Source organism: Streptomyces sp. TAA486, from assembly GCF_000426165.1.
In genome coordinates this window covers 398,808-441,916 of the sequence record NZ_AUEV01000007.1, presented here as the reverse complement: position 1 = coordinate 441,916, position 43,109 = coordinate 398,808, and the positions used below count along the sequence as shown (strand labels likewise).

The window sequence follows — 43,109 nt, the reverse complement described above, 5'->3', positions numbered from 1 at the left end:
TCCGGGTCTGACGCATTCCGTCAACCAGGCGGCGTCGACGACGGCGTTGACGGATGTGCCGGATCCGTCGGTGGTGGGGCAGTCGGTGACCTTCACGGCGACGGTCTCGCCGGTTGCTCCGGGTGCGGGTACGCCGACGGGGACGGTCGTCTTCGACTTCGGTGACGGCAGTCCAACTGTCCCTGTGGCGTTGGTCGGTGGTGTGGCGACGACTTCGCATGCGTATGCCACGACGACGGGTTCGCCGTTCCCGATCAGCGCTTCATACGGCGGCGACTCCAACTTCACGGCCTCGGCCACTGCTCCGGGTCTGACGCATACGGTCAACCAGGCGGCGTCGACGACGGCGTTGACGGATGTGCCGGATCCGTCGGTGGTGGGGCAGTCGGTGACGTTCACCGCGACTGTTTCGCCGGTTGCTCCTGGTGCGGGGACTCCTACCGGCACCGTCACGTTCGACTTCGGTGACGGCAGTCCAACTGTCCCTGTGGCGTTGGTCGGTGGTGTGGCGACGACCAGTCACGCGTACACGACGACCACGGGTTCGCCGTTCGCCCTCACGGCTACCTACGGCGGTGACTCCGACTTCACCGGGTCCGTGGGGTTGGGCAGCCATGCGGTGAACCAGGCGGCGTCGACGACGGCGTTGGCCGACACGCCGGATCCGTCGGTGGTGGGGCAGTCGGTGACGTTCACCGCTACCGTCTCGCCCGTCGCTCCTGGTGCGGGGACTCCTACCGGCACCGTCACGTTCGACTTCGGTGACGGCAGCCCAACTGTCCCTGTGCCGTTGGTCGCCGGCGTGGCCACCACGAGTCACGCCTACGCGACCACGGTCGGCTCGCCGTTCGCCCTCACTGCTTCCTACGGCGGTGACAGCAACTTCACCGGGTCTGTGGGGATGGGCACTCATGCGGTGAACCAGGCGGCGACAACGACGGCGTTGACGGATGTGCCGGATCCGTCGGTGGTGGGGCAGTCGGTGACGTTCACCGCTACCGTCTCGCCGGTCGCTCCGGGTGCGGGGACTCCTACCGGAACCGTCACGTTCGACTTCGGTGACGGCAGTCCGACGGTTGCGGTGCCGTTGGTCGCCGGTGTGGCGACGACCTCGCATGCCTACACCTCGACTTCCGGGTCTCCGTACATGATCAGTGCGAGCTATGGCGGTGACGCCAACTTCACGGCCTCGGCGACGCCTCCGGGTCTGACGCACACGGTGAATGTGGCGGCGACGACGACGGCCCTGGCTGATGTGCCGGATCCGTCGGTGGTGGGGCAGTCGGTGACGTTCACCGCTACCGTCTCGCCGGTCGCTCCGGGCGCGGGCGTCCCGACGGGCACGGTCGTCTTCGACTTCGGTGACGGCAGTCCAACTGTCCCTGTGGCGTTGGTCGGTGGTGTGGCGACGACCAGTCACGCGTACACGACGACCACAGGTTCGCCCTTCGCCCTGACCGCCACCTACGGCGGTGACTCCAACTTCACGGGTTCCGTGGGGATGGGCACCCATGCGGTGAACCAGGCGGCGACGACGACGGCGCTGGCTGATGTGCCGGATCCGTCGGTGGTGGGGCAGTCGGTGACGTTCACCGCTACCGTCTCGCCGGTCGCTCCGGGCGCGGGCGTTCCGACGGGAACGGTGGTGTTCGACTTCGGTGACGGCAATATGTCGGGTCCGGTGGCACTGGTTGCCGGTGTCGCGACCACCACGCATGCGTACGCCACAACGACGGGTTCGCCGTTCGCCCTCACGGCCACGTACAGCGGCGACTCCGACTTCACCGGGTCTGTGGGGTTGGGCAGCCATGCGGTGAACCAGGCAACGACGACAACGGTGTTGACCGATTTGCCGGATCCGTCGCTGGTGGGCCAGTCGGTGACGTTCACCGCTACCGTCTCGCCGGTCGCTCCTGGTGCGGGGACTCCTACCGGCACCGTCACGTTCGACTTCGGTGACGGCAGCCCAACTGTCCCTGTGCCGTTGGTCGCCGGCGTGGCCACCACGAGTCACGCCTACGCGACCACGGTCGGCTCGCCGTTCGCCCTCACTGCTTCCTACGGCGGTGACAGCAACTTCACCGGGTCTGTGGGGATGGGCACTCATGCGGTGAACCAGGCGGCGACGACGACGGCTTTGGCCGACACGCCGGATCCGTCGGTGGTGGGTGAGCCGGTGCTCTTCACGGCGACGGTCTCCCCGGTCGCTCCGGGCGCGGGCGTCCCGACGGGCACGGTCGTCTTCGACTTCGGTGACGGCAACATGTCGAGTCCGGTGGCACTGGTTGCCGGTGTCGCGACCACCATGCATGCGTACGCCACGACGACGGGTTCGCCGTTCGCCCTCACCGCCACGTACAGCGGCGACGCCAACTTCACGGGTTCCGTGGGGATGGGCAGTCACGCGGTCGATCCGGCGGCGACGACGACGGCGTTGGCCGACACGCCGGATCCGTCGGTGGTGGGGCAGTCGGTGACGTTCACCGCGACGGTCTCGCCCGATGCCCCGGGTGCGGGTACGCCGACCGGAACGGTGGTGTTCGACTTCGGTGACGGCAACACGTCGGCTCCGGTGCCGTTGGTCAGCGGCGTGGCGACCACGAGTCACGCCTACACCACCACGACCGGCTCGCCGTTCGCGCTCACGGCCTCATACAGCGGTGACAGTAACTTCAACGCGTCTGTGGGGTTGGGCAGCCATGCGGTGAACCAGGCAGCGACGACGACGGCGTTGACCGATCTGCCGGACCCGTCGCTGGTGGGCCAGTCGGTGACGTTCACCGCTACCGTCTCGCCGGTTGCTCCGGGTGCGGGCGTTCCGACGGGGACGGTGGTGTTCGACTTCGGTGACGGCAACACGTCGGCTCCGGTGCCGTTGGTCAGTGGTGTGGCCACGACCAGCTACCCGTACCCGACAACGGTCGGCTCCCCGTTCACGATCAGCGCCACCTACAGCGGTGACGCCAGCTTCACGACCTCGAGCACGCCTCCGGGCCTGACTCACACGGTCAATGTGGCGGCGACGACGACCAGTGTCTTCGACGATCTGCCGGATCCGTCGTTGGTGGGTCAGCCGGTGGCCTTCACTGTCCATGTCCTGCCTGTCGCCCCGGGTGGGGGGACGCCCACGGGAACTGTCACTCTCGACTTCGGTGACGGCAACACATCGGCGCCGCTGCCGCTGGTCGGCGGTGTGGCCACGACCAGCTACGCCTACCCCAGCGCGTCCGGCTCCCCGTTCACGGTGACCGCTTCCTACAGCGGTGACGTCAACTACACCGCCTCCTCCGGCGCCGGCGGTCACACGGTCAATCCGGCGGCGACCACCACTGCTCTGACTGATCTTCCGGATCCGTCGGTGACGGGTGAGTCGGTGCTCTTCACCGCGACCGTCTCGGCGGTTGCTCCGGGTGGTGGTACGCCGACCGGGACGGTGGTGTTCGACTTCGGTGACGGCAGTCCCACGGTTCCTGTGGGGCTGACCGGCGGCGTGGCGACGACCAGCTACGCCTACCCCACCACGGTCGGCTCCCCGTTCACGATCAGCGCTGCTTACACCAGCGATGACGGGGACTACCTCGGCTCGTCCGACAACGGCACCCACACGGTGAACTGACAGGAGGAAGGCGTGAGATGGCGGGCTGCCGCTTCACCGGTGAGCAGCCCGCCCTCTCCGGAGCCGACAGCGGCAACGGAGAGTGGACGATCTGATTCAGCCGGATGGCCGGGCAACCGCCCTCCATCCCCGATACGGCGAGGCTCCTGGCGCCGCGCCGGTGGTGAACCGACCACCGGCGCAACGCCCGAGGAGCCTCGCTCTACTTGTGCGCTGTGCCCCGCGCCGCGTCCCTCAGGGGGACGCAGGTCCCCGCACGCGGCAGTGGCGGGGTGTCAGAGCGCCGACGGGATACCGTGTCGCGGCGTCCCGGAGCCGCTCGTGCACTCCGTCGTCCCGCGTCGGGGGAGTCCCGGGGACGAGGGTAGGGGCGGCGGGCCCGGCGGCGTAAGGGTGCGTCAGACGCTGGTCACAGGGCACTTCGCCGGGCCGCCGCTGGGTTCTGCGGGGCGATGTCGAACTGCAGCGAACGGATGCGGTTGTCGAAGCTGGAGGGCACAAGGTCCGGCAGGCCCACGGCTCGCATCGCGACGGAGTCGGTGAGCAACTGCCTGAAGAGCGCCTTGAGTTCCTGGCGGGCGAGGTGCGCGCCGAGGCAGTAGTGCGGGCCGCCTCCGCCGTAGCCGAGGTGGGGGTTGGGGTCGCGGGTGATGTCGAAGGTGCCGGGGTCGGTGAAGACCGCCTCGTCGCGGTTGGCGGAGGCGTAGTACATCGCCACCGTCTCGCCCTTGCGCAGCGTACGGCCGCCCATGACGTGGTCGGTGCGCAGCGTGCGGCGGAACTGGATGATCGGGGTCGAGCACCGCACGATCTCGTCCACGGCGGTGTCCGCGTACTTCTCGAAGTCGCTCTTCCACAGCTCCCGCTGCTCGGGGTTGGCACTGAGCAGGGCCAGGCCGTGCGAGATCGCGTTGCGGGTCGTCTCCACCCCCGCGACCATCAACAGCGTGAAGAACGCGCCGAGTTGGCGGTTGCCCAGGCATTGCCCGTCGACATCGGCGGTGACCAGCGCGGAGATGAGATCGTCGGTCGGGTGGCGCCGGCGCTTCCTGGCGAGCATCGCGATCATGACGTGCATACGGGCCAGCGCCCGCAGCCCCTTGCCGGGGATGCGGAACTTCGCGCCCGCTCCGCGCCGTACGCCGATGTTCTCCGAGGCGTCGTTGAGCTGGGCGAGGATGCGGGGGCGGTGCCGCTGCGGGATGCCCATCATGTTGCACACCACCTCGCACGGCACCAGCGAGGCCACGGCGGTCACGAACTCGCGGGAGGGCTGGCGCACCGCGTTCCCGACGACGGCCGCGACGACCTGCTCGATGTCCTTCTCGGTGCCCGCCAGCAGCCTGGGGCTGAACGCCCGCGAAATGATCTTCCGCAGCTTGGCGTGGTCGCTGCCGTCGACGTTGACCATGGACTCCCCGAAGAGAGCCTTCACCCAGGGCGCGGGATGCGGCGTGGTGACCCCGGGGGCGCTCCCGAACACGGCGGCGTTGCGGCTCGCTTCCTGCACGTGCTCATGCCTGACGAGAGCGTAGAAACCCGGCTGCTGCCGCTTGCGCAGGGAGTGCTGCGGCTGTGCGAAGTACGTGGGCGCCTCCCGCTCGCGCAGCACGGCGAACACCTGGTGCCGCTGGTCGTGCGGCAGCTGCCAGAACCGGGGGTCAGCGGGGTTCGTCTCCGGCGGCAGGCCCGCCGCCTCGAAGGCTCCGGCCGCCTCCGAGGCTTCGACTCCCGCTGCCGCTGCCGCGGGGGAGGGGGCTTGCGGTGCGGCCGCGGCTTCGGGTCCTGCCGAGGATGCGGACGCGGTGTGGGGTGGCATGGTCATCTTCTCCAGTCGTCGTGGAACGGATCGCCCCGCCCGGCCTGCGCACCGGCGGGGCGGTGAGTCTCCGGCAGCAGCTTGGAACCGGCGGGCCGCTCCACGGCGTGCGCCACACCGCCGCGACCCGGACGGCCCTGTGAGGGAGGGCCACGAAGGCACCGGGACGTTCCTGTCGCCGGGATCCTGGGCGGCTCTCCCCGTCGGAGCCGGTCCCATGCCTGTGGGGGGTGAGGCCGCGCCGGTCCGGTGAGGGCCACGGCAGACCCGCGCTTCGCCTCCGTAAACCGCCGTGCCGCATGAAGAAGCCCTCACTCCTGCCCTTTGTCGCGGCGGCTCGCGGGCCCGTACGCTGGAGACGCAGTCGGTTCGGCCTGTCCGCCAGACAGGCGCGTCGCAAGAGGGAATCCGGTGAGACTCCGGAACTGCCCCGCAGCGGTGAGTGGGAACGAAAGCCGTCATACGCACTGGGTCCGAGCGGACCCGGGAAGCGACGGCCGGTAGGAGCCGGTCCGTGGATCACGGACACGGCGGGCCCGCGAGTCCGAAGACCTGCCACTGCCCGCCGGCCACCCCCTGGCCGCAAGGCCCAGGGGGAGACGCGTCGGCGGATTGATCTCGGTGACCTCGAGGGCGGGTCGGCGGTACAGGTGAGCAGCACACGGTGCGTGTGCGCGCCGCCGCGTCGCCTCTCCTCCTCGCCCCGTACCTCTCGGGTCACCGGCCAGACTCGCGAAGGAGAGTTGAGTGACACCGAAGTCCGCAGCCGCGGCGTCGCAGCCGGCCACGAGGCCCCGCGCCACCGTCCACGGATACCCACGGCAGGGCAGCGGCCGTGAGCTGAAGAAGGCCGTCGAGGGGTACTGGAAGGGCCGCGTCACCGCCGACGCCCTGCGGGAAACCGCCGCCGGGCTGCGCCGGGACAACTGGCAGCAGCTCAGGAATGCCGGCGTGCGCGAAGTGCCCACCGGAGACTTCTCCCTCTACGACCATGTGCTGGACACCACCGTCATGGTCGGTGCCGTTCCCGAACGCCACCGTGCCGCCGTGGAGGCGGACGCGCTCGACGGCTACTTCGCCATGGCGCGCGGTACGCAGGACGTCGCGCCGCTGGAGATGACGAAGTGGTTCGACACCAACTACCACTACCTCGTACCGGAGTTGGGGCCCGACACCGTCTTCGCGGCGAACTCCGTGAAGCAGACCGGTGAGCTGTCCGAAGCGGTCGCACAGGGCCACGACGCCCGGCCCGTCATCGTCGGGCCGGTCACGTACCTGCTGCTCGCCAAGCCCGCGCCCGGCGTCGCCCCCGACTTCGATCCGCTGACGCTGCTGGACCGGCTCCTCCCCGTCTACGCGGAGGTGCTCGCCGACCTCCGTGCGGCCGGGGCCGGCTGGGTGCAGCTCGACGAGCCGGCGCTGGCGGCGGACCGCACGTCCGCCGAACTGAACGCCGCCGCACGCGCGTACCGGGAACTGGGCGGGCTCACCGACCGGCCCGAACTGCTGGTGGCTTCCTACTTCGACCGTCTCGGCGACGCGCTGCCCGTACTCGCCAAGGCGCCCGTCGAGGGGCTGGCCATGGACTTCACCGGCCCTGCCGCCGCGAACCTGGAGGACCTGGCACGCGCGGGAGGACTGCCCGGCAAGCGGCTCGTCGCGGGAGTCGTGGACGGACGGAACGTGTGGATCAACGACCTGAAGAAGTCGCTGTCCACGCTGGCTTCGCTGCTCGGCTTCGCCGACCGTGTCGACGTCGCCCCGTCCTGCTCGCTGCTGCACGTACCGCTCGACGCGGCCCTCGAGCGCGACGTGGATCCGCAGGTCGCGCGCTGGCTCGCCTTCGCCAGGCAGAAGGCCGAGGAGGTCGTCGCCCTGGCGACGGGACTCGGCGAGGGCACCGACGTCATCGCGGGACTGCTGCACGCCAACTCCTCTGCGCTCGCGGCCCGTTCCTCCGCCGCGCTCACCCGCGACCCGGCCGTGCGGGCACGCACCGAAGCCGTCACCGACGCCGACGGGCGCCGCACCGCGCCCTACCGCGAGCGGGCCGCGGCGCAGCGCGCGCGGCTGAAGCTGCCTCTGCTGCCGACCACCACCATCGGCTCGTTCCCACAGACCGGCGAACTGCGTGCGGCGCGCGCGGACTTGAGGGCCGGACGGCTCGACGCGGAGGGCTACGACAAGCGGATCGCCGCCGAGATCAGGGACGTGCTCGCCTTCCAGGAAGAGGCCGGACTGGACGTGCTCGTGCACGGCGAGCCCGAACGCAACGACATGGTCCAGTACTTCGCGGAGCGGCTGGACGGCTACGTCGCGACGCAGCACGGCTGGGTGCAGTCCTACGGCACCCGCTACGTCCGGCCTCCGATCCTCGCGGGCGACGTGTCCCGTCCCGAGCCGATGACGGTGGAGTGGACGCGCTACGCCCAGTCGCAGACCGGACGGCCCGTCAAGGGCATGCTGACCGGGCCCGTCACGATGCTCGCGTGGTCCTTCGTGCGGGATGACCAGCCGCAGGCAGAGACCGCACGCCAGGTGGCACTGGCGTTGCGGGACGAGGTCGCCGACCTGGAGTCCGCGGGGACCGCCGTCATCCAGGTCGACGAGCCCGCACTGCGGGAGACGCTTCCGCTGCGGGCGGAGAGCCGCCCGGAGTACCTGGCGTGGGCGACGGAGTCCTTCCGCCTGGCCACCGGTGCCGTGCGCGCGGACACGCAGATCCATACGCACATGTGCTACGCGGAGTTCGGCGACATCGTCTCGGCAATCGTCGATCTCGACGCCGACGTCATCAGTCTGGAGGCTGCCCGTTCCCACATGCAGGTCGCGGACGAACTCGCCACGGCCGGCTACCCGAACGAGGTCGGCCCCGGCGTGTACGACATCCACTCACCGCGGGTCCCCGACGCGGACGAGGTGGCGTCACTGCTGCGCAAGGGGCTCGGCGCGATCCCGGCGGAGAGGCTGTGGGTCAACCCGGACTGCGGCCTGAAGACCCGCGGCTGGCCCGAGGTGCGTGAGGCGCTGGAGCACATGGTCGAGGCGGCGCGGACCGTGCGGGCGGAGGCCGCGGGCCGCGGCTGAGCCTGCCGCCAGTGCCGAAGGGGCCGGGACTCGCGCCCGGCCCCTTCGCCCTTCGGCGCGGCACGGGTGCCGTCGAAACCGGCCCGGAGCCGAGCGGCACCGCACCGTGAAAAGCCGCTGCCGGGCACCCGATGCGGGTGCCCGGCAGCGGCTCACGGCCCGTCATGTACCGGGCGTTGTTCGCTTCAGTTGGCGGCGGGTGCCGCCGCGGCCGACGCCGTCTCCTTCTCACTGCGTGCGGCGGTCCCCAGGGCACGCTCGGCGAGATGACCGAACGTCAGCCCGAAGGCAGCCCACAGCGCGAGCTGTACGGCGAGCGTCGAGATCCGGAAGCGCCACAGCAGCAGCGCGGGGAAGTGCTCGGGGAGCTCGCTGAGGGACGGCAGGAACGCGTAGGCGAGGCCGATGACGAAGACGAAGCCGAGCACGGCCGTCACCGTCGCGTTCCAGTTGCCCAGACGGGGCGCCAGGCGCTTGCCGAGGATCGTGGCCCCGATGGCGAGCAGCAGGCTCAGCAGCACCATCAGGAAGTACAGAGCCGTTCGCTTGTCGAGGCTCGCCGGGTCACCCACGGACGGCGGGTTGGCCGGGTACTTCAGGAACGGCACCAGGTACACGCACAGGAACGCGGCACCCGACAGCATCAGGGCCGTCGCACGGGGACCGAAGCGGCCCACGCGTCCCAGCGCGAAGCTGAAGGCCAGCGAGGCGATGCCGCCGATGGCGACGCCGTAGACGAGGACGGCCGTGGCGAGGCCCGCGGTGGACTGCATGCCGCGGCTGACGATCTCCTCGCCCCCGTGTTCGTGCGAGTGCGCCTCCTCGAAGGCGATCGCGGCATCCACGTGCGGTTCGCCCAGGAACGAGGCCGTCACCAGGGCGAACAGGCCGGCCACGAGACCGGCCAGCATGCCCCGCACAAGGAGGGTCCTCACAGTGGCGGAGTTCATCGTGCTCCCCCGCTCAGTGGCAGGGGAAGCCGAGAAGGTGGCGTCCGTCGTGGACCCACTCGTGCACGTCCGTGCCGGAGATGAGGGACGTGGCCCCCTGCTCCGCCCCGACGAAGTACAGCAGGACGAGCATCAGCAGGCCGAAGAAGAATGCCCACGGAAGGATCGCCTTGACCGGGAGTGTCGCCGGAACGGAGACGCCGGAGGCGGGAGTTGCGGAACTGGGCGGGGCTATGGACTGTGCCATGGCAGGACCTCCTGGTGGGAACTCGCGTCCCTGTCGGTGGAGCTCGTGACGGCCTGCGGGTCTGGCTCGCCCCTGCCCGTACGCTGCGCACGGCAGCGGACCGGAAGGGGCATACAGTGGCGCGACCGCACCGGAATCTCACCGGCTTCCGCCCTGCCGTCGTCGATCGATACCAGCGGAAGGTACCCCGATTCCACCTGCCCGGCCAAGGCCGCACATCCCGGACACCGGGACGACGCATGATCAACTCCCTTGTGCGAAGCCGCCGTTCACCGCGAGGAGAGGCCGATGACCACGCGAGTGACTTTGATCTCGCCGGCCCGCAGCGAGGCGTCCGAGGAGTTCCGCTTCGACGACGGGAGTCCCGTGAGCGACGCCGGGCTGCGGGACGCGCGCCGGGTGCGGGGCGCCGCCGCGGAGCTGCTGTCCGCGGCCGGGCGGCTGAGTGTCTCGCCCTCACCGCGCTGTGTGCGCACGGCCGAGGAGCTGGGTCTCGCCGGGGCCTCGGGCCTCGTCGACGAGCGGCTTTCCGGCTGCGCGACGGGCCGTTGGCGCGGCAGGACCCTCGATGAGGTGAGCGCCGCCGAACCGGAGGCCGTCGGGCTGTGGCTCTCCGACCCCGGAAGCGCCCCGCACGGCGGTGAGCCGGTCGCCGCGCTCTGTGCCAGGACGCGGGAGTGGCTGGCCGGGCTGGCGGAAGTGCCTGGCCGCGTTCTGGCCGTCGTCGAGCCCGACATCGTGCGTGCCGCCGTGGTGTCCGCCCTGGACGCACCGCCGCACGGCTTGTGGAGGGTGGACGTCGCACCGCTGACGGCGACGGAGCTGAGCGGCCGCTCGGGCCGCTGGAACCTCCGCGCCGGCACCGCACTCACCGGCCCCGCCGGTTAGGACCTGTCCGGCGGATCCTCTCGGGCCCGCGACGCCTGGCACGCACGCTCGCTGCGTTGTCGGAGTCATCCGAGTACGCCCAGTACGAGGATGATCCTCCGCCTTGCGATCGCACGCACCAGGCGCCGCGGGCTGGTCCTCAAAGATCCGCCGGACAGGTCCTAGCCCGTCCCGGCCGGCGGGTCGGCCAGGATCCCCTCCACCATCCCGGTCGCCTGTCCCACCTCGATGAGATAGCCGTCGGGATCGCGGACGTAGCAGCGCAGCTCGGCCTTGCGGTCGATGGGAGGGGTGAGGAACTCGGCGCCCTTGGCGCTCCATTCGCGGTAGCACTCCTGGATGTCGGCCACGCGGATGTTGAGGAAGCTGGAGGTGGTGCCGGGGTCCTCCGGCGGCCGCAGCGTCACGTCCGGCTTGTCGGGGGTGGGGCCGCCTCCCGGGTTCATGATGATCCAGCCGTTGGCCAGCCTGATGATGCACGGGTTCTCCTCCAGCACCACCGTGCCCCCGAGGACGCCCGAGTAGAACGCGCGGGACCGCGGTACGTCCCGCACGGTCAGGAAGTGGGTAAGGAGGATGCCCGTCTCCGGGGCGGGCAGGTCTTCGCGTCGCATGGTCTCCGGTTTCCTCCCTGCTCGAGGCGATGTCCTCGCAGGGTATGGACGCATTCGTCGCCGTACGCGCACTAACACGCGCTGGTCTCCGCCTAGCCGCCGATGTCGGCCCTCAGCCGCGCGGCCCGTACCGCCGCGTGCAGGCTCGCGCTGTCGTACGAGCCGTGGTGGCGGCGGCCGTTGACGAAGAACGTGGGCGTGCCCGAGACCCCGCTCTCGTCGGCGGACTCGATGTCCTCGGCGACCCGGTCGGCTCCGACACGTTCGCGCAGGTCCTCGCGGAACCGGTCGGTGTCGAGGCCGAGCACCTTCGCCTGACGGACCAGCATGCTGACACTCGTCTCCTCCTGGTTGGCCAGGAGGAAGTCGTGCATCTCCCAGAACGCGCCCTGCGCGCCCGCCGCTTCGGTCGCCTCGGCCCTCAGCTGCGCGTTCGGGTGGACGTCGGTCAGCGGCAGATGCCGCCACACGTGGCGCACGTCGTCACGGCCGCCGAGCAGGGAGCGGATGACGGGCTCCGCCCCGGCGCAGTACGGGCATTCGTGGTCGCCGTACTCTACGAGTGTGACGGTGGCGTCGGCCGGCCCGCGCACGTGGTCGCGTTCGTCGTCGACGTCGGTGGTCAGGTCCCGCAGCGGCTCGGAGGTGCCGAGCAGGGCGCGCCCCTTGATGCGGTGCGGCAGCATCGCCGTCGCACGCGAGACCGCCCACGTCAGCAGGGACGCGCACAGCGCCGCGCTGAGCACGCCGATCTTCGCCTCCTCCAACTCGTCCCCGTGGAACGCCAGTCCCGTGATGAGGAGCGAGACCGTGAAGCCGATGCCGGCGATCGTCCCGCCGCCCACCACCGCGGCCCAGCCCACAGGCGGCCGCAGCCGGCCGCCGCTGAGGCGCGTCACCAGCCAGGAGACGCCGACGATGCCGATCGGCTTGCCCACGACGAAGCCGATGAGGATGCCGATCGTGACGGGTGAGCTGAAGGCGCGTGCGAGCAGCTCCTCCGTGAGCGGCACTCCGGTGTTGGCAAGGGCGAAGAGGGGGACGATCACGTAGCTCGCCCAGGGGTGGAACAGGTCCTGGAGACGGTCGTTGGGCGAGATGGCCGCGGCCAGCCCGACGCGTGCCGTGCGCGCGAGTTCCCCCGTCGGCTGCTCACGGAAGAGGCGGAAGAGGCCGCTGGCGCGCTCCAGATCGCCCCGCGCCGCCGGATACGCGTACGTCAGCAGGCCCAGCACGAGGCCCGTGACGACGGGATCGACACCGGACTTGAGCATCGCGATCCACATGCCGACGCCCAGCGCACCGTAGACGAACGAGGAGGAGACGGTCGCGTACCGGAGCACCAGCACGACCAGGAGCAGGCCGCACGCCGCCAACAGCGGTACGGGAGCGACGTTTTCGCTGTAGACCAGGGCGATGACGGCCAGTGCGATGACGTCGTCGACGACGGTGAAGGTGAGCATGAAGGCACGCAGCCGACGTGGGAAGCGTGGCCCCACCAGGGCCAGGATGCCCAGCGCGAAGGCCGTGTCGGTCGACATCGCCGCTCCCCAGCCCTGCGCCGAGGGGTGGCCCGCGTTCAGCGCGAGATAGAGCGCGACGGGCACCAGCATCCCGCCGATCCCGGCGAGGGCGGGCAGGGCGACCCTGCGCCGCTCGCGCAGGTCGCCCATGTCGAACTCGCGGCGCGCCTCCAGGCCGACGACGAAGAAGAAGAACGTCATGAGCCCGCTGTTGACCCAGTCGTGCAGGTCCAGCGAGATCCGGTCGTCGGAGACGCCGATGTACAGCCTCGTCGACCACAGTTCCTCGTACGAGGCGAAGTCGATGTTCGCCCAGACCAGCGCGGCGAGCGTCGCGGTCAGCAGCACCGCGGCGCTGCCGGTCTCGGTGCGCAGGAACTGCCGCACCGGTCGGTGGAGGCTCGCCCAGGGGGTCCGCCCGGCCAGCTCACTGCGGGAAGATCCCTGGGAGTCGCTCATTCCGCAAGTCTGTCCCAGTGGGCGCGCCTTGGCACAGCACCGGCAGGTGTGCGTCGTCCCTACGGGCCCGGCGGGCCCGTAGGGAGGGGCGGGCCCGTAGGGAGGGGCGGGCGCGGTGGGGCGGTGGGGTCAGGCGGGCCCGCGGCCCATCTCCCTCGCGAAGGACTCGGGCTCCGTGTCGAATCCGGTGACCCCGTCGTGGAGCTCCCACGCCCCGTCCTCCGTGCGCACGAACTCGGCGACGGTCGCCGCCGTGGAGGCCGCCACGCCCGCGAAGTCGTTCTCCGCCAGCTTGTCGTAGCCCTCGGCGACCCGCATGAAGGTGTTGTCCACGTCGCCGAACGTCGTCCGCCCCGAGCCCTGCTGGATGGCCACGCCCACCACCACCCGCACGTAGGAGGGCGCCAGCCGCTCCAGCTCGAGCATCATGGCCTCGTCGGGTCCAAAGCCCTGCCCTGTGCGGCTGTCCCGGGTGAGCGTGATCGTGCCGTCCGGTGCACGGCTGTCGAAGTGCACGAGATAGTCCGGCTCGCCGTACGGGTCCTCGGCGGTGTACGTGGCGGCGACGAGATCGAGATCGTGCACTGGGGCACCCATGGGACTCGGGTCCCACTTCAGCGTCACCTCGACCTTTTCGAGACCCTTGTTGAGACTGCTCACAGACTTCCCCTCCTGGTCCGGGATGCAGCGGAACCGACCGCACACAGGATCAACTGTACTGCCGGGGAAGGACGTTGAACCGTGGTCGGGGAATCGCCCGCCGGGCGGGGCAGGTGCCCGTCCCGACGGCCGCCGAGGGGGAGGACAGGGAAGGGGCCGCGGCATCGTTCGCCCTCGTCGTGGGGGGTACGGGAATGCTCGCCGGAGTGGTGCGCGCACCGGTGGACGCGGGGCACCGTACGGCCGTGGTGTCGTCGGCCGTCCGGGGGTCCATTCACCGCACCGGCCGTCCGTGCACGAAGCCGTCGCCGGCGTGCTCGGGAGTTGCGGCCGAAGCGCCCTCGGACGGCGACGGGCGGGGACCCATGAGCATCCCCGCCGTCGTCGGACGCGGCCCTGGGCGGACCGCCCGGGCCGAGCCGCCGCCACATCGGTCCGCGCGCCCGCCGATCAGCCCGTGAACGCCGCCAGTACTCCTGCCGTGAGCGCGGCGCGCTCCGTCATGCCGGTGACCGTCGTGTGCTCCGTGCGGGCATGTGCACCGGCGCCGACCGCGCCGAGGCCGTCGAGCACCGCCACACCCGCCGCGAGCACGAAGTTGCCGTCGCTCGCGCCGCCCACGGACGTCTCCCGCAGGTGGAGACCGAGCGGCTCGGCACACGCTCGGGCCAGCCCGTAGAGAAGGGCCACCTCCGGTGTGCGTTCGAAGACGGGCCGGTTCCACTCGCCCGTGACCGTGACGTTCGTGCGCGGATCCACCGGTGGGAGCGCCGAGAGCACCGTCTCGATGCGCTTCTGCTCCGCGGTGGAGGCGACCCGTATGTCGAGGTCGGCGACGGCCTGCCCGGCTGTGACGTTGCTGCGCGTACCGCCGTGCAGGACGCCGACGTTGACGGTCGTACCGGCGGCATGGTCGCTCAAGGAGCCCAGCCGCAGGACCTGGTGAGCGGCCTCCTCGATCGCGCTGGCGCCTGCCGTCGGGTCGAGCCCCGCGTGCGCCTCGACGCCGTCGACGGTCAGTCGGAAGAGGCCGACGCCCTTGCGGGCCGTTTTGACCGCGCCGTCGGCCGCGGCCTCGAAGACGAGTGCCGCACGCGAGCGGGCGGCCTCGGCGACGATGGCGTCGCTGGAGGCGAGGCTGCCGGTCTCCTCGTCCCCGTTCAGCATCAGCGTGCATGCGGGACGCGGCAGCCCGAGCGCGCCGAGTGCCCGCAGCGCCCAGACGGCCTGCACCAGCCCTGCCTTCATGTCGAAGACACCCGGCCCGGAGATCGTCTCGTCCTCGCGCCGGAACGGCCACTCCAGCAGGGTGCCGGTGGGCCACACCGTGTCGTAGTGCGCCAGCAGCAGCACGGGCAGAGCCGTGCCGCCCGCGGCGTCGCCGCTGCCGCCCGCCGGGTCCGGGCTCGACGCCGGATAGCGGCGGACGACGACGTCACCGGCGTCCGTGCGTGGCAGCCGCTCCTCGGTGATCCCCGCGCTTCCGGGCGCGCCGAGCGACTCGTCCAGCCAGCCGCGCAGCCACTCCAGGCAGGTGTGCAGCTCCGCAGGATCGTCGCTGGAGCTGCCCTTCTCCGTATACGCGGCGAGGTCGCGGACCATCTGCTCGCGGTGCTCCTCCAGCCACTCCTGTACGGCGCGGGCCTCGGCGTCGCCGAGCCGCGGTGCGGTGGGCAGACCTCCGGGGGCGGCGTCCGGCACGTCGTCGTTGCGGCCTGACGGTGCGGCGGCCCCGGTTTCGCCTCCCGCTCCGGCCTCACCTGCCGCTCCGGTCCCGGCCTGGGAGACGGGCGCGGCCGAAGTCCCCGCGGGATGCGCCGGGTTGTGCCCCGAGGCGAGCCGGTCCAGTTCGTCCAGTCGGGTCTCCGACATCCCGGCGGGGTCGCGTTCCAGCTCCCGCAGCCCCCCGATGACCGCTCGCAGCACCGGGGTCGTGATGCCGGCGCGCTCCGCCTCCTCGAACACCGTGGCGTAGTGGGTGGTCACCTCCACGGGACGGCGGCGCACGACGATGTCACGCCAGATGCCGCTCCGGTCCTTCGACTGGGTCCGCAGCCACGCGGTGAGACGGTCGGTGGCGGCGTCGCGCACGCCCGGGGGAGTGCCCGTGCGGAACGCCTGCGCCTCGAAGGCGTCGAAGGGCTCCAGCCGTACGCCCTTGGCCTCGGCGACGGCGAAGACCTCGTGCACCACCGCGTACATGGCCTGGCGGTGACGGTCGATCAGGTCGGCCATCGCGGCGTCCGCGAGGGATGTCGCGGCGAGCATCGCGCCGAAGCCGGCCTTGGCCCACAGATAGCCCTCGACGTTGTCGGTGGCGAGGGCGGGTCCCCAGGCCTGAAGGTCCTCGACCAGGCGCCGGACGCGCGGTGAGACCGGTGCTCCGCCGGGCTCGCCGACGACGAAGGCGCCGGGGCCGCCGTCGCGGACGACCCCGGGGTCGGTGACGTCGGCGAAGATGTTCACGAACGCGGCGACGGTGCGCTCCGCGCCCACGTGCTCCGCGATGAGAGCCTCGTTGAAGCCGTTCTGGACGGAGACGACGTAGCCGTCGGGCGCGAGCCTGGGTGCGATCCACCGCATGGCGTCCTCGGTGGCCTGAGCCTTGACGGCGAGCAGAACACGCGACAGCGGGCGCTGCACCACCCGGCTCCCGTTGCTGTCGCTGTCCCCGTCGCTGTCCCCGTCGCTGTCCCCGTCGCTGTCCCCGTCGCTGTCCCCGTTGCTGTCAGGGTCTCCGGCGTCGAACTCCTCCGGAGTGAAGGCGGACACGCGCACGGCGGCGAAGCGGCCGCCCCCGTGATCCACCGTCAGGCCGTGGGCCCTGATCGCCGCCACGTGCTCGGCGTCGGAGTCGACGACGGTGACGGGGTGCCCGGCACGGGCGAGGCTGTGCGCGATGGTGCCGCCGATCGCGCCCGCGCCGACGACCGTGTACGCGTCGCCGCTCATACGGTCCTTCCTTCCGTGTCGTTCCCGCCCCGGTTTCCTGCCTGTCCGGAACCGGGGGCGTCAGGTGCGGGCGCGTTCGGGGACCCGTTCGCGGGCCTGTTCGCGGACCCGGGCGGCCACAGCCGGGGCAGGTGACCCGCGCCCGTACCGGAGCCTCCGTCGACGCGAAGGATCTCCCCGGTGATCCACGCGGCCTCCTCACCCGCGATCCAGCGCACGGCGCGGGCGACGTCCTCCGGGGTTCCGGGCCGCCCCAGCGGGTTCGGGGACACTGCCGCCGCGTACTCCGGCGCGACCGGATTGCAGTTGCTGGCGACCGGTACGAAGCCGGGGCTGACGGCGTTGACGCGGATGCCGTGCGGGCCGAGTTCGAGTGCCGCGGCCCGCGTTGCCATTTCGAGCGCCGCCTTGGAGGCCGCGTACGGGCCGCCGCCGGGACGGGCCCGCAGCGCGGCCCCCGACGAGATGTTGACCACCGAGGCGGGGCGGGACGCCGCGACGGCACGGCGGGCCAGCGCCGCCGTCGCCAGTGCGGGCGCCCGCGAGTTGAGAGCGAAGACCCGGTCCCACAGCTGTGCCCCGGCCTTCGCGCCGCCGTCCTCCCCGACGTGCACGTCGATCATGTCGAGCGATGGGTAGACGCCCGCCGCGTTCACCAGGACGTCGACGCCGCCCCGCGCCTCCCATGCGCGGTCCACCGCCTCGCCGGGACCGCCGGGCGACGCCAGGTCCACCCGGATCTGCCCGGCGTCCAGCGCCGCGGCGGCAGCCGCGAGTCCGTCATCGTCGACGTCCACCAGGGTCAGCGCCGTGTCCACACCGGAGACGCCCTCCGAGGCGAACGCCTCCGCGACGGCGCGGCCGATGCCTCCGGCCGCGCCCGTCACCACGACGTGGACCGGGGCACGTCTGTGCGGCCGCGCCCCCGCCATCAGTCGAACTCCTTGTTCTTCGTCTCCGGCATCGTCAGATAGACGACGAGTGAGATGAGCGCCGCGCCCGATACGTACAGCCACACCATTCCGCCGTGCCCGGCGTCGTTGAGCCACGTCGTGACGTAGGGCGCCGTCCCGCCGAAGAGGGCCACGGCCAACGCGTACGGAAGGGCGATGCCGGTGGCCCGCACCTCCGGCGGGAACTGCTCCGCCATGATCACCGCGCAGTTCGCCGAGTAGCCGAGGATCAGCAGCATGCCCGTCAGCTGTACGAAGAAGAGGCTGGCGAAGCTGTTGCTCAGCAGGTGCAGCAGCGGCCAGGACAGCACGACGAAGCCTCCGGCGAATCCGGCCATCGTGGGCTTGCGCCCGATGCGGTCCGACAGCTTCCCCACGAACGGCAGCAGCGAGATGAAGATCGTCAGGCAGATGGTCTGCGACAGCAGCGCCTTGTCCATGGGTATGCCGGTCGCCAGATTCGCGTACGTCGGCAGATACGTGATCCACACGTAGTAGGTGAGGGTGCCCGCGATGGTGATGCCGACGACGCGCAGCGCGGCACCCGGGTGCTCGCGGAACATCGCGGCGAGCGGATTGCGCCGCGAACGTCCGCTCCGCGCGGTCTCGTTGAAGGAAGCGGTGTCCTCGACGGAGACGCGCAGCCACAGCCCGACCAGGCCGAGCAGCCCGCCGACGACGAAGGCGAGCCGCCAGCCCCACGAGTGCAGCGCGTCGTCGCTCAGTGCGGACGTCAGAACGGTGCCCAGCAGCGACGCGATGAGTGTGCCCGCGCCGACGGAGACCTGCTGCCAGGACCCGGCGAAGCCGCGCCGCCCGGCCGCCGCGGACTCCACGAGGAAGGCCGACGAGGAGCCGAACTCACCGCCGGCCGAGAAGCCCTGCACGAGCCGCGCGGCCAGCAGCACCGCGGGCGCCGCGACGCCGATCGACTCGTAGCCCGGGGTCAGGGCGATGATGAACGAGGCGCCCGCCATCAGCCCGACGGTGAGGGTGAGGCCCTTCTTCCGCCCGAACTTGTCCGCGTACGCGCCGAGTACGGCGGCGCCCACAGGCCGTACGACGAATCCGACGGCGAAGACGGCGAGGGTGGACAGCAGCGCGACGGCGCCCTCGGCCTTCGGGAAGAACACCTCCGAGATGACCTTCACGAAGATCGAGTAGAGCGCCCAGTCGACCCACTCGACAGTGTTGCCGATGGTGCCCGCCAGGATCGCCTTGCGCTGCGCCCGGGTGAGGCGGCCGTCGGCAGCCGGGCTGCTACCGGGTCCGGTGGACGCGGGTGAGGTTCCGGTGCTCATCAGGGCTGCTCCGTCGGGGCGTTCGGTGCGGTGGCCCGGCCGAGCTGGTCACGGGCGGTGCCCGCCAGCTGGTCGTGGGTGGCGAACCACACGCCGCGGTGGCCGCTGATGTGGTCGAGCAGTTCGCGGAGGATCACCAGGCGCGAGCGGTGCCCGATGACGTGGGGGTGCATGGTCAGCTGGAAGACGCCCCCGTCGCGGTAGGCCGCGTCGAACTCGTCCTTCCAGATCTCCAGCACGTCGCGGGGGCGGGTGTAAGGGCGCAGCGCGGTGAAGCGGTCCATCGTGAAGTACGGGGCGTCGTCGCGGATCCAGTCGACGGGGATCTCCACCAGGCCGGTCGGGCGGCCGTGCGCCACCACCTCGTACGGCTCGTCGTCCGCCATGAGGGACGAGTCGTAGAGGAAGCCCAGGTCGAGGACCGTCTCCAGCGTGGAGTCGCTGAAGTCCCAGGAGGGGGTGCGGATTCCGGTCGGCGTCCGGCCCGTGATGTCGGAGAGGGTCTCCAGGGCGCGCCGGATGAGGGTCTTCTCGTCCTCGGCGGCGAGCAGGGTGTTCCGCTCGTGGATCCAGCCGTGCACGCCGACCTCGTGACCCTCCTGCACGTAGCGGCGGGCCTCGTCGGGGTGAAGGAGCGCGGAGACGGCGGGCATGAAGAACGTGGCCGGCGCGCCGTAGCGCTCCAGGAGCTCCAGCGCACGGCCGGCGCCCTTGCGTGCCCCGTACTCGCCCTGTGCGAGGAGGCCGGGGCTGGTCTCGCCGTCGCGCAGCGGGATCGTCTCGTGGTCGGAGTCGAAGGAGAGAGCCACCGCGACCCTTGCTCCGTCCGGCCAGCGGGGCGGCAGCAGTCCGCGCCCGGCGCGGACGGCCTCGACCTGGCCGCGCCAAACGGACTCGGGCCACTGCCAGGAGGGCGTGGCCGCTTGCGGGTCCGGCGCCGGGGAGCGGGACGGGTCGGGTCCGGCGGCGGGGGCCGGGGGATCGTCGTGGGACATGGTGCCTCGCAGGGGATCGAGGAGGAATCGAGGGAGAGGGGAGCGGGCCGGGGGAGCCCGTCCGAGGGGTGGGGCGGGCCGTGCGGTGCGATGGAGCCGCTGGCGCGGGACCGGGGTCGCCGGTCAGGCGTCGAACTGGTCCATGCGGGTCCACGCGCCTTTGAGCGTGACGAGGTGGAGCGTGACGTCGGAGCCGTTGAGGCCGGGCAGGGCGCCGATGACCTCGTCGGTGTAGCGGAAGAGGTCGGTGCGGCGCGGCAGCACCATGTGGCCGACCAGGTTGAACCGCCCGGTGGCTGCCGCGAGGAACTTCGTCCCCGGATGCTTGGCGAGCTGCCTGCCGGCGGCCTCGAGGCGTCCGGGGTCGATGGAGAGCCAGAGCATGAACTCGGCCTCGTAGCCGAGCAGCGCCGGCTCGGCGAGGGTGCGGAAGTGCAGGCAGCCGCGGGCGACCATCCGGTCGAGCGCCCGGGCGACGCTGGACTCGCTGCGCCCGAGGTTCCGGGCGATGGTCGTCACCGGAAGCCGTCCGTCCGTGGCGAGTTCACCGACGACCTCACGTTCGAGTTCGGTGAGCGGCTGCGGTGCCTTGTCCCAGTCGACCCGCTCGTACGGGGGCTGCTGGGCGGGACGCAGCTCGGCACCGGCCTGCTCCGGCAGCAGCCCGGTGTCCCACAAAGCCGCGGAGGAGAAGGTGCGGATGACCGCGACGTGCTCGGTGCCCGCGATGAGATGGGCCCCGGGCAGGTCGGTGTAGAGCAGCCGCAGCAGCTCTTCGTTGTCGCGGGCGACGAAGTCGACGATCAGGTCGGCGGTGCCCGTGACGAGTGCGAGGAACCGGGCTTCCGGACACTCGGCCAGCAGCTCCGCCAGTTCCAGCCCTTTGCCGGGACGCGCCTGCACACGCACCAGCATCGAGGAGCCGCCGCCGGTGCGGTCCAGTTCGACCGCGCCGACGACATGGAGGAGCCTGCGCTCACGAAGGGCGTTGAAGCGGCGCTGGGCGGTGGATTCGCTCGTCCCCGCCCAGCGGGCTATTCCGGCCCAGGGAGCACGACCGTTGAGCTGGAGCGCCGCGATGATGCGGCGATCCAGCGCATCGATCATGTCGGCGCTCGCTCGCGGGGTCATGGGCCGGACGTTAGGGACGCGGCCCCGGGGCGTCAATGCCGGAATCCTTCATCAGAAGCCACGTGCTGCCAGGGATCGGCCGCGACTGGAGCCGTCGAGGCGGGGAATCACCAGTCTTCCCGTCCCTGTGACCTCGGTTACGGCGTGGGGGATTCCGGCGGAAGGAATTCCGGAAAACCGGCCGCAGAGGCGGCTCACGGCGATGGGCGTGACGGTCAGCGGACTGCCGGGTCCCGCCGGGGTGCGGGACAATGACCACATGACCGAACGGAAGCCGCCCGGCATCACCTTCGAGTCCTGGGTCGACAAGCAGATCCGCGAGGCAGAGGAGCGCGGCACCTTCGCGGATCTTCCCGGCGCGGGCAAGCCGCTGCGGGACGCGGACGCTCCGTACGACGAGAACTGGTGGCTGAAGCAGAAGATGCGCGACGAGGGCCTGTCGCATCTGCCGCCGACCCTCGCGATCCGCAAGGAGGTCGAGGACGCGCTGAAGGCGGCCTCGCGCGCACGGTCGGAGAAGGAGGTGCGGCGGATCGTGAACGGGATCAACGGCAAGATCCTGGAGGCCATCCGACGGCCGCCCGCCGGTCCGCCGCTCAATCTGACGCCGTACGACGTGGAACGGGTCGTCGCGGAATGGCGTGAGGGCCGGGACCGCGAGGAGAGCGGCCCCGGCGCCTGACGCGGCCCGCGGTTACGGCAGCAGCGAACGCACCAGCCTGCACGTGGTGTTGGACGGCGGGTGCACGCCGATGCGGGCCGCCGTGCGGCGGATCGTGTGGTCGCGGGCCTGACCCGGCGTGTAGACACCGGAGTCGAGCAGGGCGATGGCTATGCGCATCGCCTTCAGTTGGCGGTTGTGCGAGACATACCATTCCCGCGGCCGGCCGGCCGGGAGCCGCTTCTTCGGGAGTGAGGCGTCGTGCGTGGTGGGGAAGGCGAGCGGCAGAGGGGGCGTCAGGGGGCTGGCTGTGGCTGCGGTCATCGGCGACCTCCGTGAACGTCGTGACGTGGGTGACGTACTGACGCGACTGGTGTGCTGACGTGGTGAACCGGCCTGGATTCCGCGTCGTTCTCTGGTTCCCAGAATACCGCCGGGCACTGACAACGAGGGGTCCTGGAGTCGGTCAACTTCCCTGGTCACAAAGGATGTTGGGCGCCTTCTCCGGGGGCCGTGCGGGACCGCTGGCCCATGTGTTCCGTACGCCGCGTTCGCGTCTTCGAAGGAGGCTTGCCGAAGCCGTGCGCGGACGAGCTCGGGGAGCCGGGAGGCCCGGCGAGGAGAGCGGGATCGGCCTGTCCGAACGGGCAGTTCGCGCGCCCGGGGTCCGAACTGCCGCCGTATCCAAATCCTGTTGGGTACCGAGCGCGGGCCGGACGACGGCAGGTTCCACCACCGCGCGCCCGCCCGCGCGGTGCGGGATCCCGATCGCGGGGCCGCTCAGGCCGCCGTCGTCAGCGGGCCGTCGCTCACGGGCAGCGGCAGTTTGAAGTCCCGCAGCACCTCGTGCGCGGCCCGGCGGCCCGAGACGAGCGCGCCCTGTGCCGTACTGGTGTCGCGGTGCTCGCCGCACACGTAGAGGCCGGAGAGCACCCGCACTGGGCGCCGCATGTCGTGCGGGGCCGGCATGGCAGGGACCGCCTGCGCGTCGTGGTGCGCGGCGAGCAGGCTCCAGCGCCCGGCGGGCACCCCGTGAAGGGTTGCCAGCTGGGTACGGGATGCCTCCTCCAGCACGGCGAGGGGCTCTGCCGCCGCGGCGCCGAGCACCACCGAGGTGACGAGGCCGGCGCGTCCCGGGCGTGCCCGTGCGGGATCGACCGCGGAGGCGGCCCACGAGTGCGACACCGGCCCCTGCCGGGTCCCGTCCCCGTCGACCAGGAGCGAGGGCGACAGCGGCGGCACGTCGTCGACGGCGTGGTGCAGGACGGTCATGGGGTGGAAGTCCGGCACTCGCAGCCCGGGAAGCAGCATGCCCGCGTCGGCGGCGCCGGTCGCCACGACGACGGCGCGGCAGGCGAGGGTGCCGTGATCGCGGGTGGTGACCGAGTTCGTCGTGACGGCCACGGCGGTGACGTTCGTACGCACGGTGCCCTCGGGCAGCGCCGCTGCGAGCCGTTCCGGGACGGCCGACATGGCGCCCGCCGGGAGGCAGCAGCCGCCGCGCACGAACCCGCGCAGCGTCAGGTCGGCGACGCGGCTGGAAGTCGTCAGTGCGGGGTCGGAGAGCAGCGCGGAGAGCAGCGGCCGCACGAGCGAGCCCACGGTGCGGGCGGGCAGCCCGCGCGCCGACAGGGCCTGATCGGCGGGGAGTTCGGTACGGGCGAGGAGCCGGTCGGAGGGCACCGACGCGAAGCGGGTCAGTGCGCCGCGGAGCCGAGCGAGGTCGAGCGCGCCGGTGCTCCCCTGCCCGTGGCGGGAAATGCCCCAGCCCTGCCTGCGGCGGGAGATGCCCCAGGAGGCCCGGCCGCGGGAGCCGGCCGCAGCGCGTGCGGTGGCGGGTGCGCCCCTCGTGCGCCGGTCGGCACGTTCGGTGCGGCCGTCGGCCTCCGCGTATGCGGGCGTCGGTGCGCCCGGGGGTACCGCACGGGTCCCGATGCCCAGAGGCAGACGCCCGGCCGTGCGGCGCAGGTCGCCTATCCGGAGTGTGCGGCCGTCGGCGCGCAGCAGGGCACCGGGAGAGAAGGGACGCATCTCCAGAGTGGCCAGCGCGGGGAGCCGCCGGAACTCCGGCCAGTCGGGACACAGCAGCCGCCCGGAGCGATCCAGCAGGTATCCGTCGACGTTCTCCGTGGCCATGCGGCCGCCCACCTCTGAGGTGGTCTCCAGCACCGTGACCTGCAGTCCGGCATCCGTGAGGTGGTGCGCCGCGGCCAGGCCGGCGAGGCCCCCACCGATGACGACGACATCGGTGTCCGGGGTCTGTGTACGGCCGGGGCGTGATATCTCGCTGGAGCGCACGATGCCTCCGAGGGGTCGGCGCGCGGTGAGGGCCGTTCTGCATCCGTACTGCCCGGCCCGGCGCTGGTGAACCGTCAGGATCCGGACTCTACGCAGCCGTCCGGTCGCGGTCAGTGGCACACGGGCAGAGCACGGGCGCACAGCGGTCGCACACCGCTTCGATCAGGCCGCGGCGCGGCCACCGAGCAGTCGCGGGGCGGCGGTCGCCCCCGCCCGGCCAGGCCGTACCGTCAGCGCAATGCGGCGCGTACCGCGTCTTCGATGCCGGGAAACGCAAAGGTGAAGCCCGATTCGAGCAGCCGCCTCGGAATCACGCGCTGGCTGCCCAGTACGTCCTTGGAGAACTCGCCCAGCGCCGCCCGCAGCACCGGCGCCGGCACGGGGAAGAGCGTGGGCCGGTGCAGGACGCGCCCCATCGCGGCGGTGGCCTCCTTGTTGGTGACGGGCTCGGGCGCGGTGAGGTTGAACGGGCCCGACAGATCGTCCCGGTCCAGCAGATGACGCAGCGCAGCGATGTGGTCGTGCAGAGCGATGTGGCTCCAGTACTGGTTGCCGCTGCCCAGCCGGCCGCCGGCCCCCGCCTTGAAGATCCGGAACAGCGGCCCCCACGCTCCGCCCTCGCGCGCGACGACGAGGCCGGTGCGGGCGAAGACCGTGCGGATCCCGGCCTCCTCGGCAGAGACGGCGGCCTCTTCCCACTCCTGGCAGAGGTTGGCGAGGAAGTCGTCGCCGGGCGGGGCGCTCTCGTCGACGGCACGCGAGCCGGTGTCGCCGTAGTAGCCGACGGCGGTTCCGACGATCAGGGTGCGGGGCGGCTCGTCGAGCGAGGCGAGCGCGTCGGCGATCGTCGCGGTGCCCAGCACGCGGCTGTCGCGGAGCTCCTTCTTGTACGCGGGGGTCCAGCGCCGGTCCCCGATGCCGGCGCCCGCGAGATGGACGACGGCGTCGCATCCGACGAGCCCGGCGGCGTCGACGTACTGGCCCTTGGGGTCCCACCTCACCTCGGACGGCGGCCGCCCGCCCGCCGCTGGCGCGCGGCCCGCGCTCTCGTAGCGCCGGGCTTCCTGGGGGGCTCGCCTGACGAGCCGGACGATGTCGTGCCCGTCCGCACGGAGCGAACGGGAGAGAGCCGTGCCGATGAGGCCGGTGGAACCGGAGACCGCGATACGCATGGGACCATCCTGCCGTCTGGGCCCGCCCCAGCTGAAGCGCCGCGCACCCCGGCCTTGTTGGGCCGGAGAGCATAAGTGGAACATGGTGGACCGGCCGATGTGCCAGCGGGCAGGGTGGAACCCATGCGGGACAAGGGGACCGAGGTGACCATCCGCGCCGCGACCTTCGCCGACGGGACCGTGCTCGGCGAGCTCGACAGGGACAACTGGTCGCCCGTCCACGCCGTGGTTCCGCCCGCACAGCCTCCGTACGCCCCGTTCTTCGACGGGAGCCACCTGCCCGGACACGTCCTCGTCGGGGAGTTGGAGGGCTTCGGCGTCGTGGGCTACATTCGCGCGGTGCCGCCTACGGAGCTGCCGAGCAACGCGCACGTGCGGCAGATACGGGGACTCGTCGTGGACGCGAGGGCACGCGGCCGCGGTGTCGCGCGGGCACTGCTGGAGGCGGCGTGCGACCGGGCACGGCAGGAGGGCGCCCTGAGGATGACGCTCCGGGTGCTGGCGCACAACGAGCCCGCCCGGGCGCTCTACGAGGCGGCGGGCTTCGGGGTGGAGGGCGTCCTGCCTGGGGAGTTCCGGCTTGACGGGCGGTACGTGGATGACATGTTGATGGGGCGCTCGCTGGGCGGGCGGTGAAGGGCCGAGCGGGTACGTGGACGACGTTCCCCCGGAGCCCTGCGGCCCGGGAGGCGCCGCCAGACGGGGCGCTCGCCGGCCGGACGGTGAAGGGACCTCGGGGCGTGGCCGACGGGCCCCACCGGGCTCAGCCGCGGAAGCGGTCCCAGAGCTTGGGGAGACGCTCGGCCAGGGTGGCGTCGTCCTCCAGGTTGAGGGAGACGCCGGCAGGATCCTCCGGTGGCTCGGGCAGGCCGAGATCGGGCATGACGGTCCCTGTGAGCTGCTCGTACGCCTCGTCGGCCGCGTAGCCGAGGTCCTCCGCGTCGCCGTCCAGCTCCTCGTCGAAGCCCTCGAGGACGTCGGCGAGGGAGTCGGCGTCGTGCGCAGCGGTCTCGAAGACCTCACGGCCCTGGCTGATGAGCCAGCAGCGGAAGGCGTCGAAGGCGTCGTCGCTGACTCCGTCCAGCAGAATCCACGCCGCCGCCCACAGGTCCCACTGGTTGGCGCGGTTGTAGCGGGACTCGAAGTGCCGGGCGAAGAACGTCACGGCGTCCGGATCGAGCCGCGTCAGCTTGTCGATGAGCAGGTCTGCCTGCTCCTCGGGGTCGCCCTCGGCGTCCACGCGGGTCGAATCGATCAGCGCCCAGAACTCGGTCTCGTCCATCACGAACACAGCATCCGCCTTGTACCCGCCAGACGCACGCGGACTCCCTCGGATGCCGCCTTGTCGTTACCGGGGCGCGTCAAGGTCTCAATGTGCTGCTGTTGTGACCATCCCATGTATCACCCGTGGCGGCCCTCCCGTGGAAGAGCCCGGAAGCCCGACAGAAGGTGTCCGGTTTCCGTGCGAGCGTGCTGGCAGCAGGCGAGTCACACGCACCGAGAGGACACCTGGGTGAGCACAAGAGGGGCACTGACGGGCAAGGTCGCGCTGGTCGCGGGAGCCACGCGCGGCGCCGGGCGGGCGATGGCCGTCGAACTGGGCAGAGCGGGGGCGACGGTCTACGCCACGGGCCGCACCACCCGCGAGCGGGTGAGCGAGATCGGCCGCACGAGCGAGACCATCGAGGGCACGGCCGAACTGATCGGGGAAGCCGGAGGTACGGGCATCGCCGTGCCCACCGACCACTTGGAACCGGAGCAGGTACGGGAGCTGGCCGAGCGGATCGACCGCGAGCAGGGCCGGCTCGACATCCTCGTCAACGACCTCTGGGGCGGCGACTGCTTCGTCCAGTGGGACAAGAAGATGTGGGAGCACGACCTGGAGGCCGGCCTGCGGATCCTGCGGCTCGGCATGGAGTCCCACATCGTCACCAGCCGTTACGCCATCCCGCTGCTCATCCGCCGGCCGGGTGGTCTCGTCGTCGAAGTGACCGACGGCACCGCGCAGTTCAATGCCCGCTACCGCAAGCCCTTCTACTACGACCTCGCCAAGAGCGCGCCGCTCAGGATGACCCTCGGACTGTCCGAGGAACTGCCGGAGTTCGGCGCGACGGCGGTGTGCCTCACGCCGGGCTGGCTGCGCTCCGAGTTCATGCTCGACACCGCCTTCGAGGTGACGGAGGAGAACTGGCTCGAAGGCACCGCCCAGAACCCGCACTTCGCCATCTCCGAGACACCCACGTACGTCGGCCGCGCCCTGGCGGCGCTGGCCTGCGATCCGGACGTGGCCCGCTTCAACGGGAGTTCGCTCTCCAGCGGCGGCCTCGCGCAGGAGTACGGCTTCACGGACGTGGACGGATCGGCGCCCGACGCATGGCGCTACATCACAGAAGTCGAGCAGGAGGGCAAACCCGCCGACGTCACCGGCTACCGCTGACCGTCAGGAGAGGCCGGGCCGCCCGCGTCGTCGTGGAGAGCGGCCATGCGCATGCCCGTCTCCCTGAACCGGGCCCGCAGCGACGGCGGTTCCAGCACCTCGCACTCCGCGCCGAGGGCGAGCAGCTGGGTGTAGGCGACGCTCAGTGACTCCACCGGGAGGACGACGACGGCCGGCCCCTCGTCGTCCTGTCCGGCTTCGCCCTGTCCGGCTTCGTCCTGTCCGGCGACCGCACCCGGTACGGGCTCGGCCCTCTCCAGGGCCTCCTCGGCGGCGCGATGGTCGGTGACATGGCGCAGCTTCCGTCTCCCCGTCGCCGTCAGCCGCAGCCTCACCTCGTCCCGGAGGATCGACTGGGCGAACGCCACGGAGCGCTCCTCCCAGAACGCCGGAAGGTCGAACTCCTCGTCCCGCACGAAGCGTTCGCCCGTCTCCTCGACGCCGGTGACCCGGTCGACCCGGTACACCCTCCGGTCGCCGCCGTCGGTCACGCGGGCCGCCAAGTACCAGACGCCCGCCTTGAGTACGAGCCCGTACGGCTCCAGCTCCCGCTCGACCTCGGTTCCCCGGCGCCGGTAGCGCACCCGGACCGTGCGGTCGTCCCACACCGCGTCCGCCACAGCGGGCAGCTGCTCCGGTGGTTCCTCCGGGGGCTGCCACCACCCGGGCGCGTCGAGGTGGAAGCGCTGCGCCGCAGAGCGGTGTGCGTCGCTCAGCTCGGGGACGAGGGCCGCCGAGACCTTCAGCCGCGCTGCCGACGCGGCGTCCGCGAGCCCCATGTCCCGCAGCGCGCTCGGCACTCCGGACAGGAACAGGGCCTCGGCCTCGCCGCGTCCGATGCCGGTGAGCCCGGTGCGGTACCCGCCGACGAGCCGGTACCCGCCGCTGCGTCCCCGGTCCGCGTAGACGGGCACCCCGGCCTCCGACAGGGCGAGCACGTCGCGCGAGACCGTACGTTCGGAGACCTCCAGCTCCGCGGCGAGTTCGGCACCGGTCATGGCACGTCGTGCCTGGAGCAGAAGCACCATCTTGATCAGCCGGGCAGCGCGCATGGCAGCATTCTGCCGCCGCGCACGTGGGTGGTGAACCGCCGAGGCGCCGGGCGCCCGGGACCCGCGATCGAGGGACCGCGAGGCTCCCGGGGGCCCGGCTGCCGCAGCCGGCGGTCAGGCCAGGCCGTAGCCCTCCGCCGCCCGCCGTACTGTCTCGTGCTTGACCTCGCCGCGCCGGGCGAGCTGCGCCAGCGCCGCGACGACGACCGACTCGGCGTCGACGCCGAAGTGACGGCGGACCGCCTCACGGGTGCCGGAGAGGCCGAAGCCGTCCGTGCCGAGCGACGTCCAGTCCTGCGGCACCCACTGGCTGATCTGGTCCGGGACCGCCCGCATCCAGTCGCTGACCGCGAGCACGGGGCCCGGCGCGTCCTCCAGCACGCGTGTCACGTACGGGGTGCGGTCCTCGCCCCGCAGCTGCGCGGCGTCGCACTCCAGCGCGTCCCGCCGCAGCTCGCTCCAGGACGTCGCCGACCAGACGTCCGCGGTCACGCCCCACTCCTCGGCCAGCAGCCGCTGCGCCTCGAGCGCCCAGTGGATGGCCGTGCCGCTCGCCAGAAGCTGGATCCGGGGCGAGTCCTTCCCTGAGCTTTCGGCCAGGGCGCTTCCCCCGGGACCCTCGCTGAAACGGTAGAGGCCCTTGAGGATGCCCTCCTCGACGCCGTCGCCCGCGGGCTGCGGCGGCTGAGCCTTCGGCTCGTTGTAGACCGTGAGGTAGTAGAAGACGTCCTCGTTGAGGGACGGGTCCGGGCCGTACATGCGGCGAAGACCGTCCTTGACGATGGCTCCGACCTCGTAGGCGAAAGCCGGGTCGTAGGTGACGACGGCCGGGTTGGTGGAGGCCAGCAGCGGCGAGTGGCCGTCCGCGTGCTGAAGTCCCTCGCCCGTCATGGTCGTACGGCCCGCGGTGGCGCCGATGACGAAGCCGCGGCCCAACTGGTCGGCCAGGGACCAGAACTGGTCGCCGGTGCGCTGGAAGCCGAACATCGAGTAGAAGATGTAGAACGGGATCATCGGCTCGCCGTGCGTCGCGTACGACGTGGCCGCCGCGGTGAAGTCCGCCAGCGAACCGGCTTCCGTGATGCCCTCGTTGAGGATCTGACCGTCCGACGCCTCCTTGTAGTACAGGAGTTGGTCGCGGTCTACCGGGTCGTAGTTCTGTCCCAGCGGCGAGTAGATGCCCGCCGAGGGGAAGAGGGACTCCATGCCGAAGGTGCGCGCCTCGTCCGGCACCACCGGCACCCACCGCCTGCCGGTCTCCTTCTCCCGCATCAGGTCCTTCACCAGCCGCACGAACGCCATGGTGGTGGCGATCTCCTGGCTGCCGGAGCCCTTCTTCAGCGTCTCGAAGGGCTTCGCCGACGGCTCGGGCAGCGCGACGGGGTGCACCTTGCGTGCGGGTGCGGGCCCGCCGAGCGCGGCGCGGCGCTCCTGGAGGTAGCGCACCTCCGGGGAGTCCTCGCCCGGGTGCACGTACGGCACGAGCTCGTCGTCCAATGTGCTGTCCGGGATGGGCAGTTCGAGGAGGTCGCGCATTGCGCGGAACTCCTTGCCGGTCAGCTTCTTCATCTGGTGGTTGGCGTTGCGGGACTCGAAGCCGGGGCCCAGGGTCCAGCCCTTCACCGTCTGCGCCAGGATCACCGTCGGAGCGCCCTTGTTCTCGAGGGCCGCATGGTAGGCGGCGTACACCTTGCGCGGCTCGTGGCCGGCGCGGGAGGTGTGGAAGCAGGCGGCGATCTTCTCGTCGGAGAGCAGCTTCGCCATCTCGACGAGAGCCGGGTCGGTGCCGAAGAACTGCTCGCGGATGTATCCGGCGTCGCGCGTCGCGTACGTCTGGAACTGGGCGTCCGGCACCTCACGGAGGCGGCGGACCAGGGCGCCGGTGGTGTCGAGCTGGAACAGCTCGTCCCAGGCGGTGCCCCACAGCGACTTGACCACGTTCCAGCCGGCCGCGCGGAACTGGGCCTCCAGCTCCTGCACGATCTTGAAGTTGGCGCGGACGGGGCCGTCGAGGCGCTGGAGGTTGCAGTTGACGACGAACGTGAGGTTGTCGAGCTGCTCGCGGCCCGCGAGGGCGAGGGCGGCCGTCGACTCCGGCTCGTCCATCTCGCCGTCGCCGAGGAAGGCCCACACGTGGGAGGCGGAGGTGTCCTTGATCCCGCGGTTGGTCAGATAGCGGTTGAAGCGGGCCTGGTAGACGGCGTTGATCGGGCCGATGCCCATGGAGACGGTGGGGAATTCCCACAGCCAGGGCAGCCGGCGGGGGTGCGGGTACGAGGGCAGGCCGCGGCCCTCGCCCGGGTGCCAGGTCTCCTGGCGGAAGCGGTCGAGGTCGGCCTCGGTGAGGCGGCCGTCGAGGAAGGCGCGGGCGTAGATGCCGGGGGAGGCGTGGCCCTGGATGTAGAGCTGGTCGCCCGAACCGCCGGACGCGGGGTCCTCCTTGCCGCGGAAGAAGTGCTGGAAGCCCGTCTCGTACAGCCAGGCGGCGCTGGCGAAGGTCGCTATGTGACCGCCGAGGCCGTAGCGGCTTCCGCGGGTGACCATCGCGGCGGCGTTCCAGCGGTTCCAGGCGGTGATGCGGGATTCCATCTCCGCGTCGCCCGGGAACTCCGGCTCGGCCGCGGTCGGGATGGTGTTGACGTAGTCCGTCTCCAGCAGATGCGGCACCGCCAGTCCGCTGTCCTGGGCGTGGCCCAGAGCGCGGCGCATGAGGTACGTGGCGCGCTCGGGGCCGGCATGTGCGATGACGGCGTCCAGCGATTCCCGCCACTCGGCGGTCTCCTGCGGGTCGCGGTCCAGGAACTGGTCGAGCTCGCTCGGACGGTTGCGTACGGGGCGGGGCATGGTGGCCACCTTCCGGACGGGACGGACGGGATGGGCGGGGAGCGGGCGGGGGTCTTTCGGCGGTGGGGCTCCGCGGGGGGTGCGGGGTCCGCTGGGTGCGGAGGTTCCCGCGCGGTGCGGGGTTCCGCTGGGCGCGGGGCCTCCGCGGGTGCGGGTCTTCCTGAATGGCAGGACAGGATCGGCCCAGCAAGTGGACTGTACGCCTGCGATCGATGATCGATCAAAGCTTCCCGTGAAATTGGCATTCCGTGCCGCGAAAGTCGGCACGCGGTGCCGGGGCTCGCAGGTGCCGTTCCGGTTGCCTGGGGTGGCTCTTCCGGTGCCGGTGCGTGGTCCCTCCGGGGCGGCCTCTCCCCGCAGAGGGGGAGGGGTCCGCGGCCCGGCGCCCCACGCGCGAACGCGGTCCCGTAGCCGTGTTCAGCGGGAGTGGGAGCCGGCGAGTTCGGCCAGGTGGTGAAGGGAGTTGATGAGGTGCTCGGGGCCGAAGGGCGGGAAGTCGATGTACTCCCGGATGGACTGCGGCACCGCCGACCAGTCGTAGGTGAGCCTGACCTCGGTCTCGGACGGGCCGAGCGGCGCCAGGTCGTAACGCCAGGTCCAGCCGCCGAAGTCCAGTCCGCCTTCGTCCGTGCGGTACCCCGGGAGCCAGCCGATGGCGCGCGGCGGCTCGAGCACCTGGACCTTGTTCGCCACCTGGTAGTCACCGTTCGGATGGTCGGGGTGGTACATGTCCATCCGGAAGATCTGCCCGACCTCGGTCAGCGTCGCCCGGTCGGCAGACTGCTGGACCCAGCCGGTGCCGTCGATCGCGGAATGGGCCGTCGGGTCCGCCAGCACCGCGAACACCGTCGCGGCGGGCACGGCGACCGTCAGGGTGGCGCTCACGCTCTCCTCGGGCACGGTGTCCACGCTCCTCGTCGTCCGATCCCCGGCCTCCCGCCGGTGTGCGAGGGACCTCACGACGTGCAGACGACGACGCGGGGCGGAACTCATCGGGCGTGTGGCCGGAACCCCGGGCCCAGGCCGGTGGCGGCCACGGCTCAGAGGCCGAAGAGCCGTGCCGCGTTGTCGTGGCAGACCGCGCGGAGCCAGTCCGGGCCCAGGCCCGTCTCCTCCAGGGAGTGCAGCGCATCGGCGTAGGTGTACGGGATGTTGGGGAAGTCCGTGCCGAGCAGGACGCGGTCCTGGAGGGCCTCCAGGCGCGGCAGCGCCCGGCGGGGGAAGGGCGCCTCGTCCTCGACGAACGGCGTGAACGCCATGGTCGTGTCGAGCATGACCTTCTCGTGCCGCTCCGCCAGGCCGAGGAAGTCCTCGTACTCCGGCATCCCCAAGTGCGCCACGATCAGGGGGAGTCGGGGGTTGTGGTCGAGCAGCGTGGCGATCGGTCCGGGCCCTGTGAAGGGGCCGGGCCTGGGGCCCGAGCCGCAGTGCGTCACGATGGGGACGCCCGCCTCGGTGAGCAGTCCCCAAACGTCCTTGAGTGTCGGGTCGTTGGGGTCGTACGCCCCGACCTGGAGGTGGCTCTTGAATACCCTCGCGCCCTGCTCCAGCGCGCGCCGTACGTCGTCGCCCGCGCTCGGCTCGGCGTAGAACGTCGCCGTGTGCAGGCAGTCCGGTGTGCGGGCTGAGAAGTCGGCGGCCCAGTCGTTGAGCCACCGTGCCATGCCCGGCTTGTGCGGATAGAGCATCGAGGTGAACGCCTTGACGCCGAACTCCCGCAGCAGCCGCAGGCGTTCCTCTTCCTCGTGGCGGTACTCGATCGGCCAGGGCTGCCCCACGAGCGGACCGCCCGCGTCGAAGTAAGCCCACACCTTCTCCAGTACGCGCTTCGGCATGAAGTGGGTGTGGACGTCGATCAGCGAGTCCAGTCCCAGCGAGCGGCGGAACGCCGCGACCTCCTCCGACATGGACACACACTAACTTCAGGGTGGAAGGGGCAGTTCGCGGAGCTTCTGCTTCTGGACCTTGCCCGAGCCGGTGCGGGGCAGCGAGTCGACCTCGTCGAAGTGCGCGGGGATCTTGTACTTGGCCAGGCGTGCGGCGAGGAACGAGCGCAACTCGTCGGCGGTGGCGTGCGTGCCGGGGCGCAGCGTGAAGAACGCCCGGCCCGTCTGCCCCCACTTCTCGTCCGGCACGCCGATCACCGCGCACCCCGCGATCGAGGGGTGCGCGAAGAGGACGGCCTCGGTCTCGGCCGGATAGACGTTCTCACCGCCCGAGATGTACATGTCCTTGACGCGGTCGACGATGGTGACGAAGCCGTCCGCGTCACGTGTCGCGATGTCCCCGGAGTGGAACCACCCGCCTTCGGAGAAGGCAGCCGCCGTTGCTTCGGGGTCGTTCCAGTAGCCCGGCGTGACGTTGGGGCCCTGGATGAGGACCTCGCCCCGCTCGCCCGGTGCGGTTTCCGTCAGGTCGGGCCGTACCAGGCGCACATCGGCGAAGAACACCGGCACCCCGGCCGAGCCCGCCCGTTCGACGCTCTCCGCCGCTTCGAGCCACGTCGCGCCGGGTGAGGTCTCGGTGAGCCCGTAGCCCTGGCAGAAGACGAGGCCCCGCTCCTGGTACGTGCGGATCAGCGCCTCCGGGATCGGCGCGCCCCCGGACATGAGGTGGCGGAGCGAGGAGAGGTCGGCGCCGGCCCACCGCGGGGACTGGGCGAAAGCGGCGAACATCGTCGTCACGCCGAACATCCAGGTGATGCCGTGCTCGGCGATCAGGTCGTAGCAGGCGTCGACGTCCCACGCCGGCATGATCACGCTGCATCCGCCCTTGAGGAACGTGGGGAGCAGCATCTGGTTCAGCGCCGCGACGTGGAAGAGCGGAGCGCTGATCAGCGTCACCTCGTCGGACGCGATGTCGAGGCCCACCATCAGATTGAGCGTGTTCCAGATGATGTTGGCGTGCGTGAGGACCGCGCCCTTGGGCCTGCCCGTGGTTCCGGAGGTGTAGAGGATGAAGGCCGGGTCGTCGCGCGAGACCGGTACGTCGAGGGGTGACGGATCACCCGAGGCGAGCCACGGCTCGTAGTCCCTCTCACCCGGGGACGGGTCGCGCAGGGCCACGACGCCACGCAGACCGTCGCGTGCGGTGAGGGCGGCCGCGGTCTCCGCGCTCCCGTGGCCGTACACCAGCAGGGATGCTTCCGAGTGGCCGAGCACGTAGTCGAGTTCGGGTGCCGTGAGGCGGAAGTTGAGCGGCACGAAGACACCGCCGAGCATGTGCGTGGCGAACATCGTCTCGGCGAACGCCGGGTGGTTCGTGCCCAGATACGCCACACGGTCGCCGGGGCCCACCCCCTCCGCCTTCAGCTGGGACGCCAGACGGGTGCTGCGTTCGTGGAGCTGCGCATAGGTGACCGCGTCGCCCTCGTGGACGAACGCGGTGCGTCCCGGCGAGAGCTGGGCCCGTCGCGCCGGCCACGATCCGATGCCCTGGTTGTGCATCGTCAACTCCTGCTCAGGGGACGGGAGTCGGCCCCGGGCTTCTCGGAGAGGTCCCGGCCGCGGGTCTCGCCCAGCAGCACGACGCTCACCACCGTCAGCGCGCAGAATCCCGCGACGACCAGGGACACGGTGAGCGTCCCGCCACCGCCGGCAGCTCGCTGGACCTCGGCGAAGAGCAGCGGAGCCAGACCCGCGCCCGTCCCGGCGAGCTGGTACCCGAGGGAGGCGCCGGTGTAGCGGCTGCGGGTGCTGAACAGTTCGGCGTACAGCGCCGCCAGCGGTCCGTACATCATCGGGTGGATGACGGACTGGCCCAGCACCAGCGCCACCGTCAGCAGCAGAGCGCTTCCGGCGTCGACCATCGGGAAGAGGGCGAAGGCGAAGATGCCCATGGCGACCGCGCCGGCGAGGACGACGGGACGCCGCCCGACCCGGTCCGAGAGCGCGGACCAGCCGATGATGCCCGGCACGGCCAGCGCGGAGGAGAGCGTGAGCGCGTTCAGCACCGTCTGCCGTTCGTGCCCGGTCTGGACTCCGTGGGCGATGAGGAACGTCGTCAGCGTGCCCTGCGCGACGAACGCCGCGAGCCCGACCGCCACCGCGAGCAGCAGGCTGCGCGGGTGGTGCCGCAGCAGGTCGAGAAGGGGCGGCTTGCTGTCCTTCCCGGCGCGCGCCGCCTCGAAGACGGGCGTCTCCTCCACCCGCATCCGCACGAACAGCCCCACGGCCAGCAGCACGATGCTGAGCAGGAACGGGATGCGCCAGCCCCATTCGAGGAGGGCCTGCTCGCCGACGACGGCGCCGGTCGCCGTGAGTGCCGCCGTGGAGAGCACCATCCCGAAGGGTGCCCCGGCGTTGGTGAAACTCGCCCACAGGCCGCGCCGCGACGTCGCGTGCTCGGCGGACATCAGGACGGCGCCGCCCCACTCGCCGCCGACCGCGACACCCTGCAGGACCCGCAGCAGCACGAGCATGACCGCCGCCCAGCTGCCGATCTGCTCGTACGTCGGGAGCACGCCGATGAGGAAGCTGACGGTGCCCATCAGGGTCATCGTCATCACGAGCATGCGCTTGCGGCCGAGCCTGTCGCCGAAGTGCCCGAAGACCACGCCGCCGAGGGGACGGGCCAGATAGCCGGCGGCGAAGGTGCCGAAGCTGGCCACGGTGCCCGCCAGCGGGTCGAGGTCGGTGAAGAAGACCTTGCTGAAGACCACGGCCGAGGCGGTGGCGTAGAGGAGGAAGTCGTAGTACTCGATCACGCTGCCGAGGAAACTGGAGGTGACCGCCCGGCGAAGCTGGACGTTCCCTGCGGCGCCGGGGGAGTGGGTGCCTGATGGTGCGGTGCCGGCCATGACTGGCCTCCCGTGTCGGTGAGTTGCGGGACGAGCGTGAGCCCGGGGCTCAGCTGTAGTGCCGGTAGAGGGCCTGGCCCACGCACGCGGGCTTGTCCGAACCGTCGCTCTCCACGGTGAAGTCGAGCTCCATCTGGACCCCGCCCCCGGACACCTCCACCACGGAGCCGGCCTTGCCCGTCAGGCGGATCCTGCTGCCGACGGGTACGGGAGCCGGGAAACGCACCTTTCCCAGCCCGTAGTTGACGCTCATCGAGACGCCGCTGATCTGCAGCAGCTGCTGGAAGAGCGGGATGACGAGGGAGAGTGTGAGGTAACCGTGGGCGATGGTGACGCCGAAGGGACCGGACGCGGCCGCCTCCTCGTCGACGTGGATCCACTGGTGATCGTCGGTGGCGTCGGCGAACGTGCCGATCCGCTCCTGTGTGATCTCCAGCCAGTCGCTGCTGCCGAGGTCCTGGCCGGCGAGGGCCTTGAGCTCCTCCACACCGTGAACCGTGGTGGTCATGGGCTTCCTTCCGCCGCCGGGCCGGTCGCCGGCTTCGTGAGGCCGAGCAGACGGGCCGCGTTCTCCTTGAGGATCTTGGGACGTACCTCGGGTTTGATCTCGAGCTTGTCGAAGTCGGAGAGCCAGCGGTCGGGCGTGATGACCGGGTAGTCCGAGCCGAAGAGGACCTTGTCCTTGAGCAGGCTGTTGGCGTAGCGCACGAGTTGCGGCGGGAAGTACTTCGGGGACCAGCCCGAGAGGTCGATGTGCACGTACGGCTTGTGCGTCGCGACGGCCAGCGCCTCGTCCTGCCAGGGGAACGACGGGTGGGCGAGGATGATGCGCAACTCGGGGAAGTCCACGGCGACATCGTCGACGAGCATCGGGTTGCTGTACTTCAGCCGGATTCCGCCGCCGCCGGGCACCCCGGCGCCGATGCCGGTCTGGCCCGTGTGGAAGAGAGCGGGGACGCCCAGTTCCTCGATCGCCTCGTAGAGCGGGTAGGCCATCCGGTCGTCGGGCGAGAAGGCCTGGATGCTCGGGTGGAACTTGAAGCCGCGCACGCCGTGTTCGGTGACGAGCCTGCGCGCCTCCCGCACGGCCGCCCTGCCCTTCCACGGGTCGACGCTGCCGAAGGGGATCAGGACGTCGGAGTGGTGCGCACAGCTCTCGGCGACCTCCTCGTTGGAGATGCGGGGATGTCCCGTCGCATGCTCGGCGTCGACGGTGAAGACCACGGCGGCCATGCTGCGTTCGCGGTAGTAGGAGGCCATCTGGCCGATGGTGGGCTGCCGTTCGGTGTGCGTCTTGAAGTACTCGGCGGAGGCACCGAAGAGTTCCGGGCTGAGCGATCCGTGCCCGTCGGCCGACACCTCGGCGTGGGTGTGCACGTCGATGGCCGTCAACTCATCGGGGTCGATTGCCGGTTCGCGGGGCGCACCGTCCGCCCGGGTCATCGCGGCGCCTCCGGCGTGCGCGGCGCGGGTATGCCGTACGTCTCCGGCTGTGCTCCCGGCCCGGTGCTCCAGGAGGCGGCGATGGAGTCCGCGTCCCAACCGCCGCCGGCGTACGCCGCCGCCTTCTCCCGCGGGTGCGACCACAGGGCGAGCTTGTCGCCGCCGATGCCGATCGCCTGTCCCGTCACCTCGGACGACGCGTCGGAGGCGAGGAAGACGACGAGCGGTGCGGCGTCCTCCGCCGTCCCGAACCCCTCGTCCCTGCGCAGCCATTCGGGCAGCGGGCCGCCCGTCCTCTCGGCCTCCTCGATGAGGGGCGCGAAGGCGGGGATCGACTTCGTCATCTCGGTGGCGGCAATGGGCACGATCGCGTTCGCCGTGATGCCCGCACGTGCCAGTTCCATCGCCCATGTCCGGGCCATGGCGACGATGCCGGCCTTGGCGGCCGCGTAGTTGGTCTGCCCGAAGTTGCCGCGCTGCCCGGCGGGGGAGGAGACCAGGATCAGCCGCCCGCCGGTGCCCTGTTCCCGCATCCGTACCGCCGCCGCGCGGGCACAGGTGAACGTGCCGCGCAGATGCACGTCGACGACGGTGTCGAAGTCCTCGTCCGACATCTTCCACAGCACCTTGTCGCGCAGGACCCCCGCGTTGGTGACCATGACGTCCAGCCGCCCGAAGTTCTCGACGGCCGCATCCACCAGGGCGTCCGCGGTCGAGGTCTCACCGACCGGAGCGACCACGGACACGGCGCGTCCTCCGCCGGCCGTGATCTTCTCGACGGCAGCCGCGGCGGCGGTCGCGTCGACGTCGTTGACCACGACGGACGCTCCGGCGCCGGCAAGGGCCTCCGCGTAGGCGAGGCCCAGCCCCCGGCCGCTGCCGGTCACGACGGCTGCTTTCCCGGACAGATCCATGGGCACGTACCTCTCTCGGCCGCTGCGGCTCTCGCGTCCGTACGCCAAGGAACGTACGGCTGTTCTGAGACGACCGTCAATAATGTGCACAACATCAGTCTCCGGCGGCTACGCTTTTCGACGTGACGCCCAGCAGTGCAGAGACAGAAGAACCGGACCGGGAGCTCGGCCCCGCCGTCCGTCCGCAGTCCCTCATGTTCAGCTTCTTCGGCATCCATGTACTCGGGCGCGGTACCGGCGTCTACTCCGGCAGCGTCATCGACGTCTTCGCACGCGCCGGCGTCGGCGAGGAGGCCGTGCGCTCAACGCTCGCCCGCATGGCCAAACGGAATCTGCTGGTGCGCCACCGTCAGGGCCGCAAGGTCTTCTTCGGGCTCACGCCGCACGCCGAGGAGGTGCTCCAGGACGGGCACCGCCGCATCTGGGAGACCGGAGCCGTCAACCGGGACTGGGACGGCACATGGACGCTCGTCGGCTTCTCCCTGCCCGACAGCCGCCGCCGCGAACGGCACGATCTGCGCTCACGGCTGATATGGGAGGGCTTCGGGCCGCTGCAGAACGGGCTGTGGATCGCCCCCGGCGAGAAGGACGCCGCCGCGATCCTCGCGCCGATGGGCCTCGACGAGCACGTCACCGTGCTCCGGGCACAGGCGTTCAAGCCGACCGAGGCCGCGGACCTCGTACGCAAGGCCTTCGACGCCGCCTCGATCGCCGACGGCTACCGGGAGTTCCTCGGGCGCTGGGACACCGGGCGCCGCCCGCCGCTGCCCTCCGCGCCCGACGACCTGGCACGGCAGCTCATGCTGCACACCGACTGGCTGCGGCTCGTCCGCCAGGACCCGCACCTGCCCGCGGAACACCTGCCTCAGGACTGGCCCGCGATCCGGGCGGAGACCTGCTTCCGCGCGCTGGCCCGCACATACGAGCCGACAGCGGCACGCCTCGCGGACGACGTGCTCGACGTCATCCCGGTCGTCTGAACATCAAGAACCACGTGCACTGAGCGGCGTCCCCGCCGCCGGGGCCCCGCTCAGGAGCCGCCGTCCCGCGGTGCCGGCGCGCAGCCCAGCACATGCGCCTTGACGAGCTCCGCGATACGCGGATCACGGCGACGGAACGCCTCCATGACCGCCTCGTGCTCCTCCGCGTACGACTGCTGCACCGTCCCGAGCCAGCGGATCGACAGGGCCGTCCACACCTCGATGCCCAGCGACTCCCAGGTGTGCAGCAGCACGCTGTTGCCCGCCGCCCGCACCATCTCCCGGTGGAAGGCGACGGTGTGCCGCACCTGCGCCTCGCCGTCACCGGCACGGTCCGCCTCGTACAGGGCCGCGACATGCGGCTGCAACGCGGAGGCGTCACCCGCGAGGTGCGGAGCTGCAAGCTCGGCGGCGATCTGCTCCAGCCCGGCGCGTACCGGGTAGATCTCCTCCAGGTCGGCCGCCGACAACTCCCGGACGCGCACGCCCTTGTTCGTCGCCGACTCGATCAGCCGCAGCGTCTCCAGCTCACGCAGCGCCTCCCGCACCGGTGTCTGGCTGACCTCCAGTTCCACGGCGATGCGCCGCTCCACGATCCGCTCGCCGGGCTTCCACCGGCCGCTGACGATGCCGTCCACGATGTGCTCGCGGATCTGCTCGCGCAGCGAGTGCGCCAGCGGCCGGGACGGGGTCGAGGTCACGGGAGCGGGTCCTTCCTGGGGCGGTCCGGGAGGCCGGTGGTTCCGGATGTGCTCGGCGGGGACGGTGCCTCGACGATACGACCCCGTAGGTTACGGGTGCGCCGGGCGGGGGCCACGATCCGTGAGGGGTTCGTCACGAGACCCAGCCGGTGGCGGCCAGCACCTCGTGGGCGACGTCGATGACGGGCCGGCCGTCGGTGCTCACCCGCACGGTGCCGTCCGGCGCGCCCTCGTCGAGCAGCCGCGCCTTGTGGACGCTGCTGCGCAGTTCCTTCTCCAGCTCCGATCCGCGTTCGCGCTCCGTCAGCCGCTCCTGTGCCGTCCGGTCGCAGGCGGTCAGCAGGACGCGGACGAGGCGTGCATCCTCTCCCATCGCGTGCCGGAACACGTCCCCCATCCCGGGCATGACGCTGAGGGTGTTGGTGTAGATCAGACGCCGGTATCCGAGCTCGGCGTAGTTGCCCCACACCGCCGTCAGATTGCGCTCGACGATCCCCGTGCGGTGCGGGTCCTCTGCCGGGGCGGGATGCACCTGGCCCATGAAGTCGCCCTCGATGACGGCGTGCGCGACTCCGGCGGCGCGGAGCCGGGCCGAAACCTCCCACCCCACGGTCGACTTGCCCACTCCGGCGCGCCCTCCGATGACGAGTGCTTCGGCGTTGTCCATACCGGGAGCATGCCCGCCCAAGGCTCTCCGGTGCGACCGGCGGGGTTCATCCCGACTCGGTACCCGGCGGGGCGACTTGCCGCCGCTTGCGGCCAACTCACCCCTATGACCTGTGTGTTGTGTCTGTGGCTTCATCAAAGTGGCCGCAAAGCCGTTTCTGCGTCACAGTCCTTGGCGTGCAGGGCGTACACCGCCCTGGGCAGAGGGGGGACAGCAAGGAAGACCCAGGGCGGCGCCCCGGGTCTGCCTCTGTCGGGGCGGCGTCGGCCGGGAACGGCAAGCAACTCCGGCCACGGCCGCCCGAGGGCGCCCCCGCCTGCTCGCAACCGCAGGCGGGGGGCTTGCTGTACCGGATGCCAGGAGCGCGGCCCCCGCGCGATGTGCCCGCGTCCGCCGTCGGCCTCACGTACGGTCCGAGTCCTCCGACTGCTGCCGCAGCAGCGCGCCCCCTGCCGAACTGAGCTGGTGGAACACGCTGTTGGCGTGCCGGTGACTGATGATGAGCCCCGCGTCCCGCAGGACCGCGGCGTGCTGGCTCGCGGCCGAGGGCGAGATGCCGACGTGGCGGGCGAGTTCGGTCGTGTTCGGGACGGTGGCCGCGGCACGCAGCACTTCCGCGCGCGTCCTGCCCAGCAGCCGCGCGAGGGGGTCGCCGGACGGCGAGGGCTCACCCGCGCCGTGCGGAACGATGGACATCCACCGCGCGTCCCGGTCGAGGGGATACAGGACCGTCGGCGGCAGTTCTGGATCGGCCAGCGGCACGGGGCGGTTCCAGAGGAACTGGGAGGGCACCAGCAGCAGTCCGCGGCCTTCCAGATGCAGATCGCGGTCCACCGGGTGCGTGGGTATCTCCAGCACGGGTGACCGCCAGCGCATCGCGGGGCGGAAGCTCGCCAGCAGGCCCTGGGCGCCGCCCACGCCACCGGTTTGCAGCGCGCGGATGCGCACCGCGCGGTCGGCAGCCGCGCGACGGCGGATCGTCGGCCAGTACGGGGTGAGTGCGCGGTCGTGATAGCCGGAGATCATCTCCCCGAGATGCCGGCGGGCGTGCGGAGAGCGGTCGGTCAGGTCCTGCGCCCAGCTCGGTGCGCCGACTCGCTCGTGCAGGATGCCCAGTTCGTGCGAGATGCGCCGGCGCGGCGTGGCGACGATCGCCTCGATGCCTTCCTCCAGGCCCAGCAGCCCCTCGGGCGGTGTGAGGAAGTCGGGGAAGTAGCTGGCATCGGGCAGAAGCGGCATCAACTGCCGTACGTCGTCGGTGCGTCCGTGCCCGCGCAGATCGGCCCGGACCCGGCGGCGCCAGTCCGCGAACGGCAGCCTGCCGTAGCGGGCGCGCAGCATGTGCAGGCTGAAGACCGTCTCCCAGAGCGGGTCGGGGCTCTCGGCGACGTGTGTCCGCGCGAGGTCGGTACCCGTGAAGTGGATGCGCAGCATGGGGCGTTCTCCGGTGTTTTGTGCCGGGGCCCGATCGTACGCGCGGACGCCTCCCCACCGGGCCCGTTTCCGCCACGGGATCCCGTTCCGCACGCGGACCAACCCGCGAGCGGCCCGACGTGCGACGACGGCCCCGCGCGGAGCAGCAGGAGCTGTCCGTGCGGGGCCGTCGTGAGGCCGTTCAGCGGTGGGTCACAGACCCAGTTCGCCCTCGAACTCGCCTGCTTCCAGGCGGGCCTTGACGTCGCCGAGGTAGCGCGCGGCGTCCGCGCCGTCGACCAGCTGGTGGTCGTAGGACAGGGTCAGGTAGACCATGTCGCGGATGGCGACGGTCTCGCCCAGCTCCGGGTGGTTGATGATCATCGGACGGCGGACGGTGGCGCCGATGCCGAGCTCCGCGACCTGCGGGTAGTTCACGATGACCGTGTCGAACAGCGCACCGCGCGAACCGGTGTTGCTGATCGTGAACGTGCCGCCGGACATGTCGTCCGGGCCGAGCCCGCCCTCGCGGAC

The 43,109-nt window shown here is 71.4% G+C and carries 35 protein-coding genes and 1 riboswitch (1 of these 36 only partly in view); of the genes, 7 read left to right on the top strand and 28 right to left on the bottom strand.

What is annotated here, in order from left to right:
* The first annotated feature begins 55 nt into the window (after positions 1 to 55).
* Entirely contained in the window at positions 56 to 3,616 is a 3,561-nt protein-coding gene (locus I004_RS37530; protein ID WP_486579975.1) for a beta strand repeat-containing protein, read from the top strand.
* Between the two features lie 409 nt (positions 3,617 to 4,025).
* Here I004_RS37530 and I004_RS0112755 read toward each other — a convergent pair whose 3' ends face one another.
* Entirely contained in the window at positions 4,026 to 5,435 is a 1,410-nt protein-coding gene (locus I004_RS0112755; RefSeq protein WP_078511108.1) for a cytochrome P450, read from the bottom strand.
* A 347-nt stretch (positions 5,436 to 5,782) separates the two neighbouring features.
* Positions 5,783 to 6,009: riboswitch (cobalamin riboswitch) on the top strand.
* A 173-nt stretch (positions 6,010 to 6,182) separates the two neighbouring features.
* On the opposite strand from I004_RS0112755, the gene metE reads away from it, so the two are divergent.
* Positions 6,183 to 8,522 (top strand): 5-methyltetrahydropteroyltriglutamate--homocysteine S-methyltransferase, encoded by a 2,340-nt coding sequence (gene metE, locus I004_RS0112750; protein ID WP_028435821.1) that lies wholly within the window; start codon positions 6,183 to 6,185, stop codon positions 8,520 to 8,522.
* Positions 8,523 to 8,707: 185 nt separating this feature from the next.
* Here metE and I004_RS33650 read toward each other — a convergent pair whose 3' ends face one another.
* Positions 8,708 to 9,472 carry a CbtA family protein gene (locus I004_RS33650; protein WP_037975864.1) on the bottom strand — a complete coding sequence of 255 codons (765 nt, stop codon included), beginning with the start codon at positions 9,470 to 9,472 and terminating at the stop codon, positions 8,708 to 8,710.
* Between the two features lie 13 nt (positions 9,473 to 9,485).
* Positions 9,486 to 9,719 (bottom strand): CbtB domain-containing protein, encoded by a 234-nt coding sequence (locus I004_RS0112740; RefSeq protein WP_028435820.1) that lies wholly within the window; start codon positions 9,717 to 9,719, stop codon positions 9,486 to 9,488.
* A 288-nt stretch (positions 9,720 to 10,007) separates the two neighbouring features.
* Here I004_RS0112740 and I004_RS0112735 point away from each other — a divergent pair, with 288 nt between their 5' ends.
* Complete coding sequence (locus I004_RS0112735) at positions 10,008 to 10,607, top strand: histidine phosphatase family protein (RefSeq protein ID WP_028435819.1); 600 nt, start codon at positions 10,008 to 10,010, stop codon at positions 10,605 to 10,607.
* A gap of 161 nt (positions 10,608 to 10,768) precedes the next feature.
* Here the strand turns inward: I004_RS0112735 and I004_RS0112730 are convergent, their stop codons facing one another.
* The 8 genes from I004_RS0112730 to I004_RS0112695 form a co-directional block, all read right to left on the bottom strand.
* Complete coding sequence (locus I004_RS0112730) at positions 10,769 to 11,221, bottom strand: VOC family protein (RefSeq protein ID WP_028435818.1); 453 nt, start codon at positions 11,219 to 11,221, stop codon at positions 10,769 to 10,771.
* Positions 11,222 to 11,313: 92 nt separating this feature from the next.
* Complete coding sequence (gene nhaA / locus I004_RS0112725; protein WP_028435817.1) at positions 11,314 to 13,203, bottom strand: Na+/H+ antiporter NhaA; 1,890 nt, start codon at positions 13,201 to 13,203, stop codon at positions 11,314 to 11,316.
* A gap of 129 nt (positions 13,204 to 13,332) precedes the next feature.
* A complete protein-coding gene (locus I004_RS0112720; RefSeq protein WP_028435816.1) occupies positions 13,333 to 13,863 on the bottom strand; it encodes a TerD family protein in 531 nt (176 codons plus the stop codon).
* Positions 13,864 to 14,313: 450 nt separating this feature from the next.
* The gene (locus tag I004_RS0112715; RefSeq protein WP_028435815.1) at positions 14,314 to 16,815 is read right to left on the bottom strand and encodes a M20/M25/M40 family metallo-hydrolase; all 2,502 of its coding nucleotides are present in this window, start codon (positions 16,813 to 16,815) and stop codon (positions 14,314 to 14,316) included.
* Complete coding sequence (locus I004_RS33645; RefSeq protein ID WP_078511078.1) at positions 16,812 to 17,747, bottom strand: SDR family oxidoreductase; 936 nt, start codon at positions 17,745 to 17,747, stop codon at positions 16,812 to 16,814. Before I004_RS33645 ends, I004_RS0112715 begins: the two co-directional genes overlap by 4 nt.
* Positions 17,747 to 19,069 carry an MFS transporter gene (locus I004_RS0112705; protein WP_028435814.1) on the bottom strand — a complete coding sequence of 441 codons (1,323 nt, stop codon included), beginning with the start codon at positions 19,067 to 19,069 and terminating at the stop codon, positions 17,747 to 17,749. The genes I004_RS33645 and I004_RS0112705 overlap by 1 nt, the downstream gene beginning before the upstream one ends.
* Complete coding sequence (locus I004_RS33640; protein ID WP_078511076.1) at positions 19,069 to 20,064, bottom strand: polysaccharide deacetylase family protein; 996 nt, start codon at positions 20,062 to 20,064, stop codon at positions 19,069 to 19,071. The genes I004_RS0112705 and I004_RS33640 overlap by 1 nt, the downstream gene beginning before the upstream one ends.
* Positions 20,065 to 20,187: 123 nt before the next feature.
* A complete protein-coding gene (locus I004_RS0112695; RefSeq protein ID WP_028435813.1) occupies positions 20,188 to 21,171 on the bottom strand; it encodes an Lrp/AsnC family transcriptional regulator in 984 nt (327 codons plus the stop codon).
* A gap of 283 nt (positions 21,172 to 21,454) precedes the next feature.
* Here I004_RS0112695 and I004_RS0112690 point away from each other — a divergent pair, with 283 nt between their 5' ends.
* Positions 21,455 to 21,877 carry a DnaJ family domain-containing protein gene (locus I004_RS0112690; RefSeq protein WP_028435812.1) on the top strand — a complete coding sequence of 141 codons (423 nt, stop codon included), beginning with the start codon at positions 21,455 to 21,457 and terminating at the stop codon, positions 21,875 to 21,877.
* A gap of 12 nt (positions 21,878 to 21,889) precedes the next feature.
* On the opposite strand, the gene I004_RS39475 is transcribed toward I004_RS0112690, so the two are convergent.
* The 3 genes from I004_RS39475 to I004_RS0112675 form a co-directional block, all read right to left on the bottom strand.
* Positions 21,890 to 22,180, bottom strand: coding sequence for a hypothetical protein (locus tag I004_RS39475; protein WP_028435811.1), 291 nt, complete (start codon positions 22,178 to 22,180; stop codon positions 21,890 to 21,892).
* A 456-nt stretch (positions 22,181 to 22,636) separates the two neighbouring features.
* Positions 22,637 to 24,154: an FAD-dependent oxidoreductase gene (locus I004_RS0112680; protein ID WP_486579965.1), complete on the bottom strand. Its 1,518-nt coding sequence runs from the start codon at positions 24,152 to 24,154 to the stop codon at positions 22,637 to 22,639.
* 230 nt (positions 24,155 to 24,384) lie between these two features.
* Positions 24,385 to 25,326, bottom strand: a complete 942-nt coding sequence (locus tag I004_RS0112675) for a TIGR01777 family oxidoreductase (protein ID WP_028435809.1) — start codon at positions 25,324 to 25,326, stop codon at positions 24,385 to 24,387.
* A gap of 123 nt (positions 25,327 to 25,449) precedes the next feature.
* On the opposite strand from I004_RS0112675, the gene I004_RS0112670 reads away from it, so the two are divergent.
* Positions 25,450 to 25,962, top strand: coding sequence for a GNAT family N-acetyltransferase (locus I004_RS0112670; RefSeq protein ID WP_037975861.1), 513 nt, complete (start codon positions 25,450 to 25,452; stop codon positions 25,960 to 25,962).
* A 127-nt stretch (positions 25,963 to 26,089) separates the two neighbouring features.
* Here I004_RS0112670 and I004_RS0112665 read toward each other — a convergent pair whose 3' ends face one another.
* Complete coding sequence (locus I004_RS0112665; protein ID WP_028435807.1) at positions 26,090 to 26,608, bottom strand: DUF4240 domain-containing protein; 519 nt, start codon at positions 26,606 to 26,608, stop codon at positions 26,090 to 26,092.
* A 231-nt stretch (positions 26,609 to 26,839) separates the two neighbouring features.
* Here I004_RS0112665 and I004_RS0112660 point away from each other — a divergent pair, with 231 nt between their 5' ends.
* Positions 26,840 to 27,763, top strand: coding sequence for an SDR family oxidoreductase (locus I004_RS0112660; protein WP_028435806.1), 924 nt, complete (start codon positions 26,840 to 26,842; stop codon positions 27,761 to 27,763).
* Here the strand turns inward: I004_RS0112660 and I004_RS0112655 are convergent.
* The 9 genes from I004_RS0112655 to I004_RS0112615 all read right to left on the bottom strand — a co-directional run bounded on the left by I004_RS0112655 (position 27,754) and on the right by I004_RS0112615 (position 38,814).
* Complete coding sequence (locus I004_RS0112655; RefSeq protein WP_028435805.1) at positions 27,754 to 28,815, bottom strand: WYL domain-containing protein; 1,062 nt, start codon at positions 28,813 to 28,815, stop codon at positions 27,754 to 27,756. The two genes, I004_RS0112660 and I004_RS0112655, sit on opposite strands and share 10 nt — an antisense overlap.
* A gap of 114 nt (positions 28,816 to 28,929) precedes the next feature.
* On the bottom strand, positions 28,930 to 31,659 hold the full coding sequence (gene aceE, locus I004_RS0112650; protein ID WP_028435804.1) for a pyruvate dehydrogenase (acetyl-transferring), homodimeric type: 2,730 nt from the start codon (positions 31,657 to 31,659) through the stop codon (positions 28,930 to 28,932).
* Positions 31,660 to 32,076: 417 nt separating this feature from the next.
* Positions 32,077 to 32,559, bottom strand: coding sequence for an SRPBCC family protein (locus I004_RS0112645; RefSeq protein WP_199779383.1), 483 nt, complete (start codon positions 32,557 to 32,559; stop codon positions 32,077 to 32,079).
* 140 nt (positions 32,560 to 32,699) lie between these two features.
* On the bottom strand, positions 32,700 to 33,566 hold the full coding sequence (locus tag I004_RS0112640; protein ID WP_037975859.1) for an amidohydrolase family protein: 867 nt from the start codon (positions 33,564 to 33,566) through the stop codon (positions 32,700 to 32,702).
* A gap of 15 nt (positions 33,567 to 33,581) precedes the next feature.
* Positions 33,582 to 35,105: an acyl-CoA synthetase gene (locus I004_RS0112635; protein WP_028435801.1), complete on the bottom strand. Its 1,524-nt coding sequence runs from the start codon at positions 35,103 to 35,105 to the stop codon at positions 33,582 to 33,584.
* Positions 35,106 to 35,107: 2 nt separating this feature from the next.
* Positions 35,108 to 36,457, bottom strand: a complete 1,350-nt coding sequence (locus I004_RS0112630; protein WP_028435800.1) for an MFS transporter — start codon at positions 36,455 to 36,457, stop codon at positions 35,108 to 35,110.
* 49 nt (positions 36,458 to 36,506) lie between these two features.
* Positions 36,507 to 36,965, bottom strand: a complete 459-nt coding sequence (locus I004_RS0112625; RefSeq protein WP_028435799.1) for a MaoC family dehydratase — start codon at positions 36,963 to 36,965, stop codon at positions 36,507 to 36,509.
* Positions 36,962 to 37,864, bottom strand: coding sequence for an amidohydrolase family protein (locus tag I004_RS33635; RefSeq protein WP_158677033.1), 903 nt, complete (start codon positions 37,862 to 37,864; stop codon positions 36,962 to 36,964). Before I004_RS33635 ends, I004_RS0112625 begins: the two co-directional genes overlap by 4 nt.
* A 32-nt stretch (positions 37,865 to 37,896) precedes the next feature.
* The gene (locus tag I004_RS0112615; protein WP_028435798.1) at positions 37,897 to 38,814 is read right to left on the bottom strand and encodes an SDR family oxidoreductase; all 918 of its coding nucleotides are present in this window, start codon (positions 38,812 to 38,814) and stop codon (positions 37,897 to 37,899) included.
* A 122-nt stretch (positions 38,815 to 38,936) separates the two neighbouring features.
* Here I004_RS0112615 and I004_RS0112610 point away from each other — a divergent pair, with 122 nt between their 5' ends.
* Positions 38,937 to 39,794, top strand: a complete 858-nt coding sequence (locus I004_RS0112610; protein WP_486579964.1) for a PaaX family transcriptional regulator — start codon at positions 38,937 to 38,939, stop codon at positions 39,792 to 39,794.
* Between the two features lie 50 nt (positions 39,795 to 39,844).
* Here the strand turns inward: I004_RS0112610 and I004_RS0112605 are convergent, their stop codons facing one another.
* The 4 genes from I004_RS0112605 to sucB all read right to left on the bottom strand — a co-directional run.
* The gene (locus tag I004_RS0112605) at positions 39,845 to 40,495 is read right to left on the bottom strand and encodes a GntR family transcriptional regulator (protein ID WP_028435796.1); all 651 of its coding nucleotides are present in this window, start codon (positions 40,493 to 40,495) and stop codon (positions 39,845 to 39,847) included.
* Positions 40,496 to 40,628: 133 nt separating this feature from the next.
* The gene (locus tag I004_RS0112600) at positions 40,629 to 41,162 is read right to left on the bottom strand and encodes a hypothetical protein (RefSeq protein ID WP_028435795.1); all 534 of its coding nucleotides are present in this window, start codon (positions 41,160 to 41,162) and stop codon (positions 40,629 to 40,631) included.
* Positions 41,163 to 41,564: 402 nt separating this feature from the next.
* Entirely contained in the window at positions 41,565 to 42,596 is a 1,032-nt protein-coding gene (locus tag I004_RS0112595; RefSeq protein ID WP_028435794.1) for a winged helix-turn-helix domain-containing protein, read from the bottom strand.
* 192 nt (positions 42,597 to 42,788) lie between these two features.
* Positions 42,789 to 43,109, bottom strand: the final stretch of a protein-coding gene (gene sucB / locus I004_RS0112590; RefSeq protein ID WP_028435793.1) for a 2-oxoglutarate dehydrogenase, E2 component, dihydrolipoamide succinyltransferase. The gene runs 1,440 nt beyond the window's last position; 321 of the gene's 1,761 nt are visible here — the last part of the coding sequence; its start codon lies off the right edge, out of view — the gene reads right to left on this strand; it ends in the stop codon at positions 42,789 to 42,791.

Coding starts and splice junctions, on each gene's coding strand:
- I004_RS0112755 (WP_078511108.1), bottom strand. CDS start 5,435: ATGCCACCCCACACCGCGTCCGCATCCTCGGCAGGACCCGAAGCCGCG.
- I004_RS33650 (WP_037975864.1), bottom strand. CDS start 9,472: ATGAACTCCGCCACTGTGAGGACCCTCCTTGTGCGGGGCATGCTGGCC.
- I004_RS0112740 (WP_028435820.1), bottom strand. CDS start 9,719: ATGGCACAGTCCATAGCCCCGCCCAGTTCCGCAACTCCCGCCTCCGGC.
- I004_RS0112735 (WP_028435819.1), top strand. CDS start 10,008: ATGACCACGCGAGTGACTTTGATCTCGCCGGCCCGCAGCGAGGCGTCC.
- I004_RS0112730 (WP_028435818.1), bottom strand. CDS start 11,221: ATGCGACGCGAAGACCTGCCCGCCCCGGAGACGGGCATCCTCCTTACC.
- nhaA (WP_028435817.1), bottom strand. CDS start 13,203: ATGAGCGACTCCCAGGGATCTTCCCGCAGTGAGCTGGCCGGGCGGACC.
- I004_RS0112715 (WP_028435815.1), bottom strand. CDS start 16,815: ATGAGCGGCGACGCGTACACGGTCGTCGGCGCGGGCGCGATCGGCGGC.
- I004_RS33645 (WP_078511078.1), bottom strand. CDS start 17,747: ATGGCGGGGGCGCGGCCGCACAGACGTGCCCCGGTCCACGTCGTGGTG.
- I004_RS0112705 (WP_028435814.1), bottom strand. CDS start 19,069: ATGAGCACCGGAACCTCACCCGCGTCCACCGGACCCGGTAGCAGCCCG.
- I004_RS33640 (WP_078511076.1), bottom strand. CDS start 20,064: ATGTCCCACGACGATCCCCCGGCCCCCGCCGCCGGACCCGACCCGTCC.
- I004_RS0112695 (WP_028435813.1), bottom strand. CDS start 21,171: ATGATCGATGCGCTGGATCGCCGCATCATCGCGGCGCTCCAGCTCAAC.
- I004_RS0112690 (WP_028435812.1), top strand. CDS start 21,455: ATGACCGAACGGAAGCCGCCCGGCATCACCTTCGAGTCCTGGGTCGAC.
- I004_RS39475 (WP_028435811.1), bottom strand. CDS start 22,180: ATGACCGCAGCCACAGCCAGCCCCCTGACGCCCCCTCTGCCGCTCGCC.
- I004_RS0112675 (WP_028435809.1), bottom strand. CDS start 25,326: ATGCGTATCGCGGTCTCCGGTTCCACCGGCCTCATCGGCACGGCTCTC.
- I004_RS0112670 (WP_037975861.1), top strand. CDS start 25,450: ATGCGGGACAAGGGGACCGAGGTGACCATCCGCGCCGCGACCTTCGCC.
- I004_RS0112665 (WP_028435807.1), bottom strand. CDS start 26,608: ATGGACGAGACCGAGTTCTGGGCGCTGATCGATTCGACCCGCGTGGAC.
- I004_RS0112655 (WP_028435805.1), bottom strand. CDS start 28,815: ATGCGCGCTGCCCGGCTGATCAAGATGGTGCTTCTGCTCCAGGCACGA.
- aceE (WP_028435804.1), bottom strand. CDS start 31,659: ATGCCCCGCCCCGTACGCAACCGTCCGAGCGAGCTCGACCAGTTCCTG.
- I004_RS0112640 (WP_037975859.1), bottom strand. CDS start 33,566: ATGTCGGAGGAGGTCGCGGCGTTCCGCCGCTCGCTGGGACTGGACTCG.
- I004_RS0112635 (WP_028435801.1), bottom strand. CDS start 35,105: ATGCACAACCAGGGCATCGGATCGTGGCCGGCGCGACGGGCCCAGCTC.
- I004_RS0112630 (WP_028435800.1), bottom strand. CDS start 36,457: ATGGCCGGCACCGCACCATCAGGCACCCACTCCCCCGGCGCCGCAGGG.
- I004_RS0112625 (WP_028435799.1), bottom strand. CDS start 36,965: ATGACCACCACGGTTCACGGTGTGGAGGAGCTCAAGGCCCTCGCCGGC.
- I004_RS0112615 (WP_028435798.1), bottom strand. CDS start 38,814: ATGGATCTGTCCGGGAAAGCAGCCGTCGTGACCGGCAGCGGCCGGGGG.
- I004_RS0112600 (WP_028435795.1), bottom strand. CDS start 41,162: ATGGACAACGCCGAAGCACTCGTCATCGGAGGGCGCGCCGGAGTGGGC.
- I004_RS0112595 (WP_028435794.1), bottom strand. CDS start 42,596: ATGCTGCGCATCCACTTCACGGGTACCGACCTCGCGCGGACACACGTC.